Origin of the sequence: Vibrio glycogenivorans (assembly GCF_051660965.1) — a bacterium.
Classification (GTDB): Bacteria; Pseudomonadota; Gammaproteobacteria; order Enterobacterales; family Vibrionaceae; genus Vibrio.
The window spans coordinates 287,045-341,568 of sequence record NZ_JBPVIS010000004.1 but is presented as its reverse complement, the minus strand read 5'-3'; the positions used below and the strand labels follow the sequence as shown (position 1 = coordinate 341,568).

The window sequence follows — 54,524 nt, the reverse complement described above, 5'->3', positions numbered from 1 at the left end:
TGCACCTAGGAGGTTAATCATGAAGCAAGGTACTGTGACCTCATTAACTGCATTGGTAGCGGGCTTATTGTTCGGTTTTGGCATGTCGTTCTCGGGCATGGTCGACCCGCAAAAAGTGATAGGCTTTTTGGACCTCGCCGGTGAGTGGGACCCGAGCCTCGCGTTTGTGATGGGAGGAGCGCTTGCGGTGTTTATCCCAGGCTATCAGTGGTTGGTGAAACCACGCTCGAAACCGCTGGCAGGCGAGTCGTTCAGTGTGAGTTTAAAGACTGCAGTGGATAAGCCGCTTGTTGGTGGCGCGGTGCTGTTTGGTATTGGTTGGGGGATCACCGGAATTTGCCCTGGCCCTGCGATCACCAGTCTTTCATTCGGCAACCCACTGATTTGGCTGTTTGTCTTGGCAATGTTGGCCGGCTCGATGATTGTGACAAAAGTGCGAAATTAAATCAGTTATATTGCAAAAATCATACAAAAAGGGTAGCGCTTGCTACCCTTTTTTTGTTCTCTAATTATAACTCGACAAATATTAATTCAATTAATGTGGATTTTAATGCATTCTGAGGCTGCTTTATTGGTTGTTGTTTGCAATAAGCATCCACTTCTATACTGAAAGTTAGCGATCAAAACTCGCCTATTTGTATTATTAAAGGATAAAAAAGAGTCACTTTTTACCCAATCTACCCCTTTAGGGTAGTATTTATCGGTAATTGATTTACATCATAGGTAAATCCAGTTTCACAAATAACAATGTGCTCAGTTATGCAGTCCACCCTGCAATTTGAATATTTTCAGGAATCCGTATGAGCAAGATGAAGCTGGTTGTCATTGGTAATGGCATGGTCGGTCACCGATATCTCGAAGATTTGGTTGAAAAGACTGATGTATCCAACCTCGACATTACTGTTTTTTGTGAAGAGCCTCGCGTCGCTTATGACCGTGTCCACCTCTCTTCTTACTTTTCTCACCACACCGCACAAGAGCTCTCTTTAGTTAAAGAAGGTTTTTACGAGAAGCATGGCATCAATGTCCTGCTTGGCGAGCGTGCGATCAATGTTAACCGCGATAAGCGCACGGTTTACTCAAGTTCAGGTCGTGAAATCCAATACGACAAGCTGATCATGGCAACCGGCTCGTACCCATTTGTCCCGCCTATTCAGGGCCGCGAGAGCAAAGACTGTTTTGTTTATCGCACCATCGAAGATCTCAAAGCCATCGAGGCGAGCGCTAAGAAAAGCAAAGTCGGCGTGGTGATCGGTGGTGGCCTGCTAGGCCTTGAAGCAGCAGGTGCGCTGAAAGCCCTTGGGGTTGAGACGCACGTGGTTGAGTTTGCACCTAAGCTAATGGCTGAGCAGCTTGACCAAGCGGGTGGCGATCAACTTCGTCAAAAAATCGAAAGCATGGGCGTGAAGGTTCACACCAGCAAAAACACCCTAGAGATTGCGCCGGAAGGCAAGAACGCGCGTAACGTGATGCGTTTTGCTGATGGCACTGAGCTTGAGACTGACTTTATTGTTTTCTCTGCCGGTATTCGCCCGCAAGACAAGCTGGCGCGTCAGATGGATCTCGAGATTGGTGCGCGCGGCGGTATCGCGATCAACGATTTCGCCCAAACCTCGGATGAGAACATCTACGCCATCGGTGAGTGTGCCGCGTGGAATGACATGTTCTATGGCCTAGTCGCACCGGGTTACAAAATGGCAACTGTCGCCGTTGACCATCTACTGGGTAACGATAGCCAGTTTGAAGGTGCCGATATGTCGGCCAAGCTTAAGCTACTAGGTGTTAAAGTTGGCTCGATTGGTGATGCCAACGGCCGCACGCCAGGTTGCAAGAGCTATGTCTACCAAAACCAAGAGCAAGAGGTGTACAAGCGCCTGATTGTCTCTGAGGACAACAAGAAACTGCTTGGCGCAGTGATGGTCGGAGACACCTCTGACTATGGCGATCTTCTGCAATTGATGCTCAACGAAATCGACCTGCCAGAGCACCCAGACACCCTGATCTTGCCGGCACACGCGGGCGCTGAGAAGCCAACTCTAGGCGCGGATGCGCTGCCAGAGAGTGCAGTGATCTGTTCGTGTTTTGATGTCACTAAGGGCAAAGTCGCGCAAGCGGTCGCCGATGGGCACCATACAATTGCCGATATTAAAGCGGCCACGGGCGCAGGTACTGGCTGTGGCGGCTGTATCCCACTTGTGACATCAGTGCTCAATGCCGAACTCGCCAAATCGGGTATTGAAGTGAAAAACGATATCTGTGCCCACTTTGCCTACTCGCGCCAAGAGCTGTTCCACCTGATCCGCATTGAAGAGATCAAGACGTTCGAAGAGCTACTGGAAAAATACGGTCAGGGCTACGGCTGTGAGGTGTGTAAACCAACCGTGGGTTCAATTCTGGCTTCATGCTGGGGTGAGCATATCCTTAAGCCACAACTGGTTAAGCTGCACGACACCAACGATAACTTCCTTGGCAACATGCAAAAAGACGGCACCTACTCGGTGATCCCGCGCATGGCTGGTGGTGAAGTGACGCCACAGGCGCTCAAAGTGCTGGCTGACGTGGCGGCAGAATACAACCTCTACACCAAGGTAACGGGCGCGCAGCGTATTGGTTTGTTTGGCGCACAAAAAGATGACCTGCCAGCGATCTGGAAGAAATTGATCGCAGGTGGCTATGAGACCGGTCAAGCGTACGCCAAAGCGCTGCGCATGGCCAAGACCTGTGTTGGCTCGACTTGGTGTCGCTTTGGCGTTCAAGACTCGGTTGGCCTTGGTGTGACGATTGAGAATCGCTACAAAGGCATTCGTACGCCGCACAAGATGAAGTTTGGTGTCTCTGGTTGTACCCGTGAGTGTGCAGAAGCACAAGGTAAAGACCTAGGTATCATTGCCACCGACGCAGGCTGGAATATGTACGTGTGTGGTAACGGTGGTATGAAGCCACGCCACGCGGATCTGCTGGCAAGCGACCTAGATGAAGCCACTCTGATCAAGTACATCGACCGCTTTATGATGTTCTACATTCGCACCGCCGCGCCACTGCAGCGCACCTCGGTATGGCTTGAGAACATGGAAGGCGGTGTCGATTACCTGCGTGAAGTGATTGTGGAAGACAAGCTTGGAATCAACGCGCAACTAGAAGCCGATGTGGCGAAGTTGGTTGAAGCATTCCGCTGTGAGTGGGCTGAGACGGTCAATGACCCATCGCAGCACGCACGTTTCTCTCACTTCATCAACTCAGATAAACGTGATGACAACGTGGTGTTTGTCGATGAGCGTGCTCAGCACCGCCCAGCCACGTTCACTGAAAAACACCCACAAGCGAAGGGCGATATCCTTCACGTTGAAGTCACTGAGTAACCGCGGAGAAGTCATTATGGCATTTGAAAAAGTATGTGAAATCAAAGACATCGTCCCTGGTACGGGTGTGTGTGCCTTGATTAACGATCAGCAAGTGGCGGTGTTCCGTCCATCTGACGCCGAAGAGGTGTTTGCGATTAGTAATATGGACCCTTTCGCGCGCTCAAACGTGCTATCGCGTGGCCTGATCGGTGAGCATAACGGCGAGCTTTGGGTTGCTAGCCCACTGAAAAAGCAGCACTTCAACCTGGCAACAGGGGAGTGCATGGAAGATGCGCGCTTTAACGTTAAGGCGTTTGAGGCTCGCGTTGTGAATGGCGCGGTAGAGGTGGCAGGCTAAGCCCGCATTACCTCTTAAGAGTCAATAGATTAAAGGCTCCTGCTTTGCCTTGCAGGGTAGCGACAGTGGGAGCCTTTCCCTATTCACTTTTAAATTTTCAACTTTTACACTTTATGGAGAGACAATGATGTCTGATTTTAAACCCGCAGAATTCGTGCAAACGATGATAAACGTCGGTGAAGCAAAAACCAAAACTCACACGCGTGATCTGCTAATTCGTGGCTTTATGGCCGGACTTATCCTATCACTTGCAGTAGTCTTGGCTCTAACAACCATCACCCAAACAGGTCTTGGTGTAGTTGGCGCAATGGTGTTCCCAGTCGGCTTTGTGATCTTAAGTATCATGGGTTACGACCTGGTTACTGGTGTGTTTGGTCTTGCGCCACTGGCAAAATTTGAAAATCGCCCTGGCATTACTTGGGGGCGTGTCCTGCGCTGTTGGGGCCTGGTTGGTTTGGGTAACCTTGTAGGCTCAATCTTTATCGCCTACATCATTGCACTCTCGATGACCAACAACTTCACAACTGATGGCGGCGCAGTGGCGAAAACCATCATCAACGCATCAACAGCGCGCTCTGCTGGCTTCGAGGAGCTTGGCGTGAACGGCTGGATCACCTGTTTTGTGCGCGGCATTCTGTGTAACCTTATGGTTTGTTTGGGTGTGATTGGTAACATGACTGCGCGCCGCCTAAGTGGCCGTATCGCCGCGATGTGGTTCCCAATCTTTATCTTCTTCGCGCTTGTATTTGAGCACGCGGTGGTCAACATGTTCCTATTCCCACTGGGCATGATGCTTGGCGCTGACTTTGGCATTGCGACTTGGTTGAATTTCAACCTGATCCCAACGATTCTAGGTAACATCGTCGGTGGTCTGGTCTTTACTTGTATCCCACTTTACCTAACTCACGCAAAAACGGCTCCATCGCTTGATGAGCAAGAGCAAAACGTTGCTGCAACCCCAGCGTTTGACGCTAAATAAATCGATTCAGCCTCGCCTTAGGCGGGGCTGATTAACGATAACAAGTGGCAATTATCTGCCAAGAGTGAACGCAGAGATTGTCACTTCTTATCGTTAATTTTCTTAGAGTTGTTTCTATGTCTACAATCCCAGTTAACGCAAATCACGGTGGATTTGTTTCTTTGGTCGGAGCCGGCCCTGGCGACCCTGATTTGCTCACTGTAAAAGGGTTGAAGGTGATACAAGCCGCGCAGGTTGTGGTGTATGACCGCCTTGTTTCACAAGATATCCTCGATCTAGCCAATGCGGATGCCGAGATGATCTACGTCGGTAAACAGCTCGATTTTCACTGTGTTCCTCAAGAATTAATCAACCAAATCTTGGTTGAAAAAGCCCAGCAAGGTAAGCGTGTGGTACGCCTGAAAGGCGGTGACTCGTTTATCTTCGGCCGTGGCGGTGAAGAGCTAGAAGAGCTTGCCGAACACAACATCCCCTTTGAGGTTGTACCGGGCATTACTGCCGCAGCAGGCGCCACTTCCTACGCGGGCATTCCACTCACTCACCGCGATCACGCCCAAAGCGTGCAATTTATCACTGGCCATATTCAAAAAGATGGCAAACAGATCCACTGGCCATCGCTAGCGCAAGACAACAACACTTTAGTGTTCTACATGGGCCTCAAGCAGTGTCGTAATATTCAAACCAATTTGCTTGAGCATGGGTTAGATGCCTCGACGTCGTGCGCGATTATTGAAAACGGGACGCGTAAAGAGCAGCGAGTGTTTACGGGCGAGCTATCACAATTGGCAGACTTGGCGGAGCAGGCGCAAAGTCCGGCGTTGATTGTGGTGGGGAGTGTGACTTCTTTGCATGATAAGTTGCGTTGGTTTAACCGCTAGTTAGAGAGAAGATAAAAATCTGAGCAGTCCTGATATCGATGTGGCCCCGTTGTTCTTGCGCGGTGCTATGGCAAAGGTATCATTCGCTTCACAATATACTCTGAGATGAGTATAGTTCAGACCGTGGAAAGGGATAGCTACGGTGGAAATCGTGGGTACTAGCTAGGCAGGCGTGGACAGAATAGTCAAATAGTTAGTAAGCAGAAAAGGTAAATACTATTGAGATAATTAACTCAGTCTAACAGTTATTTACCACGTGTACTGCGATAATGGATAAATACTCAATCTTTAAAGCTTATGATAAATATGTGGAACAATTTTAAATCAATGCCCTTTCTCATGAAATTAATGGTGCTTCATGGACTTCTGTTTTTTATTGGCATAATTGGGGTTTTATATCCTTATAGCAACTTTACCATCAATGGTGTAAGTGTCTCATATGAAGAATGGTGGTCATCTGGCTCAGCAATTGAGTATATTATATTTTCCTTCAGTATTGGCATGGGAGCATTAAGTCTTCTAAGAAAAATAAAATATGCGCGAGCAATTTACTTTGGGGTACTTGCTGCCAGTTTTGCACCAAGCATATTAGTTAAGTTAGAATCACTGAAAATAATCGATTTAATATTGGGCGAGGTAATGACATTAGGTTTGCTTTATTGGTATCTCTTCCATAAAAAAACAGTTCAAAGATACTTTTAAGTTAGTAGTCTTTAGTAAAGTGATAAAAACTCTCTGGTATAAAAGCAATTATAAGTAAGCTGAATTATGGCTGTATAGATAGTCTTGTATTTATGCTCGTTAACTAATGAGAGACATCTTTGTAGTAGTACTTGCGTGCAAGCGCGTAATGCCATTGTGTTTTTTTATCGAGCTGTACTTTAGAGAGAGTTCGAGGAGCGACTTGTCCCTCTAATTAAGTGGGATTGTAAGATACCAGAACTTCTAAATCGTGAGGAAGTGAAGGCCATCACCTTAAAGGTCAACTAGGAGCGTTGATGGTTCGACATACATGGGGCAGAAACCTAAGCCAACACACTTATGTACAATGCTTAATCCCAAGCGGTGTATTGACCGAAGATAAAGCATGGCTGCCTACGAGAAGAGAGGGTTATCTATTCCCTGTAAAGTCTCTCTCAGTTCGCTTTAAAAGAGAAATGAAGCAGCATGTTCAACAGGTGATAGATGCTCACGAAAACATACTCTTAGAAGGGAACAGCAAAGCATCAGAGAGAGCCCTCACGAAGTCCAAGAAGTAATGAAGGAAAAACCGAGCTGTCCCAACTGCAAAAGCCGATTTGTGGTTTTGATAAGAATAGCGGTGCGGCCGCGAGTCGTTGCTGAAAAAGAACCACTGAGCTAGTTGGCTGTTAACAATACGAAAAATCGCAGTTCAAGTGTGAGGGTAGAGGTATCGTTCGCTTCAAAAATGGCTATGCAACAAGTATAGTGAGGATTATGGAAACGGGTGGCTATGGTTGAAATGGTGGATGCTAGTGAAGCTTGCTTGGATAGAATCGCCATAAAAGGATAATGAGCGATAAAAAGCGAAATCCATAGAAAGAAGCGGCTCAGTCCAACAGGCATTTATCGAGTGTGCTGCGACAATGGATAAATGCTTAAGCGTTATTTGAAAAATGAAGGATAAAAGAATGGAATCTGAAATTAAGCACCCATCAGTGATTTTTGTAACTTTACTGTTGTGTTTCGCATCAATTTGCTGGGCTACCTTGCTATTTGCAATCGAGTATATTTTAGGAACTGAATTACAAAGTACAGGTTTTCTTAGTACTCTAATCCCTGCATTAAGTGTGGGATATTATGTTGGTTACAAGTCAGGTGATATGATGCCTTCGAAAACTAGATGGTATGCAGTTACTCTTTGGTTTATAGCAAGCTTGATAGTTTTTAGTCTTATTTTGATAGCTATGGATATCTCACCGATAGAGCTAGTTACAGAGTTTGGTTGGATAACTCTTGTAATGGCAATAGTCCTTTTGGTCACGATTTGTATAGCCTATCTTGTATTGAAAAGTGGCGAAAAAATGGCAATTAAAATGTTGCTTAAGGCCAAGCAAGGTTAACAGCCTAAACATAACAAGCGCTTCAACCTGACTGCCAACCTATGGCAATTCTGGTTCGGTTGGGCTTTTGTGATAACGGTGGCCAACGTGAGTTCGGCACAGTTGGCAGCAAGTTAAGCGGGCGTTATAAGCCACTATAAATTTGAGGTTTAATGCTATGAAAGACAATGTGAGCAAAGGTGCCGTGATTACAGCTCAAACTGGCTGGGATGAAGCTTTTCTGATTGGTACTGAAGAAGACCTTCTATCTTTCGCACAAGCTATCATAAGTTCTGTTGAGTCCGCACAAAAAGATGATTTTTTCGGTGAGCCAGTTAAAACAAGTAATCTTGTTTATAGTAAGTTAGCATCTTATAGCGAGGTCCAATTTGATTGGTTAGTAGTAACTGATTCAAATGAACAAACGCTGGAAATCGCCCATAAAGTGGAAGGCTTATAACAAGTTGTTCAAATGGACGCGTAGAGTTCGGCAAATTTTGCTAGAAGTTCGGGTTGTTGTGGCAAGCTACAGTAAACGCCATTTAACAAAGCGTTAGGCTTCTCAAGCTATCTACATTACGAATACTCATTATCTCACGGTTTATTACTTTTTCAATAAATTACAGATATTTAGCTTGTTTGCTTTGGTTACTCTGCATCTTGTGGCATTATTGATTGTTTGATGCTTTTAAGGAAAGTAGTAATGAAATCAATATTTAATTTTGAATCGATGTTAACCCCTAAACTAGTAACTGCGCTGTACTGGCTACTACTATTCATAGCCGTTGTATCTGGCATCGGAACTATGTTTAGTGGCTATGGTGGCGTTACATTTGAAACATTTGTTCTTGGTTTATTGACCATTTTGGGCGGTTCAATTGGTGCAAGAATCTGGTGTGAGCTAATGATAGTTATTTTTAAGATTAATGAAAATCTGCAAGTGCTGAAAGACTCCAAAATAACCCCAGATGCCTAACAAGGCGCTTAACAGTGACCCCAAACGATAGGCACTTTCACTGTGTGAAATTTTATGCCATGGTTTGGGGCACGTTAGCCACCAAGAGGGAAATATGGATTTTGAATTAGATTTAGCTCCTTCAGATGAGAGCATCAATGAAATTAGAAATGGATTGGTTGAGCACAACACTCCTTATCTGGGTGAAGTAAATCATCATAGTGTGGCATTCTTTGTCAAACAGGATGGAAAGAAAGTCGGTGGTATTACAGCAGAAATTCTTGGTGATTGGCTTCTCATTAAATTTTTATGGGTAGATAAATCGATTCGAGGTGTTGGTGCTGGTAGCAAGTTATTAAGCAAACTGGAAGTGCACGCCAAAGAGCAAGGTTGCCATTCATCGATGGTTGATACATTTAGTTTTCAAGCTAGACCGTTTTATGAAAAGCGGGGCTATGTATGTCACATGACACTAGAAAACTACCCTGTTGAGCATGCACGGCACTTTTTTACAAAGAAGTTGAGTTGAGCGGCTAACAAACTGTTCAAGCAAACCAAAAACGCTCGGCTTTTTCGCTGTGGCGAAGTGTATGCCAAGGTTTTTGGCTACTTAACAGGGCGTTAGGACTACTTGTGAAGATATGCGCTTTGTATAAGTTATTGAGATAGGTAGGGTATGAAAATATTGAAGGGTGTTGTTTCTAAGTTAAGAAATACCGTGGAAATCAGTGGCGGAGGTCGCGATAGTAGTGTATCAACTACTCATGTAATGATATTTCAGTTGGATGGGCAGCCAGTAAAGATTAAATCGAGTGAAGTTGTATTAATTGACGAAAGTGATAATGTAGCTGTTGCTGGCAAGGTAAACGATGGAGTCTTTCATGCCTATGCATATATAAATAATACGACAGGTGTATCAGGCAATATAGGTATGGGGATTCACTACATATTTGGATTGATTTTTCCTATTGTAGGGGCATTTGTAATCAGTGAGTTTTCAGACCCATTTTTTGGTGCTCTGCCCAAACTTATAGGGGCTGTTTTTATTGGGGGCGGGCTGTATATGTTTTATAAAGGGACTCAAATATCAAATGCATCCAAATTATTGTTTTCAAGACGATCGTCCTAACACATATGTGCCTAACTCCCGTCAATAGGCAATAGCTCTCTTTTAGCTGCTTCAACAGCCAAATTAGTCGAACAGCAAAGTAATCTACTTCGCTCTGTCATTTCGGCCGTTAATCGTTGCTTACGGCAAACACATATAGAGGGTCTCTTACTGCGGTCTAACCACCGCCTACCAACTAGGTAGGGCCAGACTAGGCGTCCCCCACGACATTCATCGGTTAACCCAGGAAGGCGCTATTCAAAGAAAATGGCTAGCTAATGCTTCCAGTTATTGTTAGGCTCAGCCCTGGTGTAAACAACTTTGCTGTTCGTTGTGGTGCGCAATAATGGGGAGGCTAATCAAAGCAATTGGGCTTGGACAACGCTTGGCACAGCAAGCCGCTTTTAGAGTTGCAACTCATGGCATCAGGCGTGCAGCGTGCTCTTACTCAGCACCAGTTAGACGTTCAGCTCACCCCATCGTGCGACTTACTCGGGTAAAAAACGCTGTTCATCGAATACGGTTTTGTTCCTCAACATAAAATAGACGCAGCGTCCTAATTTGTGAGCCAGTGCCGATAGAGCTTTAGCTTTGCTCATGCGCTTTTGCAGTCGGTTGATGTAACGCCGAGCTTTGTTATTACCGCGTAGGTATAGAACGGCCGCTCCCGAGAACGCCCACTTCAGGTGCGCGTTGCCTATCTTGTTGCCGCTGGTGCTGTAGACTTTGCCCGCCGATTCTGCCTTGCATTTTACCAGACGTGAATAGGAGGCGAACTGCTGTACGGTTGGGAAGCGTCGGATGGTTCCGATTTCATACAAAATAGTCAGCGCAAGGATCCGGCCAATACCTGGGATGGTTTGCAGCAGCTGATAGTCTTGAGGGTTGTGCTGTTTGGCGTTTTGCTCGATGAAGTGCTCAACACTGGCGAGCTCCTTGGTATAGAAGGCGACGATATTGAGGTCGATATCGAGGTTGCGGTTAATCGCTGGCTCAGGAAATTCCCGATATCGGTCGCGAACTTCTTCTCTCGCATGGGGGTAGCGTAACTGCAGTCGATGAGAGGGCAGGTTGTACTGGCTGAAGGTATTGGATACATGCGCTTTGAGATCAGCACCGTGGCGTATTATCTTGTTTCTTCGTCGCAGTAAGTCTCGAGAGGCACGCATGGTCTTGGGGTAGACATAGGCGATGGGAAAATTGCCGCCCCTGAGCAAAGCGGCAATTTCAAACGCATCAATCTTGTCGCTTTTGGCTTTCCCGCCGCGGATGGCTTTCATATATAGGGCATGGCCGAGGACAAAATCAAACGCGTAATCGAAACACATATCGCTCACCCAATACCAGCAGTGCATGCATTCGACCCCGACGACAATTTTATCCTGATAGGGCACGAGGAGGTCGAGGAGTTCATCCCGGTTAGCATTGATCTTTTGGTGAACGACTTTATTGCCGTGAGAGTCAAGAATACAGACATAAAGAATCCGCGCATGGAGATCGATGCCACAGTAATAGTCATGCTGTTGGTTATAAAATCTCATAGAGTCTTCTTCGGTATTGCGTTGCCCACACCTTAATAGGGCGTAAAGGAACAAACTGGTATTAAAGTGTTAATATTCAACTGTTTGAATTGTGCCACGTTGCATTTATTGGCTTTGGTTTAGAATTACCTTTCCGAAAATAATGTACAAGAGGATAAAATGTCCATTCCATCAATGACCTGTAACCATGTTCAAGTTTTGAAAGCGTATTTAGCAACTACACCGCATACGCTTGAAGCAAAGCCAAATGGTCAAAACAAGTATACTTTTCCAGATGGCTTAGTTGTAAATTTATATGATACGACTGGTAAAGTGGTTTTTCAGGGAAGTGTCGCAACTAGCCAGTTTGGACAGCAGATTGTTCAAATGGTCAACCAAATTAACGTTCCTACGTTTGAGAGTTAACCCGATCTGTTAGACAGTTACTTAACAATCTGTTTAAGAGTGATTCGCAACGCTTGGCATTTTTGCTATGCGTTGCGTTTTGTGTTCAAGGTGGAATGCGGGAGCCTCGGTATTGCGTTGCTCACACTTTAACAGGGCGTTATACATCCGAGTACCCATGCCTAATGCGCCCTCAATGTGTTTTATCCGCCAAACTTAGTTTGTAAATATCGGCCCAATGTACTTAGAGTTACTGAAATCGCAGCTCGAATACCATCGTTTTTCCATGTGTCGATAGGGTTTTTAGCCCTATTTATACCTTTTGCTGTCAATTTCAAGCCATGTATTGGAAGGTTTTCGATTGAAGAATCAGCTGTAACTAAGCCATCTTCATACAAGGAATTTAACGCGTCAAAGAAAATTTCGCGTTTTGCTCGACCTTCGGTTGAATAATAGTCGCTAATATCAAAACTTGTCTCAGAGCCAGTAAATTTACGTTCATATGAAGGAATGAACGCTACCTCTTCTAAGTGTTTAAGGATGGCTTCTCTAGCTTGATGATGTGTTTTCTTGAGGTTGTTAGGCATAAAGTTCTCATATGTTTCTATAGTCTACTCTATGGGGTATAAAACTATGAGTTTCAAGTCATTGTCTAGAATATTTTGATGTATAACACATATGAGCCCCAAGCCTGTCAATAGACAATAGCTATCCTTGGCTGCGTTAGCAGCCAACATAATCGAACAACAAAGCTGACTATTTCGCTCTGTCGATGGGGTCGTTAATCGTTACTTACGACAAACACATATTGAGAGTCTCTTATTGCGGTCTCTACCACTGCCAATACAAAGTATTGGGGCAGACTAGGCGTCCCCAAGACATTCTTCGGTTAACCCAAGCTGGCACTATTCAAAGAAAATGGCTGCTCTAGCGCCAGTTAGTATCAGGCTCAGTTTGGGTGTAAGAGGTATAACAAGACACCTATATTATTGGCGTAGTTTGTCAGTAATAGATGAGTAAGAAGGACCTCCGTATGAGGCGAACTTAACTGCTTGTTGATTATCGTAGACTTAAGTGTCTAGATTAATTTGCTAACCCTGACAAATGCTGCGGGTCATCACTAGCCACCAATGTGCGCTGAACGAAGAAGTCAAGGAAACAGTTATGCATTTACACAAGATCAAAGAGCCAAGAGTCGCTCTGTGGATTACGGAACTAACTTGTCAAGCCAAAACAGTAGGCTTCGATTTTGAATTAGTTTTGTGGGATGCGCAGGCGCCACCTAAAGGCTTCTCTTCAGAACCCGATCAGCAAATGCTCTTTGAGCACATGAGTTTGCAAGAGAGCCTGCCTTTAGAACAGCACATGGTCTTTTCTGTGCTAGTGGTGAGTAGTGGCTGGGGGCCAGCTGAGCTACTTGATCTTGCAAAGCTCAGAGAGGGCCAGATGGTTTCCTGCCATCAGTTTTTTGGGGCTGAAGCTCATGCCGTCTACCACACCGCCATTGCCGAGGCGAAGGATGAGCTGGTGACGCTTACGCTCGGTTTACTCAAAACAGAACCTCATCCTTCTTGTCTGCCAGAAACACCTGCACAACTGTCCAGTGAGCAGAAAAGAGACTCTTACCAAGTTTCCCTACCTTTGACCGCTTTTGAGCAGCTGTATCTATCAGGTTTGTGGCAGTTAGGTCAATGTGGTGGTGAGCTAGAAGGGGGCGGTGCATGGGGGCTTCTCCCTGCTGAACTTGTGCCTTTGTTGCCACGGTCAGCACCATTGAGCTTTAATCAGCTATGTCAGTGGCTTACCGATAATACCGAACCAGCGAAAAGTTCTCGCTGAGAGCAATGCTACGCAGTTACACATAAACTTTGTTATTAAGACACCCAAAAGTGTCTTGGTGAAATGAATTCTAGGCCATAGTGTGATTTGTAAGTGGCAATGTGCATCAAATAGCGATGAATGTTTGATTTAGTTGCCAGATAATCTTAAGAAATGTAGGGGTTATGTTGGTCTAGGACTGTTTTTGGTAATGATGATTAAAGGTGAGCGGTATTTAGCCGCATAATAAGCGTTAGCAACTCTCGGAGAATAAATGGAAATATCAGCAGCAAAAGTGAGTGATTTAGAAGAGTTGGCTCAGCTCTATCAGCAACTTATTCCAAATGATTTTTCGATTTCCAAAATGGAAGAGGTTCTCATGCGGCAACAGAGCAACCCAAATCATTTTGTCTCGGTTGCAAGAGTTGATGGTAAGGTGGTTGGATCCTTACTGTCAGTCACTTGTGAGATGCTGTTTGGTCAGTGCAAATCCTTCATGGTGATAGAGGACGTGGTAGTGGATGAGTTGATGAAGCGTAAAGGAGTTGGTTCTGCATTGATGATTGATGCTGAAAAACGAGCGAGGGCAAGTGATTGCTCGTACATGATGCTCATCACTGATGTTGAACGCTTAGGCTCGCAGAGTTTCTACAAATCATTGGGTTATCACACAGACGAGTACTGTGCGTTTAAGAAATCCTTAAGCCCGAGCGGCTAACAAAGCGTTTGCGAGTGACTCTATGACGTGTGCTGGTCTCGCTTCGTTCAAGTGTAATGCACATTGCTCCATGCCTTAATGGTTTAAAGCTAAACGATACTACTGTCTATTGGTTAGTCCATGATATCTTAGCGTAAATCGACAGGATCAAGTAAGGACCTAATTATGATAAACCGCGGTGCATTAATGCTTAGATATTCTCAGGTGGCAGTAGATTGGCTTAATAAAGTTGATCCAACGGATACTTGTGACTTGACGGTAGAGTCTGTGAACGAAGAACGTACGGTTTATCTAGTCAGTAACGAGGTTACTGACTCATCAGATAGTATTAAAGAGTGGGTAAGGCTCAATCACGAGGTGTTGTTTGAGGGCGAGCTATTTAACTGGTATGTCGATGAATCACTCTGGCCAAAGAAACGAACTTGGGCACTTTTTCAAAAGTGGTTTACAGTTGAGTGTCATTCGGTTGTTGAGGATACATTGTTGGGGCACCCAATTGTGGACGAAGACGCATAGTAATCGTTTAAACGCGACTGTTAACCTTTGGTATTTCGGGTTCGTTTTGGTTTTTGAGATTATAGCGGTCCATTTGAGAGCGGTGCAGCAGGTAACAAGTTAAATTAACGTTACGTGTCAGATTACCCAGTCATCGGTAGCAATGGAGAGAGTATGCGATTTATATACGTGATGGACCCAATGTGTGCTTGGTGTTATGGGTTTCAGCCAGAGTTAGAGCGTTTTTTAGAGCAATACCCTTCGATGGAAGTTGATTGGATTATGGGAGGGCTAGCGCCTGATACGCAAGAACCAATGAGCGAAGATCTAAAACAAGCGATCTCATCCTATTGGTACAACATTGAAAAAGTGTCTGCAGTCACCTTCAATCACAGCTATTGGGAGCAAAATACACCCTACCGTTCGACATATCAAGCTTGTAGGGCTGTGATTTCAGCTGAAAAATTATCCGCAATGAGCTCTTTAAAGATGGTTCGAGCCATTCAATCCGCTTATTACCGTGAAGCTAGGAACCCGTCTTTAGATAAAACGTTGGTGGATTGTGCTAGGACACTTGGTTTAACTGAAAAGCAGTTTTTAACGGTCCTTCATTCAAAGGATACGGAATCACGACTTCAGGAACATTTAGCTATTACATATAGTTTTCAGATTCGTGGTTTTCCTGCTTTGTTTTACATCGATAAAGAAAAACGGGCCTATCCTCTAACTCTTGGTTTCTGCAAAGCTGAAGAACTTTTTGAGCGTTTCAATCTAATTCGAGAAAATAAGTAATTGGAAATTATCTAGGCGCCTATGAGCCTGATGATTTTGACTAGTGGAAACATGCGAAATGAAAACATGGCTTTCTACGTGAAATACTATGAGAGATTATGTGACAGGTGAACAAGGAAGTATGATGATTACATTTGAAAAGTTGACTAAATCCCATGAGGCGTCAGTTCTTTCGATTCAATTATCTGATGCACATGTAAAATTTGCCTCAACACCTAGTGATTTTTTATCTGATTCAACTCCGTCGATAGACAAGATTGTTGTTAAGTACAAAAATGAAATTATCGGTTTTTTTAAGCTTGATCTAAATTATTCACAACAAGTTGATTTTTGTTCAGATAAGGATTTGGGGTTTAGAACTCTAGCGCTAGATTCCCGCACGCATGGCAAAGGGTTGGGTACAGAGTGCATGAAGCTGCTACCAAAATACGCAGCAAGCAATTATAGGGCGCGAGACTATATTTATCTAACCGTCAACTGTCAGAATTTAGCTGCGAAAGCATGTTATGAAAAGGCGGGTTTTGAAGACAGCGGAGAACTCTATCTAGGTGGCCCAGCAGGTCCACAGCACATAATGCGAATAAAAATCGCATAACCAACACCTTAAGGTAAGGCCAGAAGCGTTGATCTACTGGCCACAGCGTGAGTGCTAGCTTTGAGCGACTTTTACTCTAATCGTGTTTTTAGCCACTTTGGACAGGTTTAGGCTTTGGAGAGCTTCATTTGCCTCATCTTGATCTGGCATCTCAACAAACGCAAAGCCTTTCGATAGCCCAGTCTCTTGGTCTAAAACGAGATTACACTCAGTCACTGAGCCGTGAGCTGAGAATAGAACACGGATTTCATGTTCAGTGGTAGTGCGTGCTAAGTTGCGAACTAAAAGTTTCATAATATTTACCTAGTGTAAGTTGCAGTCGAAGTTTGGCAGGTATTGGCTGGTAAACCAAGGTAAATTTGGACAATAGTGGAAAGGCACATGACAAATCGCTCAACAGAGGTTCTGCTGCGACTTAGCGATCCCCCTTTGCTGGTAGACTGCAGTGGTCGTGCTCTACACAATGATAAAGTGATAAGTGTTGATCTATCTGTTCGTGGGGATAAAGTGCATTTGAAGTACCGTCAAGCGTTCGATATTTTGTGTTTGAATCAGCTTTAGTATTTAAGGCACTATGTTCCATAGGAGTATTAGCTTTACCTCCTACCCAACACAGCGTTCTAAATACAACCTGAATCATCATGAGAGAGCAGTAATGGACATCAGTAACCGTTTGCAGCCAGGGGATATCGGCGAGATCATAAAGCAGCATGGCACCGTGTATGCGAAAGAGTACGGGTATGATTGTACCTTTGAGGCTTATGTGGCCGAGCCATTAGCGCAGTTTGCTAAGCGCAACAATGACAGAGAAAGAATTTGGTTGGCTAAGCTTTCCGGTGAAATAGTTGGCACTATTTGCATTTGTGAAGTGTCGGCAACTGAGGCTCAGCTCCGCTGGTTTATGGTCAACCCGAAAGCGAGAGGCAAAGGTTTAGGAAAAGCACTGATCGATAATGCCATCAACTTTTGCCTCGCAAAGCACTACTCTAAAATCATCTTGTGGACTGTTGCAGGCCTAGCTGCCTCAAAGTCAATCTATCTCAATAATGGCTTTGAACTGGTCCACGAAGAAGCTTGTGAGCTTTGGGGACAGCCGCAGGTTGAACAATGCTACGAAAAGCATTTATAAGCCTAACTATCTGAAATAGATAATCATTCACTCTTGGTTACTGTTTGCAGCCAAAAAATCGATCAGCAAAGTAATCTATTTCACGTTACCGCGCTTGCTGAAAACTTGTAGTGTTGCGTAAAAATATATTGATAATGTCACGCGGTGGCCTGCATAATTATCAGTACTCCATAATATGAGTTTTAGCTCCATTGTGCATATTTAATGCTCGTATGGGAACTAATTTAGCATTTTACCCAAAGTGTTAAATCTCCTTTAATCATGCATTATATAAAATAAGCGTAAAATATACTCGTTTACTTGCACTTATGAAAGGTTGACTATAATTACAGTCTTGATTAATTATCGAGATGGGTAATAACGCTATACGCGCCCGGGGTTTAGGGATAACCCATGATTCAACGCAGTAAAACACTGGCTAGATTATAAGGGACTTAAAATGCAGTATATCAATCATTACCAAATAAAATACCGAACGTTGTTTGCTATAATATGTTCTCTCATATTTGTGACAGCATGTGATAGCGATGATAACAGTGCTAGTAATATTCAGATCCAAACAAATATTTTAACCGAAAGCGACTTTGCGAATAATAGCCGTCTACGCGCCAACCCGGAGCGAGGGACATTGGTTGTATTTCTTGAACCAGGCTCATCCACTGTCACTGCTGACTCGAATCGTGAATCAGGCAGTGACTCGATACCTTATCAGTATTCACGCGCCCTCAATCACACCTTTTGCTACGAGGACGATAATAGTGATTCTGACCACTCCATGGTGCTCAACGATAGCGATGGCGTACAAGTGGTTAGCGTTGCGGCCAATGAAGAGTGCGTAACGGCAACCGTTACAGAGGGGGAGTATCATTTAGTGCTCAGCCACGGCCAGCATGTAGATAGCACAGACGTGACTTTCTTGGTGACCACGCCTGATGGTGGCCCTCATTCGAAAATGATTAGTGAGAACTATCCGCTAGTTGCTAGAGTATTGAGGGCAGTAGGTAATGTCTTTATCAGGTCCGCTTATGCAGATGACACGGTGGATAACAATGTCACAACGCTCATCTCCACCAACTCATGTAAGGAGTGTGATCTTTCCGGTGCAGACTTGAGTGGTGCAACTCTGACCTTTGCCGATCTTTCTGGTGCCGATTTGAGTGATGCCACATTGACTAATGTTGACCTTTTCGAGTCAACACTGACTGGTACCAACTTTAGTGGTGCCGATATGAGCAATGGCGACTTTCGCGGCTCGGAGATGACCAATGCTGATCTCAGTAATGCTAACCTGAGTGGCGCTTATTTTGAAAGTGCCCAATTGTCCCCTTCAAACCTTGATAATGCGACCGTGACGGATACCGATTTTGATAACGCTAATCTTGTTGGCGCAACTTGGACGGATGGCGGTATTTGTGACATTACCTCGGTGGGTTTTTGTAGTTCTGTCGGTGGGGGCGACACCAACCCCTGCGATACTATAAAGCAAGGTGTAACCGATGATGGCAATATCGTTTACCAGTGCTTGCTGCCGGCCGTTGATAAAGAGGTTTGCAGCACAGAAATAGGAGGGCTTGATGGGGGCACACCAATCACTACTTGCGAAGCGAAAGATGCCTCTGAGCTCATCACCTCGATTGAGCTGGTTGATGTATTCAATCAAGCCAGTTCATCTTTTAATGTCACCCTAGATAACGACACACCGATGGCCATTTTGGCTTGGGGTGGCGAGGGGGGTATAGGCTCTAATGGCGGGCTCTGGACCTCGGGTGGGGATGGTGGCGAAGGCGGTTTTGCCTCAACCGTCACCACTCTGTCTGACTTTCTCGATAAGTATGGGAAAACCTCTTTTTATTACTACATCGGTGAAAATGGCACACTGAGCAATATCGCAGGTGATGGCGGCTCGTCAACACTGGTTTTGGTGGTGGAAAATAGCCCGACGGAACTAGAGGATGACGTCATACTGATTGCCGGAGGTGGCGGTGGCGGAGAGGATTCAGGTTTCTTCGTCGATGGCACAGATGGCGCGAGAGGTGGGATAGCTGCCTCATCGATTATGGGGCAAGGCACGGTGGGTATTGGACAAAGTTTTACCGATGGTGCCAGTGGCGGCAGCTCAGATGAATGGGGTGATGGAGGAAGTGGCGCGAACGATGGCAAAGACGGCATAGGTGGACAGGGTGGCCAAGGCTATTTGGGGCGCAACAGTGAATGGGTTAATGGTGATCCCTCAGTAGGTTCTGACGGCAGAGGGGGGAACTCCGATGATAGCTTTACCTCCAGCGGTGGTGCAGGCGGCGGTGGCGGCTATGGTGGTGGCGGTGCGGGCGATGGCGGTGCCGGTGCGGGGGGCGGAAGTTGGTCGATTATCCCAACTACCACCTGTAATAGCGCTCCCACACAAGAGACGGCGCCATCAAGCCCAGGCTCATCAGGTGATGACTTTGGCAGTAAGAATGGTGCGGTTGAAATTTGGATATTCCCTAAAGGCTGTTAAGGCTTGAGAGGGATTGTTATAAAGCAAAAGCGTGTCGTTCACTGGAAAGTGAACGACACGCTTTGTGTTTGGATACCGATATCGTTCGACTAGTTAATGCTGATTGTAGAGCCAACCATATCTTCGTTGAGTACCGTTAGGTTGCTTGCGCCAACTGTGCCAACGGCTTTCACTAGCCCCTGCTCATCTCTTACTTTTGCTGGAGCCTCAGTTGAGATCCCTTCTGGCAGAGCATCGCCCAAACCTTCAATTTGACCATAGAAGATGTTATTGACGAATTTAGACCCAACCATTTGGAATTTTTCACCCTCAAACTGTCGGAACGCGTTTGTGCCCTCAGTGGTTGCAATCGATAAGTTGTTTTCAAACAAGGTGTCAACCGCAGGGAAAATGGTCTCGACGCGAGAGTCGTCGGTCAAGCTAACGCGGTGAATCGCATTACTGCCAAAAATGCCCTGGGTATTGTTGACCAGTGTATTGTTCTTCACCACGACATCTTTTGGCGTCCACTGCTTCTGCAAGGTTTTTCCATCGGTCGAGTCTTTACTCAGAACTTCACCATTCGCCACATCGATAATACCAGTGTTGAGTACCAGTGCGCCGCGATAGGTGCCTTGCCCTAGCGTGCCTTCGATGTAGTTATTCTCAATGATATGATTCTCATCATAGATTCTGATACCACCCGAGTTCGCCGTGTTGCCTGGCAAAATCACATTGTTGGTGACGACGTTGTTGTGACCGTGTCGAAGCGAGATCATCGAGGTACTGTTTTTGATCGTGTTGCCATCAAAGGTGATACCGCTCGCTTTAACCGAAATGAGTTCAATCTCTCCCGAGCCATTTTTACCCACATAGCCACTGATGTTATCGAAGTAGTTGTTTCTTACAATACTCTGGGAGTCAAATAGCGAGTTGTGGCTATCACCGATTCTGATCGCTTGTCTGTCGTTACGGTTGGTTCTGGCCATTTTAGGATTAGAGTTTTCGATAAGCTCAATATCAAGAGCAGTCAAATCTTTGAAAATATTACCTTCGATAAGGGTTTTTTCTAACTTATCAGAGGTGGCAACAACCAGCATCGCACCACGCTTGTACTTACCTTCGAAGGTGTTGTTGGTGATTTTGTTGTTTTCTCCACCAACAGTGACCCATCGGATGTTAGGGTATTTACCTTTCTCATCCGGGATGTACTCATAATCATTGAACTTGTAGATCACAGAGTTGTTTAGCGTGTTGTTTTTACCAAAGATACCGAACACACCCATGATGTTAGCGTCGTGACTCTCTGTGCTGAGCATCGCACCACCATCGGTAAAGACTAAACTCTCAATCAAGTTATCATTACCGTGGATCAAAAACTGGACTGAGCCATTTAGTATCACAGTGCCAGGTTGGTCCGCTTTAATCGTGACATTATTAGCGTTGAGAGTCACACGGCCCAAGTCAGCATAACGACCAGGCTTAATGTTGATCACATCGCCATCTTGAGCGTTGATAATGCTTTCTCTTAGCTCTTGAACTTCTTGCATAGAAGCGATGGCCACCCCTTGGTCGACCATGACCATGGTTGGCTGAGTGACTTGCTCGGTATTTCCGGCATAAGCAAAACTGCTTGCGAATAGTAATGAACTGACAGCGAGTAAAACGGGTGACTTTTTCATAAGTATCTCTTTGTAGGGGGATTCACGTTGAAATCCACCCTATCAACAGGTCAGATGCCTCGGAAGTCTGTTTTCGCCAGCATTGTTCACGGATCACACCCTTTTTAACCAGTTTGTGGCTCTGGTCATATAATTTAATAATACAAATGTAATGAGGTATTCGTATACTTGTAAAGTTCTACATCTCGAGTTATTGGACTGAGCTTACTTTGAGTATATGTCAAGGTTTCCCACTTAAATTGTTGATATTTATTGCATTATGCATCTTAGTGGAGCGGGTGAGTCATCTTTGTCTATGAGGTAAAAGATGCTGTCACTGCATAAAAGGAAGCATCAGATGCCGCTCGTCTTCTGCACTAGAGAAAGTGGATTGTATTATTATATCTTTGAGGGCAATGGTCGCTTTCAGATATGGCTCGGAATACCTTGAGCGATTTTCATACAGTTAGGGGTTATAACCATGAGTAATTCCACCTAAGCAAATTAGTCATTTGCTGTACAATTGTGCGGTCGGTAATATCCCGCCCTCTTGCTAGACAGAGAGGGATTTCACTAGCTTTTGTTTTTGTAACTAGTGGAATACCCGATGAAATTTCTAAGCACCCTATTAGTCCCTTTTGCTCTTTTCAGCACCCTAGCCGTCGCCTCAAATGAGCATGACGTTCAGGCTATTGATATGACTGACCCTACTTCTGTATACACGGCCTTTGGTGTTCAGGGTGGTACCAACGGTATGCAAATTAATGGACAATTTGGCTATACACCCGAGGAAGGACGAGGTCACATGGCTATCGTTGAATACCGTAATGACGATGGTTTACATAATTTCCGTACTCGCTACTTTACCCCAGGCGCGACAGGGCTTGGTCTGTTTGTGGATGCTTCTCGCAATGAGTTTGAATTGGGCTCGAAAGATGTCGCGATCAACACGGCAGCCGCGGGTTTGATGCAGGTTCTACCACTGAGTGAGAAAGTGACCTTGTATCCTTCATTGCTTGCTGGTGCTATCTGGAGTGAGGATACTATCGGTGGTGTTGATGTTCATGAAACGACCACCATTGCGACACTGAACGTCTACGCGACATACGCTATCAGTGATGATTTCTGGTTAATGATGAACCCAGCATATACCTATGGATTCGATGGTGAAGAGACTCGTGATTTCTATCTAGAAATGGCACTTGGCTACCGCATTAGCCCAACACAGACCATGCGTATCCATTCTAACAACGACAACGACATCTGGTTCAACGTCACGCAAGCATTTTGATCTTGAATATACTTAAGGGGCATTTGCCCCTTTTGAGCTTATTTTTATGATCCTACACCCGAAATTGATGCAGTTGGATTTTAATCTGCTAAAAGTGCTTTATGTCTTGCTCCAAGAGCCAAGCACAACAAGAGCCGCAGAAATTTTACACCTTTCTCAGCCCGCGATCAGTAAGTCTCTCAATAAATTAAGGGAGTATTTTGGTGATCGGTTGTTTGTCCGCCAAGGGAATCACCTAAGACCTACATTGCTTGCGGTAGAGCTAGGTAAAAGTATGCCGTTGTTACAACAAGCGCTGAATGAGGTGTTGGTTAATCCACTGATGTTTAAACCAGAGGATTGGGAGGGCGACGTGTCGATCAGCGCTCCGATCGAGGTGTTAGAGGTTATTTCCCTGCCACTGAGCCAGGTGATTGCCGATGTTGCGCCTAAAGTTCGACCAATGTTCAGACCCATTACCAGTGATTATCTATCTGACTTAATCAGCGGTAAGGTGAATATGGTGTTCACCTACGATGAGCAGATTAAACCCAACAATGATGTCTATTTTGAACGGATTGCCACGCTCCAACCCATGATCATTTGTCGTCGCGAGCACCCATTGAGCGAGTTACCTTCGATACACTGGCATGATCTAAATCCGTTTCCAGTCGTCGCGGTTAAGTCGTTTGATTACGATAGCCAATATTTACGTCAGTTGTTTCTGAAACATAGTCTAGCAAGCGAGGTGCAAGGGTTATACCATTCGATATCGATCGCGCAGCAAATGGTAGCCAATTCCGACGCGTACACTTTTGTCTTCGGATCATTTACTCACCTTCACCCACAAGTGGTCACATTGCCTGTGATTCCTCCTGAAGGAGTCAGTGTCGATTTATGTATCGTCCTGCCACGTTACGTGCGTGCTAATGTCAATACTGCTCCTATTTTGGAGCGAATAAAAAATAGCCTAGCTCAACACATCAACGGGACAATTGAGCAAAATAAATAGCCCTAATAATAGTATTATTATCATTCAAATTATCGGGCTGATAAGTAATGTATATATGGGTTTAGATTGTTGTCTCAAATCAGAATTGTTATATATTACTAACTTAAGAGCTTTTTAAGACGACAGGATAATTAAATATCAATCCTCACAGGAAGTGAAGCGATGGAACGTTGTGGGCAATGTAGACAATTCACCAGAACTCGAGAGAACCAAAAGGACCTCTGCGGTGCATGGGAGCAGCCCACCGTGGCGAACAGGCCGGCATGCGGCTTCTACCTCCCTAAGAAACGGTCGGTTTTATCTGAAAAAAACAGCAGTGATTGTTGCCAGAGTAGTGCTCAGAAAACCCAAAAGAGTGTCACTTTTTAACATTTTCCACAGTGAGTAGCCAAAGACTTTATGAAAAAGCTAATTTCTGATTGTGTGTACTTCTTTGTCGCTAACTTTTCCGCGATTTTTAAAATATTTGGCCCATTCATTATGGTAACGGCTCTCATCGGGCCATTGGCTGAGCTATCGTTTAACTTGCCAGAATACAGTGCTTGGAATTACGTATTCTATTTAATGATTTTTGGCTCAATAAAGATCTATCTGATGGCTCAGTTAATAAAACTAATGGCGAGTTTAGTTTCAGGTCAATCTATTGAGCCGTCTGTCTCTTTAGGTCTTTGGTTTCGATTATTTGTGACTTATACGATTTTAGGTATCGCGGTCGTGTCGGGGCTGTTTGTTTTTGTCATCCCTGGGATCTACTTGGCTGCTCGCTATGCGTTTGCAGACTTAGAGGTCGTGTTGAACAATCAACGACCGCTTGCTGCATTGGAGGAAAGCTGGGCCGACAGCAAGGAGAATACCGCGATACTGATGTTACTTACGGGACTGATTTGGGGATCTCAGTTGGTGATTAGCTATGTGTGCCAGCTTTTGGGCGCATTGTCACCGATCCTGTATCTCATGACAGCAAGCCTTACTGAAGTGACCGATTCAATTGCGATTATCCTGACGTGTATCGCTTATTTTAGGGTGTACGTTGCCTGCGCACCATCAAATCACTCCAATCCTGCGAAAACTGCGCCTTGAGATTACTTTTAGCAATGTTATTAACTCGAAATTAAAGTGTGAGCTGGGTCAATTCACAGGGGGGAATATAGTGGTAACGTTTACTCATTAAAACTGGATAGCAGATCTAATACACTAAGATGTGTACGCCAACTCTCTAACCACTCCTTTCGTTTTTAAGCGAAATCAGTTCTTACCGAGCTTGACTAAATCAATATCAAACAGCTGCTTCCATCAAAGTTTAGTAAAACTATAGGAGGTAGAACAATGAGTGATATTGCACTCTCTATCAGCTTATTATCGCTGGTTGCAGTGCTAGGGTTATGGATAGGTAATTGTAAGATAAGGGGCGTCGGTCTTGGAATTGGAGGGGTTTTATTTGGTGGGTTAATTGTTGGTCATTTTGCCCAAGGTCTTAATATCGAACTTGATCTGCATACCCTACATTTTATTCAAGAGTTCGGTTTAATATTATTTGTATACACTATTGGTATCCAGGTAGGTCCTGGCTTCTTTGCATCATTGAGATGCTCAGGGATGAAGCTTAACGGGTTTGCTGTATTAATCGTCGCTTTGGGCGGCTTAGTTTCTGTTGTTATTTATTCTATTTTTGAAGTCCCACTTGCCGTTATTCTAGGGGTTTTTTCTGGTGCAGTCACCAATACTCCCTCTCTTGGCGCTGGTCAACAGATTCTTAGTGAGTTAGGCATGAATAGTGAGGCCATAGGTCTTACTGGTATGGGGTATGCGGTCGCTTATCCATTTGGTATTTGTGGCATATTACTCACGATGTGGCTGTTAAGGTTAGTATTTAAAATTGACGTGGCTGAAGAGGCAGACAAATTTGAAGTAGATAGTGGTAAGAGTAAGGAAGGACTATTATCTGCAAATGTTGAGTTACAAAATACTAACTTGGAGGGGCTTCAGTTATCAGAGGTAATTGGTTTGATTAAAGGGGAGGTCATTTGCTCACGATTGAAGCGTGGTGAAGAGCTAATTATCCCCAAGCCAATAACCCATTTAAAAGTGAGCGACTGCTTGCATTTGGTTGGCGACGAAAACACGCTGAATCAGGCGACTATGGTTATTGGCAAAGAGGTCAAAGCGAATTTATCTACCAAAGGAACAGAAATGAGATCACAAAAAATAGTGGTCACCAATGAAAATGTCCTTGGGAAGAAAATTAGTGAGTTAGGCCTGAAGGACCAATATGATGTCGTTGTTTCACGTATCAACCGAGCTGGAGTCGAGCTCGTCCCCAATGCAGATACTCAATTGCAGTTCGGTGATATTTTGAACCTACTTGGGCACAAGGAGGCGATAGACTCATCGGCCAAGCTCCTGGGTAACGCAAAGCAAAAGTTAAAGCAGGTTCAGATGCTGCCGATTTTCTTAGGGGTTGGTCTTGGAATCTTGCTCGGGTCGTTACCCATTTACCTACCGGGACTCCCTGCAGCGATTAAGTTAGGCTTGGCAGGCGGGCCTTTGCTTGTCGCATTGGTTCTGTCAAGAATCGGAAGTATAGGTCGACTCTATTGGTTTATGCCACCCAGTGCGAGTTTAGCGTTAAGAGAGATGGGGATCGTCCTTTTTCTTGCGGTCGTAGGGTTGAAATCGGGAGGAGGCTTTATTGAGACTTTGGTTAAGGGTGATGGCCTATCTTGGATGGGCTATGGCGTACTGATCACATTCACTCCTCTGGTTACGATAGGCGTTCTCGCGAGGATATTTGGTGGTTTAAATTATCTGACTATTTGTGGAATGTTAGCGGGCGCGATGACTGATCCTCCTGCATTGGCTTTTGCTAACGGTATACATCCAAGTAGTGGTGCTCCCGCCCTCTCATACGCAACAGTCTACCCGTTAGTTATGTGTTTAAGAATACTGTTACCCCAGCTATTGGCAATCGCGCTTTGGGCGGGATAACGACTAGCTGGAAGGAGTAAATATGCAGATTTATCTTTTGGTAAATAAGTTATAAGTTGGTAACTGTTTTACAGCTTTTCTATAAGTCTGCTTTTGGTCCTTGATACTTGATGTTTAATGCCAAATGTTTGTTATTTTAATCTAGCGTCATGGAGTAAATTTGCATACTAAGTTTGCAAGTGCTTATTTCAATTATGGAATTTTATTTTATAAATGGCATAAGGTCACAGGATAAGTAGTATTGTTATATTATTTTGTTTAGTATGAATTTAAGGTGGGGAGAAATGACTTGGAGTGTTGAAGATGCAAAGCGGTATCTATCGGAGTTTGGCTTAAAACCGGAATTGAGTAGGATTGGCACCGACTCTGGGGAAATATACTTAAGCAATATTCGTCGCGTAGCGCCAAGTAACATGAATGACTCTAATAAATATGCTTATTATATTTATAGTCAAGGTGGTGATGCAAAAGCTCTACTTGTTACAACATCGACAGGTGATAGTAAGTATATTAGAGAGGCTGAATTTATGTTTCGGCGTTTGTTAGGTGGGTTGGTTAAACAAACGACTAGCAGTACGATGTCAAAGAACTTTTCTTTAGAGGATGGGAGTGCTGAGTTGGTTGAAAATACGTTTGTTCAAATAGAAAGAAATAGAGAGAAATATCAAGGATCGTTAAGAGGGATTATTAGTTTAGAAAATGATGCGGACAAGGCTAAAGAGTGGGTCAGTGTCATAAATGATGCTCGATTAGAAAACAATTGATAGTGTGGTTTTTAAGTGAAAACTATAGTGATGTGAGAAGTTTGAAGAATAATATACCCGAGCACACTCTTCCGAAGGGAGCCAATATAATGGCGATGAGGTATACGAACTGAGTTTACTTGGGTATATCATTGACGTTTCAATGGGTCATCAACTCATGCTTTTTGTATCGCTTAACACCCACTCATCTAGGAGTGACTTGAAGGACGACTTGAGCTCATCATTTTGTCTAACAACTGTTGCGCTTTCTTAGGGTTCTCAAGGTCAACGACCTCTATCATCTCACATTCATCACGTACCATCTCGTTGATAAGGCTTGGGTAGTGACGGCAGTCCTCTGGTCGGTCGAGGTAGATGCTACAGGTGTATTTGTCTTTATCTTGAGGCGTTTTCTTAGGTGAGAGCTCGAGGAAGGGGCAGCGTTCAAGCGGCTGCTTTGTTTGTGGGTCAAACCAGATTTTCCCTTGATGCACGTACTCAAAGATATCAGGGTTAAAAAGCTCCCACAGATCGATCTCTTCCTGCGTCGCAGCAAGGTCACCATTGCCGTATTTGATACAGCACTTACCACACTGATTACATTCTTTCATGATGCGCTCTGCAGTTGAGGGTTGTCGAGTGAGTGTATCATCAATAGCCCATCAAACATGATTTATTATGACTGTCCTGATAAATCGCTGATCATTCTGTTATGGGTGCCTTGATAAATCCGCCACCAGCTGGCAATCACCAGCCCGCGTTATACTGATCACAGAGCGGTTATCTAGGTTCGAGCGTATTCTGTTAAACATGTTATAAGGTATGAATGAGCTATGCTGGGTTCTATTGGTAGAATCAGCCTTGAACAACAACTAGTTAGGAGCCGAAAATGGAATACGTTCTTGTCCTTGCCGTAATAGTTATCGCTGTTCTGGTGTTTAAAGATCGACCGGTTATGACACTGACTTTCGATGATGGAAAACTCACCAGCCACAAAGGTCGGATCCCAGCTGGTTTTTTATCGGATTGCAAAGAGATTGCCCACAAACAACCATTTTCGGGTAAGGTCAAGGTGTACAAAAATCGCTTTACGACCAAGCTGGTGTTTTCTAAATCTGTGCCATCTAAGGTAAAGCAGCGTATCCACAACGTGTTTCCGTTCAGTGGTGGTAGTAAAAAACATGGTAGACGTGCCTGAACACTACCAAAGTCATGCATATGCTATCCGCACTAATAAGGCATCGCCTTCTCCTCAGCTAAGCAACCCCTTGCGATAGCGGCGTCCTGCACGCCGCTAAAACAGACTGTGAGTCTAATCTGGGCAAGTTGACACCAAATTATTTTTATTTGTCAATCATGGGTGTCCTGCTAACTTTCGCTGCTAACTTTCGATGGGTGCTAACTTTCGATGGGTGTCCTGATAACTTTTGCCTGAACACCACCAAACCTAAACACACGCTACTCGCACTAGCATCGCCTTTTCCTCAGCTAATCAACCGCTTGAGATAGTATCGTTCTGCACGCCGCCACAACAGATTGGTAGCCGAATCTGGAGGACTTGGCGGCAAATCAATTTTCCATGTTAGTTTTGGGGTGCCTTGTTCACTCTCTTTATTATGGGTGTCCTGTTAATTACTGATGTTAGTTTTGGGGTGCCTCGTTCACTCTTTTTATTATGGGTGTCTTGTTAATTAAGTCACTGATAACTAGTTTATGGGTGTCTTGATAGTCTGCGATAGTCTCGTGTTGATAAACAGCTTACTTGGCGGAAGTGTTTGAGGTCACGTCTTGTGACATTGGCTGCTTAGCAAGCCTAGTGAAATCGGTTTGGTCGCGCTGCTTCAAAGTTTGCTCAGTTTGCATATGTAACAATCACTTACATAAGGACTAAGTCAAAGAGGCAGGGACGTATGTATGACACTGTGATATTTGAGTATGAGGGTACCCTTTGTCAAAGAGGGTGTTTGGCGAGTGCTTTAGCCAATATCTCTGAAAGTCGCCAGGCTTATCAAATTGGCCAACTTATCGAGCGATATCTGGCCGACTTCTCTCGAGTTGGCAGCACTTCTCAACCGGATTGGCAATCAATTTGGCAAGTGGCCTTCGCCACCTATGGCCAAACGTTTGATGAGCAGCTTGGTATAGAGCATCTCCAACGCTTTGTTGCTGATAGTCAGCTGTATGATTATACCTTGCCACTACTTGAAGCATTGCAGAACCAAGGGCTAAAAACGGTGCTGCTGGCCAACGTGGTTGGGTGTAGCGAGGTTTATCAGCAAGACTTGGATAATAGGGGGCTTACAGCTCACTTTGACCGAGTTATCTGGTCTTCGGATATCGGTTATCGCAAACCTAACAAACAAGCTTTTCAAATAGCGCTAAACAGTACTGGGAGCCACCCTTCTAGTACGCTTTTTGTGAGTGATAAAGAGCTGACGGATATTTGGGGCGCGAGGTCACTCGGTATGTCGACCATGCTGGTGACAGATCAGTACCAAGTAAGCCGATTTGCTGATTATGTGGCGCTAAAAGCCAACGTGATGGATGAAATCAAGCAAGTCACGCGATTTACTAAGATGACAAACGATTAGTGATTTAGTTTGGTTTAGCTCTACAGGCAAGCTTAAGTCATCAATGAGCCAAGAACGCTACATAGCCATGGTATGTAGCGCTTCGGTTCATTGATGGTGAGGATTAGCTCAGCGCCGCCAAGATAGTTTCCGCCTTACTGGCTTCAAACTCTTGGCCCTGCTCAACGTTCAGTTGGGTCACTATGCCATTGTCGATGATCATGGCGTATCTTTGTGAGCGAGTGCCACCAAAGCCCGCGGTATCCATCTCCAGCCCAAGTGCTTTGGCGAAACTGGCATCCCCGTCGCCCAGCATCATTATCTCGCTGGCATTTTGAGCTTCGCCCCAGGCTTGCATCACGAAGGCATCATTGACGGCGACACAGGCTATCAGGTCGACGCCTGCCGTTTTTATTTGATCGGCTAGAACAACATAGCCAGGTAGGTGCGCCTCAGAGCAGGTCGGTGTAAACGCACCCGGCACGGCGAAAAGTACGACTTTCTTATTGGCAAATAATTCATCGGTGTTGTGGCTGATCATGCCATCTTGGGTGAGTTCACTGAGTGTCGCGGTTGGTATGGGTTGGCCTTGTTGAATCATCATCACGTCCCTTGTCGCGTTGGATGTGATCAGTGTAGCGGCTAAAGCGCGATCAGACCAAGTTGGATGTTTTTGACAAACCCGCATCGAGCTTGGGTGAAATCCATGTTCATCTTCTGCTAAACTCGCGGTTTAGATTGCCATCCAGCAGGAACCAATATGAGTCAAGAACAACCCAACAACCCATTACATGGGGTAACCCTAGAGATGATGCTCGTGCGCTTGCACGAACACTACGGGTGGGAAGGACTGGATGCACAGATCCAAATTAACTGCTTTTACAACAACCCTTCCATCAAGTCGTCTTTGAAGTTTTTACGCAGAACCCAGTGGGCACGCGACAAGGTAGAAGCGCTCTACATCGAGACTTTCTGTCAGTAAGAGAAGGGGCTCACAATTCTACTGCGTAGATGTGGGCTTGAATCCTCCCCCAAGTGTTTTTCAAGGAGCGCAGTTTGGCTAAAAAATATTACGTTGTTTGGCAAGGGCGCGAGACCGGCATCTTTACCACTTGGGCTCAATGCAAAGCCCAAGTAGACAATTTTTCTGGGGCTCGCTTTAAGTCTTTTCCAAGCCTAGAAGAGGCGCAGGCTGCGTTTGGCCGCCCGTCAAAGCTCAAGGCGTCAACGACCAAAGCAAAGACTAGCAAGCCAAAATCCACACCACTGACCCAAAGTCAGATAGACGCCATGCCCTACACGGTTAAGATTTTTACCGATGGTGCTTGTGAGCCTAACCCTGGCGAAGCCGGCACTGGCTTGGCCGTATACCAAGATCAAACGCTTAGTGAGCTTTGGTATGGCCTGTATCAAGCGCACGGCACCAACAACACCGCTGAGTTGCATGGACTTAATCAGGCATTGCGGCTTGCTAAGGAGAAGCTGTCACAAGGGCATAGCGTTGGTATCTACAGTGACTCAAGATATTCCATTGATTGCCTGACTAAGTGGGCTGTTGGCTGGGAGAAAAAAGGCTGGACCAAGTCCGATGGTGAGATAAAAAACCTCGATATCATTAAACCTATGTATGCCCTGTATCAGCAGATTGCTTCTCAAATCTCGATTCATCACGTCAATGGGCATGTAGGCATTGAAGGCAATGAGTTGGCTGACAGAATGTCCATCGTAGCAATACAATCGCGTGAGCCCAACCTCGCCCGATACACAGAAACAGACGACATAAGCCAAATTATGGCATTACGAGCCGGATAGCCCCAGATCTGATTCTTAGAGTGTCTTGTTAATATTAAGCCAAGTGCTATCGGCGATGGCGATAATATAAACTGGACACTACCCTATCGATATTGACCAGAGGTAATAAATTGACCAAAGCTCTCGCACCAGATTATTACAGTGTTGTACTGGTTAATGTCGATATCCTCGTTTATTGACAACATAAACTGATTAAAGGTTTTGACATCACCCACTTGGACCATTAAAGGTTTGAGGCGCTGAAATTCTGCCTCAGTCTCAATAAACTCTGGTGAGAGATAAGCTTTATAGTCAGGTCCTGGCGCTAACTCCCCCACAAAGCTAATGCTGTCGTTGGCAACGGCGACTACACCCTCTCCCCAATGAAGAAAATCACTGTCTTGGCGATCTTTATCAAACTTTGCGGTGTATTGGGCCTTAGCTTGTACTGCACTGATGGCAGATTCTGGCGGGGATTCTGGCGCGATGAGGATGGGCAGAGCATAAACACCCAGTCCAAAGCCTATAGCCAGCGCTATCAAATGAGAAAGAGTAAAACCAAGTAGTCGTATCATCAAAGCCTCCTGCACTATACCAACGTCATTTAGATTAACTATAGCTAAAACAACAGTTAGCCGTTGGGTTAAGGGCATTTTTTTCCGGTAAAGAAGCGCGATGATTGCAAAGTGATCTATGGGTGATATCCAGCATGATTCACACTTGCCAGATCAGTATCTACTTAGTGGGAACTATCAATCTTCTTCAGGCGCGGCTCATTTTGTTTAGTTGATACCTCGAGAGTTTTTGTTTTTTGAACTTGGCTCTCTCAAAACCTTACTACCAATGCGACGTGCTACATATACATGGTGTTACATATATTTTTTGATGAGTAATATTTGTTGTTTTATTGCATGGTATTCTATATCCGTTGGCGGTAAATAATCATTGATAGACCAATTTCAGACTATTCAATACTCATTGCTTTTACAGCATGGGTGCTCGAGGTTATTTATTTTCAATAATTAATTATAAAAAATTTGAAGGATATTTAAGTATGCAACATTGTAATGTTCCCACCTACAAAGGGGATGTTTTTTGCGGTCAATGTGGCGATATGGTGGCTGATAAAGAGCGCTTGACGATAACCAACGTCTTACCGGAGAGTGTAGAGAAAATCAAAAAGCATTACCTACAGGCTACAATTATCACTGGTGAGGTGATCTCAGCCTATTATTATAAGCGCCTTAATAAGTCATCAAGCTCTTCAATTCAGAGTGCTTATTGGTGGCTAACAGTATTAGATGAGCAGAAACAGACTCATCAGTTCTCAATTTCTGCAGAGGGTGACTACTGCGCTGATGTGAAAAAGGGCGATATCCTGACTTTAGTCGAGCCAAAGGGTGTGACTTTATTACACAAGGTTCAAGAGCGCGAAGCGCGCGAGAAAGTAACCAACAACGACCTTATGTCCTGCATAGTGGTGCATCGTGAGAGCGAGCAACGCAGCAGTATTGAGGCCAGATATAGTGAGCAGCCGAGCAAGCCAGGAACCTTATGGTGGAAGCTGTTTTTAGGTGCCATGGTTGTACTGGCATTTTGGCAGAACATGCCAATAGATACTACGGCGGTTGTTGCGGTAGTTGGTGCGCTAGCGATTGCTATCTGGGAGTTTGTCAATAACGGCAAAAAACACACTAAGGCGCTAGAGCGGCATGCAGATCTTAATGAGGCGTTAGGTGAAATCCTTAATGTTACCAGAGAAGATTTAGGCTACGGAGAGGTTGCGCGGCCACAGCATGAAAGTGATGTTATCTGTATCCACTGTTCTCAGCGAATTTCAACCGAGAATCAATACTGTGTGCACTGTGGAAATCAGCAGGCGCAAGTATCCCAAGCACTCATCGAAAGCGAAGATGTGAAGCTTATCGACCACTCTGATACTGGGCTAGCACCGGTAGCAGAGGAGGGTGACCATCAAGTCGTTGAGGCGCTTGAGAGTGAGCTGCCAAGCAACAATGTCACGCCATTATCAGTCAAAGATATTCAGATGGCAGTGCTTGAGGAAAACTCAGTAAAGCTCAGCGCGGATTATTTACATAAGCGCAGCTTAGCACGTAACTCGAGTGCAAAAGTGACATCAGAGTTTCTCTTGGTTAAAATTATCGACACTGAAATTTCAAGCGATGTTTCTGATGTCACGACGACGACGACCTATGAGACCAAACACTACAATCGCTATGGCCACAGTCACTCGACATACAGCACCAAGACAAGCCGACATCGTAGCGCAACGATATCTAGTGAGGTTATTGGTCGCCTGGCTGATGGCAGCACTTACACCTTTACGTTCGCCGAGCATATTACCCGCGGTGTAGATCCTGGTGATTGGCTAGCTTTGGCTGACACCAGTGCGGAGTTTGATGACGAAACCAACCTATACAACATTGAGTACGCATACAATGTAAGCCAAGAGAAAGAAATTCATCTTCCGGTGAAACAGTCGTTCATGGCTTACGATGATGGGCGCAGCATCAGTAATCTAAAAGGAATTGGCTTTTTGGCAGCATTGGGTGTCGTTGGTTCGTTGATGACGAACTCCTCTGCGATGGCAGGTTTGAGTATTGGATTACTTGTTCTGGCTACAGCATGGGGCATTGTTATGGGCAGCATTAACATCTTTCAAAACAACAAGCGTCGCCAAGCAGTCTTCGCTCCGATGTTGGACAAGATTAAATTGTTCCAAACTCGCCTTCCTGAGCTGAAAAAGCGCTTGGCAATGATAGATTAACCTCACTTTTTAGTCGGAAACAGTAAAGGGAGCACCATTTGTGCTCCTTTTTTATTTACAACTTTGTTTAGCCTTCACGAATTGAAATAAAATCTATTCGAGGACCGATTGAGAATCTGCATGTTTAATTGCTGAGTGGTGTGATGCGTACATACCCCAGGGGTTATCTATCCTAACTATAGTCAAAACAACACTTGGTAAGCTGTTAAGCACTAAATTCAAGATGTTTTTTCTAATTTTGCTCATTCTTCAATTGAGGGGGGGCTTTTTCTGCTGCACACTCAGCGGGGTAAAAGTGTTCACCATTAGATTTGATAGAGGGAAAAATGAAATACATCGGAAGTTGTCACTGCGGTCAGGTGCAGTTTAGTGTTGAAGCGCCGGAGGTGATTGAGGCGGATCTGTGTAACTGTTCAGTGTGTAAAAAATCGGGCTATTTGCACTTTATAGTGCCCAGTTCCAAGTTTACCCTTATCGCAGGGAGAGAGAGTTTGAGTGTTTATACCTTCAACTCTAACGTGGCGCAGCACTACTTCTGCCGAGAGTGTGGTATTAAACCCTTCTATATCCCACGCTCGAATCCAGATGGTATCGATGTGAACGTGAACTGCATTGATACGCCAATTAAGAAAATCAATATTACCGATTTTGATGGACAGAACTGGGAGCAACACGCACATACGCTTGCGCACAAGAGTAAAGAGGTTGAGCGTAGCCAGTGAGGTTTTAGTTGTAAACTGTGGTCAAAACTTCACACGATATTGCAAGTAGGCTAGAGGCAACTCGCATTTTGGTCTGGAACTGATAGGGCAGTTTGGAAGCGCGGATAGCTCAGTACTAGGTTGATAGAAACATGGGCTTAATATAGCCGTCAACCAAGTCGAGAGTCGCCATGAATTGTCGAATTAAAAAGCGGGCTTTTATCGCCTATATCGTCTGCTGGATAGCCTTGTCACTCTATGGTCTGTCTGCTCAAGTTGAGCAAGGCTACCCCACTGTCTTAGGCATCATGAGTGCGGTGCTGGTGTTAATCAGTGCCTCGGGTCTAATTGGCTATGCGCTACAGTTTCGCCTGTTTTCACCCAATGCATGGCGTAATCTATTTTATTTCCATACCGGCACCTTACTTCTTCTCTCTGTGATGTTTATTGATGGGGTGCGACTCTTAGAGGTAATCGTTTATCTCGTTACTTGGTTGTTGAACGCGCCGTTATTGTTCGGGCTGTATCGCTACTCTGAGCCTAATAACGAAATCTGGAGGATGAGAGAAGAGCAAGCCTTACTTGAGCAGTTGATGGGCGCACTCAGCATCCATGGCCATCTGATTGCAAACCACACGACTGGCAATAAAAACATCAAAGTTGATCTGATCATGGAGCAGGAAAGTTATGTGGTAAGGATGAAATACTTCGCAGACACAAACCAATCCTTTAAAAATGAGTTCGCCAGCCTTGAGAGTGCCATCAAGTTTATCGAAAAGTATGCGTCGATTGGCCCTAAGCAGTTACTGAGCGCCAACGGGTAAGTCGCTTATCAACATTTCAGAGCCATGATCGGATAAAGTTTGCAGCAACTCACTCAGTGACGGTTGAGGCTTGGCCCGGCTTTGACTAGAATGACGTTTTTATTATCAATCTCAGGTTCAAACTATGAGTGACAACAACGCAAAACCAACTTTACCCGATCGCCTAGCGGGCAACCCGCGTAGCCCATTCCACGTGGCTGAATGTTTCGAGCACCACATTGGTATTCGTCTAAACGGTAAAGAGCGTAACGACGTTGAAGAGTACTGCATCAGCGAAGGTTGGGTGAAAATCCCTTCACCAAAGGCAAAAGACCGTTGGGGTCAGCCGATGCTGATCAAACTGAAAGGTGAAGTAGAGGCATTCTACAAGTAACCCTTTCACAGCCCTCAAAAGTTTCAGAGTTTTGGGGGCTGATAGCTCACCCTCTCCTTGTTATTCTTGCCCTATCAGTGCCCTTTGCTGTCAAGCTGCTCACTCGCACCCAGAATTTGTGTAACTTAATATTTGCGCCACTCAAAGCCCCAATTTTACTGATACTATCTCTGCTATCAGCGATTGAAATTGGGAGACCATGATGAAGAAATTAACCGGCTCTTGTCTATGTGGTGCGGTGGCGTTTAGCGTCGATGACGACTTTGATTATGTGGGTAATTGTTTGTGCTCTGAGTGCCGTAAATTTACCGGTTCAGATTACTCATCGGCAGGTGGGATTAGCGCCGAGAAGTTTGCGCTCTTGCGCGGTGAAGCGTCCATTACTTATTATCAGAAAACTCCGGCCACGACCTTAGCTTTCTGTAAGACCTGTGGCTCTAGTCTGTTTTCTATCAAGTCCGATACGCAGCGTTACAACATCCGCCTTGGTGTGCTGGATGATGCGCCAAGTCAGGCACCAAGCTTTCATATTTATGCGGCAGATAAGGCGCCTTGGCTGCAATTGAACGATGATTTGGTGCAGTTTCTCGGCCATCCTGACAAGCTTTAGAACATGCTTTGATGAGTGTAGGCGGGGGTAACACGCAACTGGAATCATACTCAGAGAGTCAGTAGTATATCCCTTTTGAATGTTAACTAGTGTGTTGTTATGTCACTGCCTCCATGCCCAAACTGTCAATCTGAATACGTTTATCAAGATCAAAGCCAACTCGTGTGTCCTGAGTGTGCCCACGAGTGGAACCCTGATGAGGATGTGAGCCCGAAAGTCAAAGATTCTAATGGCACCCTGCTATCAGAAGGCGACAAGGTCACGCTAGCCAAAGATCTTAAGGTCAAGGGTAGTTCAATGATCCTAAAGATCGGCACCAAAGCAATTGTACGTCGCATCCAAGACGGCAAAGATCATCAGTTGGATTGCAAAGTCGATGGCGCGGGGGAGATGATGGTGACGGCGCAATTCGTTAAAAAGGCCTAATGCCAGTGAGCCGCGATCTTAGCCTCTAAGATCGCGACAGTTTGTTTAGTTCCCGACGGGCAGTTCCGGACGGATTAGTCCCAGACAGGTGCAAGCCCTTTAGGATCTACCTCGCGACCATTGCGCTCTAGAGCGTCGATCTGCGCGATTTCTTGCTCAGTAAGTTCAAGCTTGGTGGCGGCCAAGTTACTTTCAAGGTTCTCACGCTTGGTTGATGACGGGATCACCGCGATATCTTTGTGCATTGCCCAAGCCAGTGCAACCTGCGCTGGTGTTGCGCCGCGCGCTGTGGCAATCTCTTGAATGGTTTCATCTTGCAGTACCTTACCGTAGGCCAGTGTCATGTATGACGTGACCTTGATGTTATTTTTCTGCATGAAATCGACCAGCTTACGGTTTTGCAGATACGGACTGAGTTCCACTTGATTGGTTGCGATGTGCTCCATACCAACCACCTCTGCCGCTTGCTCAATCAGGTCGATATTAAAGTTTGATACGCCAATCTCTTTAGTCAAACCAAGCTCTTTCGCCTTTAGAAGCTCAGGCATATATTCGCTGATTTGCGTGCCTTCTCCTGGCCAGTGAACTAACGTCAGGTCGACGTAGTCGGTTTTCAGTTTGGCTAAGCTTTCTTTTAAACTCGGGATAAGGTCATCCTTGTTGAGCTTGTCGACCCAGACTTTTGTCGTGATGTAGAGTTCTTCACGCGCAATGCCACTGTCAGCAATCGCTTGCCCGACCTCGGCCTCATTATCGTAAATCTGCGCCGTATCAATCGCGCGGTAGCCAAGTTCAAGGGCGTTGGTGACTGAGTCTATCACGACTTGCTCTTTTAGGCGGAAGGTGCCGACGCCAAATGCTGGGACAGTCATAGGGTTCTCCTAATGTTGTTATTGTTTATTCGATTAGCAGTTTGCATCGTCTAAGACCAGAGGTAAAGTCACAGCGATCAATTGTATGCGGCGATACAACCCATTAACCGTTCAAAATTGCCTTGGCTATACTCAAAAGGTTCTCATCTGATTAATCCTTAACACAATCTCAAATCGCCTATGGATCATCTTTTTGTCTATGGCACCTTAGCGCTAGGTTGCCCAAACGAGCAAGTACTAAACAACATTGGGGGTACTTGGAAAAAAGCATTTGTTACTGGTCGACTGCACGACAGCGGGTGGGGTGCAGCCATGGGATATCCGGGCTTGGAGCTTATTGACCGTGGTGAGCGCATCCAGGGGTATCTATTTTCTTCGCCGAATTGGACGCCTTTGAGGGAGACGGGTACCAAAGAATGCTGACCACTGTTGAACTGCTGACGGGTGAACAGCGCCAAGCCTATGTTTATGTTTTGAAATCCGTTTGAGCATCCATGCCAAGTAAGAGGTGGCGCCGCTCTGTTAACACCCACACAGGTCGAAAGACCTTAGTTTCTGTCATTTCACAGCAGTTCGGCGGTACATCGGGGCGGTCACACCGGTCCAGCCTTTAAACGCTCGATTAAAGTTACTCAAATCGTTATACCCCACTAACCAGCAGATCTCCTGAACCGGCAGTTGAGTCTGGGTGAGTAAGCGCTTAGCGTGATCGGCGCGCGCCTCATCTCTGAGGGTTTTGAATGTCATGCCTTCGCGTTTTAAGTTACGCTGCAAGGTTCGGGTGGTCATGCCAATCATATCGGCAAACCATTCGACACTGAACCACGGGAGGATGGCATAGGCTGTAACCAGCCGCTTGATGGCGTTGTGCCAACCAAGCTCGGATTGATGAAAGGCAATCGGCTGGTAATCATCGGCAAGTGGGACAGTAAAGGCCCCAACCTCGCACTCATACTCAATCGCTGTGCACTTAAAGGATTTAGGTAATACCTCAGGGTTACGCCAGCCCGAGACCAACTCAGCCTTGTCTGGCAGCCAATCCTTGCCAAGGTAGCGGCGGCAAAAACCAATCATCGCCAGCATGCGAAACCACTCGCCTTGGGTAAAGCCCTTGATATGTGACCTTGAGGCATTATCTCGATGGCAGAGCCACCACTTCCCGTCACGATATTCCGTCCAGATGCACACATGGCTGGTCAAATTGGACAGGGTCACGCTCAGGCGCAAAAGCGCATTTTCTAAGCTATTACAATCGTTGAGCTCACTGGCCAGTTGCGGCAGCAGCTGTTCGACGGTCGCCGATAGACCGATCTCAAAGCCGATTTGAGGCCCAAAGCGTACATCAAGCTGGTGGATAAAACGCATCAAATCCCGGGTGGGTAGCCATTGGTTATTCACCATCAGTTCGATGGGCAGCTCACACTCTTTGGCCACACTTCGCCAGTCGAGTCCTTTTTTCTCACAATACTCAATATGCGGTGCGATATTGATACTCGATGTAACCAGCAGCGTTGCAGTTTCTGATGAGGCTCTCACGATGACTCTTGGTTTCTAGTTTGGTGTGCTTGGCTAAATATTAGCATGTGCAGACTGATTACAGACGAGTTGGTGGTTTCAAGATGATAATTTGTCATCAGGTGACCTAACGACGCCAGTGGATTGATCCTATTATTCTGGCCATCCGACAGCGCTGTAACTGATAAACCCGTGTCAATACGGCGTTGTCGGTCTCAATTTCTCGCTAACGACGAGTCATGCTAGGTAACAGGGACGAATATCCCTCATGGAAGAGGCCTCATGCGAAAAGTGACCTACCACTAATTATTGAGCAATAGGTGGCTCTAACGATCTTTGTCTTACACTCTAACGAGAGGCCAAGAAGAGGAGCGCACATGTACCAAGAGATTATTCAGTTCTGGTTTTCAGACATTGAACCACGCCAGTGGTGGCAAAAAGACTCTCAGTTTGATCGCTTGGTAGAAAAGCGGTTTGGGCATTTACACCAACAAGCGATGGCTGGCGAGCTCTATACTTGGCGTCCTATCGCGCAAGGCAGTCTGGCTGAAATTATCATACTCGATCAGTTCTCGCGGAATATTTTCCGTGATACGCCACAGGCTTTTGCCAGCGACTCGCTCGCGCTGGCTCTTGCCCAGAGAATGGTGGAAAAAGGACAAGATCTTGAATTAGACCCAGTGCAGCGCCGCTTCGTCTACCTGCCTTATATGCATAGTGAATCGATGTTGATCCATACTCAAGCTGTGGCGCTGTATGAGCGACTAGATAACCCCGAGAGCCTGAGCTTTGAGTTCGAGCACAAGGCCATCATCGACAGGTTCGGTCGTTATCCGCACCGAAATTCCATTCTAGGTCGTGAATCCACCCCACAAGAGCTTGAATTTCTCAAGCAGCCTAAGTCTGGCTTCTAACTTTTGTCTCGTCGTTGTAGAGAAGGGTTTGGTGATGGTGTAGCGTTAACTTATTGAATATATTGAACTGTCACCTTGGTGTCAGGGTGATGACGTTCCGTGGTGGGAGATTTCTGCAGTACGTTGGACGGGAAAACAGCTAAAGGATGGCAAGATGATTATCAGAAAGTTAAGGCTACAACGAGGTTGGTCTCAAGATCAGTTGTCTCAACTCAGTGGGTTGAGTATTCGCACGATACAACGGATTGAGCGAGGTCAAAAGCCCAGTCTAGAGTCACTGAAGTCCTTGGCTGCTGTATTTGAAACCACAGTCGCTGAACTTCAGCAGGAGCCAACAATGAGCAACAAAGACGCCAATCCCACCGAGCAAGAGCAGACCATCATTGATCAAGTCAGAGCAATAAAAGGTTTTTACTCTCACCTGTTCACTTACCTATTGGTGATCACAACACTATTCATCATCAATTACGTTACCTATGCCGGCTACATTTGGGCATGGTGGCCAGCATTGGGTTGGGGGGTAGGTATCATCAATCATGGCATCAATGCCTATGAGCTGTTTGACCCGCTCGGCGCTAAATGGGAGAAAAAACAGATTGAACGCCGCCTAGGCCGAAAACTATAGCACTTCGATTATGTGAGCAATTAGCGTTGACGCACAGAACGCAATTACAAACGATGGCAGGTGATCCAACTTGGGTTTAGCATGTTATAAATGAAAGGAAAATAAAAGTTAGAGGTACGGCGACAGGTTGAGGGCTTTGGTGTGTGAGAGATTAGAACCTCGTGATCAATTACTCGCTCCCCGGAACGAAGTGAAACCCGAACCTCGCAACGCAGTGTACCTTCTATTAATAAACGGAGAATGCTAATGCTTACAAAATTAACCACCGGGGGCTTGTTGGCTCTTGGTATGAGTTTTTCAGTCCATGCTGCGGAGTGTGAGGTCACCATCGACTCTAACGATATGATGCAGTTCTCAACCGACACGATTACTGTGCCTGCAAGCTGTGAAGAGGTGACCTTGACCCTTAACCACACGGGTAAGCTGCCAGCGCAGACGATGGGACACAATGTGGTGATCACGGACACCGCCAATCTGCAAGCGGTTGGCACCGCGGGTATGCAGGCAGGGCTCGACAATCAATATGTGCCGCCAGGGGATGCTCGGGTGTATGCGCATACTAAGGTGATCGGTGGTGGCGAGAGTACCACGATCACATTCAGTACCGCTGAAATGGAAGCAGGGGGTGACTACAGCTTCTTCTGTTCCTTCCCTGGCCACTGGGCGATCATGAAGGGTGCGTTTGTTTTCCAATAACCCTTTCTGCGAAAACGTAATCGTGCCAATACATGACAGAGCCGAGAGCAATCTCGGCTCGTTTGATCTTACCCGTCTATATTGGCAATAACGGGGCAGTGGTCACTGAGATGATAGTCGAGCACATCGCGTGACGAGTAGATATTTTGTCTGACCTTGCTGGCGCTCAACGGTTCGCTGACAATAATGTGATCAATCAGTGAACGAAACTGGTGGAGGCGGTTGGGATCGCGATTTGAGCGAACCTTACATTTAGCACTCGTCTTGGCTGTGGCAAGCTCAAGTTGACCGCTTTGGGTCAAGGTTTGCCACAGCCAATCATTAGGGTAGGCAAGGTTATGGTTAAAGTCTCCTGCAATAACGTAATGCTGGCCAGCTTTCTCACGCTCAGCTATCCAGTCCGCTAGCACTTGCCCCTGTTGCTTAAGCTGCTGACAGTTGCTGTTGTCACGAAAAGCCCCGCTACACCCAGCCTTGAGGTGCACTGACAGTAGGTGGAGTGGCTGCTCACTATCAGGAGCAAGCACGATATAAGCGCCAAAGCGCAGTTTGCTGTTACGTCTATTGCTCAGACGAACATCCGTAACATTCTCGAAGGCAAGGCGCTTTTTGATAGCAAAGCCTGTGTATTGATTGAGGTCTTTGAACTGATGATTGCGATTGCCCGCATTCGCTCGGTCTGAGAGAACGATCGCATAGTTGCTCCCGACGATTTTTTGGATCGCCTTAAGATCATTGATCTCTTGGAAGGCGAGGACATCGGGTGACATGATCTCAAAATAGCGGCGAAGGGCTGCAAAATCGTCACTGTTGCGCCGCGCTTGTGGCACAGAATGATCCTGTTCACTACTCAGCCACTCAATGTTCCACGACACGATTTTGAGTGGAAAATAGCCATCAGTTGCATAAGTTTGTACACTGGTAAGCAGGCTAATGAGCAAAGTGAGACCTGTAAGGAGCCATTTCTTCATAAACATTACAGCCGTAATAAAAACGTAAGCCCTTATCCTAGCAGGACTCTGAAAAGATCAACGACTATTTGATGGTTTTTTTTAAATTTCATTGTTTCTACACATAACGAGAGTGGGTTAAAATTATCGCCACAAAACTGAACAGCAGTCGGTTTTTATTGATCTAGGTCAATACTTTTGGGTAGTGCATTTCGTTAAATACGCCCACAATATGTAGTGTCAGTCGAATAATAAAGCACCCTATATAGTGTATTTGTGGATAACTCTGTGAGTATGCTGGGGTAAGGAGAGAAGGTGAATCCTATCGTAATCAAGCGTGATGGCTCACGTGCACCATTTTGCCGTGATCGCATCCAAGCAGCAGTAGAGAGCGCGGCAGAACACAGCAACAAAGAGCTTGCTATCTATGCACTCAATGTCGCATTAGCGGTTGAATTGAAGCTGGAGGATTGCGAAGAAGTAAACATTCACGATATCCAAACCCTAGTTGAAAATGAGTTGATGCAGGGCCCTTACAAGGAACTTGCGCGCTCATACATCGAGTACCGTCACGATCGTGATATCGCGCGCGAAAAGCAGAGTGTGCTTACGCGTGAGATCGAGGGTTTGATCGAGGAGAGCAATCTGGATCTTATCAACGAAAACGCCAACAAAGACGGTAAGGTTATCCCAACGCAGCGTGATCTTTTAGCGGGCATCGTGGCTAAGCACTATGCCAAGACTCACATTTTGCCACGCGACGTTGTGAACGCTCACGAAGTGGGTGATATCCACTACCACGATCTTGATTACGCACCCTTCTTCCCAATGTTCAACTGTATGTTGATCGACCTAAAAGGCATGCTAACGCGTGGCTTTAAGATGGGTAATGCAGAAATTGATACGCCGAAGTCGATCTCAACCGCCACGGCTGTCACTGCGCAGATCATCGCTCAGGTAGCGAGCCATATCTATGGCGGCACGACGATTAACCGCATCGATGAAGTGCTGGCTCCGTATGTAAAAACCAGCTACGACAAGCACCTAAAGGTGGCTCAAGAGTGGGAAATCCCTGATCCACAAGCGTTTGCCAGCGCACGTACCGAGAAAGAGTGTTACGACGCCTTCCAATCTCTGGAATACGAAGTAAACACTCTGCACACGGCAAACGGTCAGACACCATTTGTGACCTTTGGTTTTGGCCTAGGGACCACTTGGGAGTCACGCCTGATCCAGCAATCGATCTTGAAAAACCGTATTGCCGGTCTGGGCAAAAACAAGAAAACCGCGGTTTTCCCTAAGCTTGTGTTTGCAATCAAAGACGGTCTTAACCACAAGCCAGCAGATGCTAACTACGATATCAAGCAACTGGCGCTCGAGTGTGCTTCTAAGCGCATGTACCCAGATATCCTAAACTACGACAAAGTGGTTGAGGTAACGGGCTCGTTCAAGACGCCAATGGGTTGTCGTAGCTTCTTAAACACCTTCGAAGAGAATGGTGAACTGGTTCATGAAGGTCGTAACAACCTTGGTGTTGTGAGTCTGAACTTGCCACGTATTGCTCTGCAAGCACAAGGTAGTGTTGAGAAGTTCTACCAACTACTGGATGAGAAGTTGGTGGTGGCTCGTCGTGCTCTTGAGACTCGTATCACGCGCCTTGAGAATGTTAAGGCTCGTGTTGCACCGATCCTTTACATGGAAGGGGCTTGTGGTGTGCGTCTAAACGCCAACGACTCGATCGCTGAAATCTTCAAAAACGGTCGTGCATCGATTTCTCTAGGTTACATCGGTATCCATGAGACGATTACCGCGCTGATGGGCACAGAAGTACACATGTACGATGACCAAGCCATGCGTGAAGAAGGCCTGAAGATCATCAAGCACCTGAAAGCCGCAGTGAGCACGTGGGCAGAAGAGACTGGCTATGCATTTAGCCTGTACGGCACGCCAAGTGAGAACCTATGTAGCCGTTTCTGCCGCATCGACACCAAAGAGTTTGGTGTGATTGACGGCGTAACAGACAAGGGTTACTACACTAACAGCTTCCACCTTGATGTGCAGAAGAAGGTGAACCCGTACGACAAGATCGACTTCGAGATGCCGTACCCAGAGATCTCAAGCGGTGGCTTTATCTGCTACGGTGAGTTCCCGAACATGCAGAAGAACATCGAAGCGCTAGAGAATGTGTGGGATTACAGCTATTCACGCGTTCCTTACTACGGCACCAACACGCCAATCGATGAGTGCTACGAGTGTGGCTTTAACGGTGAGTTTGATACCACCAGTAAGGGCTTCACTTGTCCAAAATGTGGCAACCACGACTCGACCAAGGTGTCGGTTACGCGCCGCGTATGTGGCTACCTAGGTAGCCCAGATGCTCGCCCGTTTAACTTCGGTAAGCAAGAAGAAGTGAAGCGTCGCGTTAAGCACCTGTAAGCGAAATTAGTCTAGCGATTATTTAGACAAAAACGGTTGCCTTGTGGCTAAGAAATAAGCAAAATACCGGCCTCGCGTGAGGTCGGTGTTGTTTCTGCTACCGCCTCATAGCTCTGTCTTATCGAGCTAACCTTATCCCCAACCGATGCAGTAAATGGTAACGAAATGAATTATCACCAATATTATCCAATTGATGTGGTCAATGGACCGGGTACGCGTTGCACCTTGTTTGTTTCGGGCTGTGTTCATCAGTGTCGTGGGTGTTACAACCAGTCGACGCAAAGCCTCAATTCTGGCGTGCCATTTACCCAGCAGGCTGAAGACCAGATTATTGCTGATCTCAAAGACGAGCGTATCAAGCGCCGCGGTTTGTCACTCTCTGGTGGCGATCCACTTCATCCGGCCAATATCAACGATATCTTGCGCATCGTTAAACGTGTGAAGAGCGAATGTCCAGACAAAGATATCTGGGTTTGGACAGGCTACGAACTTGATGAGCTGGATGAGCACCAACAGCAGGTGCTGCCGTTTATCGATACCCTGATTGACGGAAAATTTGAGCAAGAAAAAGCCGATCCAAGCCTAGATTGGCGAGGCTCAAGTAACCAAATTATCCACACATTTACATTGTAAAATACAGGATCGAGGAGCGAGGACGCTTCGCTTCGAGTGGCGAGTGGTTGGTTGGAAAGTTAATAGTTATGTCGCTCCATTCAACCAGATGAACCCCTCGCACCTGTAGGGCGAAGCCCGTCCCCGAACCTCGCCCACCTTTTTTCGGTGTTTAGAACTGTGGTTCGACTATCACAAATTGATTGGTGCCGGCGATAGGCGCGTACCAGTCGCTGCCTAGTACGTAGAAGGTAGCTCCCTCAACCGTTACTGTGGTCACATTCGCAGGCAGTACATCAACGATTTTTCCGTGATTAGAAGTATTTACCGACATTGAGCTTGTTGTTGCTTGGGCTGGCGCTGAAACTGGTGGTTGTTCGACGTAGACATAGGTGTCGTTACTGCGCTTGTAATACGCATTGTTGATCACCGCGTAGGAAATCCCCGCAATCACTACAAAGGTGGCAGTTTTAGGTAAGCTCTTACGGTGGTAGGAGCGGTGCACCGGCACTTTCTTCACGGGTTTGTGTGATGGCTTGATCACAATCACGCTCTTCGCTTTGGGCTTTTGTTTCACCACCGGTGGCTGTTTGGCCAAGATAGGGGTAGAAACGGTCATCAGTAGCACGCCCGCCACAATAAATCGCTTAGTGATGGAATGTGTCATTAGGAGTAACTCCGGTTATGTTTCGTAGTCGGTAATCTAACACTTACAGTGTCAAGTGGTGCAAGGTTAGGTAAAGTTGAGTAAATTATCATCAGTGCAGTTGCAGCGAATGAGCAATCCTCTAACCAATTTTGGTTAATACACCACCGGCATAGAACGCTTTTCACGTAAATCTAGCTCGGTGGCCGCTTTCAAAGCAAACGCATTAAACAAAATGATAAAAAGGAACTTTCAATGAGTGGAGAAATCGATCTCAAGCAACTATTGTCCAGTTTACAGCCTGAACTCGGGGGTGAGGACTATGTTTTCTGTGTGTTAGAGAGTCAAACTGAAGTCGAGGCTGATATCCAGCCGCTAGCGACTTTTAGGGAAACAGAGGGTATCACTTGGGTGTTGAGCCAGTCTGAAGCCGATAGCGCCCAGCTCGCTTATCAGGGTGTATTTAAGCGCATTACCTTAACCGTTCACTCGAGCCTTGCGGCAGTTGGATTGACAGCGGCCGTAGCATCGGTGCTTGCCGAGCATGGCATCAGTGCTAACGTGATTGCCGCGTATTACCACGACCATGTGTTTGTGCCCAAAGCCAAGGCGCACAAGGCTTTGGCCTTGCTCAGCGCCTTGTCCAAAGATGCGGTTAGTTAAGGGTAACCTCAGCAAGTTTGGTGTTGGTTTTGAGTTTGAACTTGCTCAGTTGCACCATAAACAGCTCAGCACAAGCCAAGGCATCACTGGCAGCGGAGTGGGCGTTGTAGTCCGGCAGATGGTAGTGCTGGCGCAGATCATTAAGCTGATAGCTGGCATGCGAGCGAGTACGACCCGCATAGCTGTGGCGCTTTTCGAGCTCGATAGTATCGATAAAGTGGCAGGGTAGGGCATCTAGCCCGAAAGCATGATCAAGGAGTGCGTGAAGGAAATCGCGCTCGATGGTGGCGCAGTGAGCGATCACCACCTTGCCTCTAATCTGCTCTAGCAACCAATCAAGCGCCTCAACGGCAGGCAGGCCGTCTTTGAGTTGGTTTGCCGTGATCTCATTAACTTGCGCGCTCTCATGCTTTACAAATTGACCATGGCTTAGGTAGCACTCTGCGCTACTGGCGAGATCGATCTCGCTGGTGGTGAGATGCACAAGACCAATCGATAAAATCTGATCGCGGCTTGGATCTAACCCAGTCGTCTCAAAATCTAACGCAACGAACTGTTGCTGATTGAGTTCTTCACCCAACAATGGCTGCGAGGTTTGCAGGTAATCGGTGAGCGCGTGACTCCATTTTGGCTGAATCGTCGTCGCGAGACGGCGCTTTTCCTGACAAGGTGGCTTGAGCTTGGTGAACCAACGTTTAAACATCGCTTAGCTCCCCTTTACAAACTTGAGTTTTGCTGCATCTTGCAGCTCGCTGATGATCTTAAACGCTTCTTTTAAGTGCTTACGCTCAAAGCTACTGAACTGGTCTGGGCTGATATGGTTATTGGGCTCGTTGCCTGCCAAGATTGCGCTGAGCTGATGGCGAAACCGGACATGGGTAATAAAACGAAACGCACCGATAATGTTTTCACAGCCCTCATGAGAAAGCGTACCTTGCTCAGCGGCGTAGCGAAAGCGTTCTTCAGTCCCGGTGATGGAGCCACCGGCTGAGAGACTAAAGATACGTGCTAGGTCGATGATTAAGTTAAGCGCAAACTTTTTGATGTTGAGGGTATTACTGTTCTTGCCTTCTTTTTCCAGTACCAGGCTATTAAAGATCCCGAGTGGTGGCTGAGTCTCAATCGCATCGCGGGTTAACGCCGCAATAAAACGTGGGTTTTTATGAATACACTCATGCATATAGCTTTGAATGTGCTCAACCAGCTCACTATTACCATGGATGGCTCGAACCTCCAAAAACACACTGATGCTCAGTAGGCGGTTGTATTCTGGACTCAAGACCCATTTCTGGTAGTACTCTTTCCAACGCGAGATGGGCTGGCACCACTTGGCAGAGGCAGCCATATATTTACCATCACACAATGGGTAGCCACAGGCGGCAAGCCCATTGCAAACACGCATCGCAAGGTGGGTAAAGTACATCTGCTCATCAGAGCTGACCTCTCTGGCCAGCACGATAGCGCTATCTTGGTCCGATAGCATGTGGACTTCGTTGCGCGCGTGAGAGCCGGCGACCATCCATGCATAGTCACACGGGGGAGGGCCAAGTAACTCTTCAGTAAGGTGAATCAAGCGGCGGGTAAAGGCGTCCATGATCATCGACATTACCTGCCCTTGGATTTCGGCACTAATGCCACTCTCTACCAGGGCCTGGAAGATGGTTTGTTTCTCTTCTTTTAGCGCGACTAAGGCATCGAGGGAGTCGGCATACTTGATTTTTTCAATCAAGAACAGCGATTGAGTCTTATGGTTGTGCACCAGGTGAGTGGTGGTTAATAGCCCTGACACTTTGCCGTTTTTTAGCACCGGAAGGCAGCGAACGTTGTATTGCAGCATCAAAGAGATCGCCTGAATGACCTTATCCTCGGCATTGACCAGGATTGGTGAGGCATTCATTACCTCGGCAATTGGTGCCGTGGTCGGGATCTCGGCGGCAATCACATTGCGGGTCATATCACGGTCGGTGACCATACCGACAATCTCGTTATCGTGCATCACCACTGCGCACGAACTACGCTGCTTACCACACATGATTTTAGCCACTGATTTGATCGACTCTTGACTGTCTACAATGGCTATATTGTGGCTTGCCACTTCTCCAATTTGACGAAAAAATAGGCTCTTGTCTTCTTTGCGCACAGCGCTGTTTACCGCAGAGCTTAAGCGGACGTTGGCTGCTGCGGCGAAGAAGTCGGCAAACTCAGGATGTTGCTCGCAGACACGCACCAATACTTGGTGCGGGATCAGATACAGTAGTGAGTCCTCGATTGCTTGGGCTTGGTAGCCATCTTCGGTTTTCTTTAGAGGCTCAAGAAAGGTAAAGCCAAATTGATCATCGGCGCCCAAGCGAGCACGTAGCTGACCACTCTGGGTTCGCTGCTCAATAGCGCCAGTACGGATGATATACAGATAACGCTTGGTGCACAGGGAGCTAAAGGTGATGGTTTCCCCTTCTGCTAGGTACTTTACCACTACAGCGTTGGAGAGCGATTCCACGATATCACTTGGCAGTTTATCGAAGGGGTCGAGGCGGTTGAGAAAGTCGCGAATGTTTGGTGTGACAGATGAACCCATTAGAACTCCAAATTAAAACACTGTTTCATATAGAAAAATAGTGGTAAAAAAAGCAGCACCGAATGCTGCTTGTACACTTGGTATCAGTCTCTACTGTACTGGGTAGTTTTTGTAACCCAGTTTCTCAGAGATATTGCGACCCGCTTTGTGCAGCAAGCCGATGTAGTAAGACATGCGTTTCTCATCAAAACGAATGGTCGGGAATGAGATAGATACACCGGCAATTACGCTACCAAAGCGATCATAGATAGGGGCGGCGAGACAGCGAAGGCCTGGCTCTTGCTCCTCATTGTCCTCTCCGTAATGCTGTTCGCGAACGATTTCAAGCTCGGCCAGTAGTTGATCAGCATTCTCATGAGTACGGTCGGTACTTTTGACAAAATCGATACGAGAAAGGGTGTCGCGTACAAAGTCTTCTTCACGCTCGGCCAGCAGCACTTTACCAATCGCCGTAGTGTAAAGTGGGTTGCGGCGACCAACGCGTGACTGCATGCGCAGGTTATAGTTGGAATCGATTTTGTGGATATAGATGATCGCATCATCATCCAAAGCGCCCAAGTGCAAAGCTTCATTGGTTTGCTCTGCAATCACTTTCATCTCTTTGTCTGCCAACTCAATAAGGTCAACATACTCTAGCGATTTCGCGCCAAGCTCGAACAAGCGTAGCGTCAGAGAGTACTTATCCGCCTCACCATCTTGAGAGACATAGCCTAATGTTTTCATCGTTTGTAGAAAGCGATAGGTGGTCGCTTTCGACATCATTAGACGCTGTGATAGTTCAGAAACCCCAATTTCCTTTTGCTCACTTAACGCTTGCAAGATGTTAAAGACCTTGAGCACCGAAGAAACGGCTTCCGGCTGCGTTGATTTTTCCATGTTTAAACCTTTGTTAGCTCTGCTTGGCCCGCATTATATCAAGGGGCGGTGTTGATTCCACTAATTTTAAAAAAGCTTTTTAAAAATTTGAAACCCTAAAATGCACTTGTCATACAAAAAGACGATCTACGTCAACTTTTTTGAAAGAGTGTTTTAAAATAAATTGAAATGACGTTTTAAAAATTGGTACATTCGGTTTCACAGGATGGATGACCATCAAACATAAACATCAAATAACGGCTTTCTGAGGAACGAACATGATTCTTGATTCATTTAACCTAGCAGGTAAAGTAGCAATCGTAACTGGTTGTGATACAGGTCTTGGTCAAGGTATGGCACTGGGTCTGGCAAACGCTGGTTGTGACATCGTTGGCGTGAACATTACTGAGCCAACAGAAACAAAAGAAAAAATCGAAGCAACGGGTCGTAAGTTTGTCGATATCCGTGCCAACCTAATGAAGCTTGACGATATTCCTTCAATTGTTGACCGTGCGGTGACTGAGCTTGGTCGCATCGATATCCTAGTTAACAATGCAGGTATCATTCGTCGTAACGACGCGATCGATTTCTCAGAGCAAGACTGGGACGATGTAATGAACATCAACGTGAAATCACTGTTCTTCATGTCTCAAGCAGTGGCTAAGCAGATGATTGCGCAAGGCGAAGGCGGCAAGATCATCAACATCGCGTCAATGCTATCTTTCCAAGGCGGTATCCGCGTTCCTTCTTACACGGCCTCAAAGAGTGGTGTAATGGGTGTGACTCGTCTAATGGCGAACGAGTGGGCAAGCCACGGCATCAACGTAAACGCGATTGCACCAGGCTACATGGCGACCAACAACACGGCCGCACTACGCGCAGACGAGCAGCGTAACAAAGAGATCCTAGACCGTATTCCAGCAGCGCGTTGGGGTAAGCCAGAAGACCTAGCAGGTCCATGTGTTTTCCTAGCATCTGCAGCTTCTGACTACATCAATGGCTACACAGTAGCGGTTGATGGCGGCTGGCTATCACGCTAATTGAACATTTGTGAGAGATGATTATGGATCGTGAGTATTTGGCACAAATCCTAGGGTTTATCAGTCTGTTTATGGGCATTTACACCTTCTATCAGAAAGATGATAAGAAGCTTAAAGTCCTGATGATGGTATTCCACATTAATCATCTCGTTCACTACTTTTTGCTCGGCTCACTGGTCTCAGTGGCAAGCTCTGCGCTGTCAGCGCTGCGCACCGCCACGTCGATCTATGTATCGTCCCTATTTGCCGCAGCAGGCTTCATTGCCATCAGTGTCGTGAGTGGGATCTACTTAATGGACTCTATTCACGACATCTGGCCAATCCTTGGGGCAGCGATCGGAACCTATACTGTGTTCTGCCTCAAAGGAATCGCAATGAGAATAGGCTTTTTGATTGGCGCAGGTTGCTGGCTGATCAATAATATTATTGTAGGATCTATTGGTGGCACCTTGCTTGAGTTGTCCTTGATTAGCGTGAACTTGATGACCATGTTCAGACTGCTACAAGACCAGCGTAAAGCGCAGATGCTGACCAATATTCAAGAGATTTCTCAACCATGTTTGTACACAGCAAAGACATCGCACTAGAAGACTTAGGCGAAGGTATTTCACGCAAAGTTTTGGCCCACAACGACAACATGATGGCCGTTGAGGTGCACTTTGAAACTGGCGCGGTTGGCGCAATGCATACTCATCCACATGAGCAATTGACTTACGTGCTTTCAGGTAAGTTTGAGTTCACTATCGGCGACCAAACCAAGGTTGTTGAAGCGGGTGACACTATGTACAAAGAGCCAAACATCGAACATGGCTGCGTATGCCTAGAAGCTGGCGTACTTATCGATAACTTTACGCCAATGCGTAAAGACTTTATCTAACCAAATTTAAACAAATTTGCGGGAATCCGCGGGAGTATAGAATGAAAATCGCACTAACTATGGAAAACAGCCAAGCACCAAAAAACGCAATGGTAGCGGCTGAGCTTAACAATGTTGCAGGTGGTCTAGGTCACGAAGTATTTAACGTAGGTATGACTGATGAGAACGATCATCACCTAACTTACATCCACCTAGGTATCCAAGCGAGCATTCTACTGAACTCTAAAGCAGTAGACTTCATCGTGACAGGTTGTGGTACTGGTCAAGGCGCAATGATGGCAAGCAACCTACACCCAGGTGTGGTATGTGGTTACTGTCTTGAGCCTTCAGATGCGTTCCTATTCAACCAAATCAACAACGGCAACGCTATCTCTCTAGCATTCGCTAAAGGCTTTGGTTGGGCAGGTGAGCTGAACGTTCGTTACATCTTTGAAAAAGCGTTCACTGGCAACCGCGGCGAAGGTTACCCAATCGAGCGTGCAGCTCCACAGCAAGCAAACGCAGCAATCCTAAACGACGTGAAAGCAGCAGTTTGTAAAGATGTGGTTGCTTCTCTACAAGCTATCGATCAAGAGCTAGTTAAGCAAGCAGTAGGCAGCGCACAATTCCAAGAGTGCTTCTTCTCTAACTGCCAAGTGCCAGAGATTGCTGAGTACGTTAAGTCACTAATCGACTAATTTTTCAGCCAATTTGGCAACCCTCATTGAGCGCTCGTAATGGCTTGAGTGCTCAATGAAACCTATAGAGTATTGAGTGATTGCGATAGATTCTATCGATTTGCACCTGCCTTAGCGCAGGTGCTTTTTTTTAGGGGCGGGGAGCGGGTTACACTTCGTTCCGAGGAGCGAGTGGTTCAACTTAGCTGTTAAGCTACATGCCATCCCCCAAATTTTTCATTAAACAACGTTACGATTACTCCGAATTAGTCATTAGAATTGAGAGCTTATAACGAGGTAAAACCCCCTCGCTCCCCGAAGGGCGTAGCCCGCCCCCGCACCTCGAACCTGTCTTTTTGTGGCGCATCACCAACGTTATAGAGCGCGGTTCTAAAATCCGCATAAAAAATATCTAAAACACCGTTTCACTGATCACACTTTGGCGTGCTAGTGGTGGATCTCTTGTATTATTAAATTAATAATGAACTTGTGTTTTAAAAAATAGAAATTTAAATTTCATAATTACCAGGGGTAACAATATGAACATAGATATACTCGTTGTTGGAGTCTACTTTGTTTTCATGATTGCGGTGGGTTTGATCTTCAAACGCTTCGCAGGCAACTCTACCAGTGACTACTTCCGTGGGGGCGGTAAGATGCTTTGGTGGATGGTGGGTGCAACCGCCTTCATGACGCAGTTCAGTGCATGGACGTTTACTGGCGCGGCCGGTAAGGCATTTACCGATGGATTCCCTATTATGGTTATCTTCATCGCTAACGCGTTCGGCTTCCTGCTGTCTTGGATGTTCTTCTCGTACCGCTTCCGTCAGATGCGTGTCGTTACTCCTGTTGAAGGTGTGCGCCGTCGTTTTGGTGCGACCAACGAGCAAGTATTCACTTGGGCAACCATGCCAACCAGCATCGTATACACAGGTATCTGGCTCAACGGTCTAGCACTGTTTGTCAGTGCGGTATTCAAGATTGATATCGAGACCACCATCGTGGTGACCGGTCTTATCGTACTATTTATCTCGGTGATCGGCGGCTCTTGGGGCGTTGTGGCGTCTGACTTCGTACAGATGGTCGTGATCATGGCGGTAACCGTTGTGTGTGCGGTGGCAGCAATGGTTAAGATTGGCGGTCCAAGCAACCTTATTTCGCAGTTCCCAACCGACTCTATCATGGGTCCAGACATGAACTACCCACTG

64 protein-coding genes and 2 pseudogenes (2 of these 66 running past the window's edge) are annotated in these 54,524 nt (G+C 46.0%); 52 read left to right on the top strand and 14 right to left on the bottom strand.

What is annotated here, in order from left to right; all coding sequences use genetic code 11:
• The 13 genes and pseudogenes from ACSTTG_RS12360 to ACSTTG_RS12300 all read left to right on the top strand — a co-directional run.
• Positions 1-17 carry the 3' portion of a YeeE/YedE family protein gene (locus ACSTTG_RS12360; RefSeq protein ID WP_438475015.1) on the top strand. 406 nt of this gene lie to the left of the window's left edge, so 17 of the gene's 423 nt are visible here — the last part of the coding sequence; the start codon falls outside the window, past its left edge; it ends in the stop codon at positions 15-17.
• A gap of 2 nt (positions 18-19) precedes the next feature.
• The gene (locus ACSTTG_RS12355; RefSeq protein WP_438475014.1) at positions 20-445 is read left to right on the top strand and encodes a DUF6691 family protein; all 426 of its coding nucleotides are present in this window, start codon (positions 20-22) and stop codon (positions 443-445) included.
• Between the two features lie 355 nt (positions 446-800).
• Positions 801-3,359: a nitrite reductase large subunit NirB gene (gene nirB, locus ACSTTG_RS12350; protein ID WP_438475013.1), complete on the top strand. Its 2,559-nt coding sequence runs from the start codon at positions 801-803 to the stop codon at positions 3,357-3,359.
• Between the two features lie 16 nt (positions 3,360-3,375).
• Positions 3,376-3,699 carry a nitrite reductase small subunit NirD gene (nirD, locus tag ACSTTG_RS12345; RefSeq protein ID WP_438475012.1) on the top strand — a complete coding sequence of 108 codons (324 nt, stop codon included), beginning with the start codon at positions 3,376-3,378 and terminating at the stop codon, positions 3,697-3,699.
• A gap of 124 nt (positions 3,700-3,823) precedes the next feature.
• Positions 3,824-4,678 (top strand): formate/nitrite transporter family protein, encoded by an 855-nt coding sequence (locus ACSTTG_RS12340; protein WP_438475011.1) that lies wholly within the window; start codon positions 3,824-3,826, stop codon positions 4,676-4,678.
• A 116-nt stretch (positions 4,679-4,794) separates the two neighbouring features.
• On the top strand, positions 4,795-5,556 hold the full coding sequence (gene cobA, locus ACSTTG_RS12335) for a uroporphyrinogen-III C-methyltransferase (protein WP_438475010.1): 762 nt from the start codon (positions 4,795-4,797) through the stop codon (positions 5,554-5,556).
• A 339-nt stretch (positions 5,557-5,895) separates the two neighbouring features.
• Positions 5,896-6,258 carry a hypothetical protein gene (locus ACSTTG_RS12330; RefSeq protein WP_438456837.1) on the top strand — a complete coding sequence of 121 codons (363 nt, stop codon included), beginning with the start codon at positions 5,896-5,898 and terminating at the stop codon, positions 6,256-6,258.
• 266 nt (positions 6,259-6,524) lie between these two features.
• Positions 6,525-6,919: pseudogene (locus ACSTTG_RS12325) on the top strand (transposase); the annotation flags it as partial.
• A gap of 289 nt (positions 6,920-7,208) precedes the next feature.
• Positions 7,209-7,640, top strand: a complete 432-nt coding sequence (locus ACSTTG_RS12320; RefSeq protein WP_438475009.1) for an ABZJ_00895 family protein — start codon at positions 7,209-7,211, stop codon at positions 7,638-7,640.
• 157 nt (positions 7,641-7,797) lie between these two features.
• Positions 7,798-8,079: a hypothetical protein gene (locus ACSTTG_RS12315; protein WP_438475008.1), complete on the top strand. Its 282-nt coding sequence runs from the start codon at positions 7,798-7,800 to the stop codon at positions 8,077-8,079.
• Positions 8,080-8,322: 243 nt separating this feature from the next.
• Positions 8,323-8,595 carry a DUF4282 domain-containing protein gene (locus ACSTTG_RS12310; protein ID WP_438475007.1) on the top strand — a complete coding sequence of 91 codons (273 nt, stop codon included), beginning with the start codon at positions 8,323-8,325 and terminating at the stop codon, positions 8,593-8,595.
• 94 nt (positions 8,596-8,689) lie between these two features.
• The gene (locus tag ACSTTG_RS12305) at positions 8,690-9,103 is read left to right on the top strand and encodes a GNAT family N-acetyltransferase (protein ID WP_438475006.1); all 414 of its coding nucleotides are present in this window, start codon (positions 8,690-8,692) and stop codon (positions 9,101-9,103) included.
• A gap of 147 nt (positions 9,104-9,250) precedes the next feature.
• A complete protein-coding gene (locus ACSTTG_RS12300) occupies positions 9,251-9,703 on the top strand; it encodes a hypothetical protein (RefSeq protein WP_438475005.1) in 453 nt (150 codons plus the stop codon).
• 467 nt (positions 9,704-10,170) lie between these two features.
• Here the strand turns inward: ACSTTG_RS12300 and ACSTTG_RS12295 are convergent, their stop codons facing one another.
• Positions 10,171-11,223, bottom strand: coding sequence for an IS110 family RNA-guided transposase (locus ACSTTG_RS12295; protein ID WP_438475004.1), 1,053 nt, complete (start codon positions 11,221-11,223; stop codon positions 10,171-10,173).
• Between the two features lie 159 nt (positions 11,224-11,382).
• Here ACSTTG_RS12295 and ACSTTG_RS12290 point away from each other — a divergent pair, with 159 nt between their 5' ends.
• Positions 11,383-11,628 carry a hypothetical protein gene (locus tag ACSTTG_RS12290; protein WP_438475003.1) on the top strand — a complete coding sequence of 82 codons (246 nt, stop codon included), beginning with the start codon at positions 11,383-11,385 and terminating at the stop codon, positions 11,626-11,628.
• A gap of 182 nt (positions 11,629-11,810) precedes the next feature.
• Here the strand turns inward: ACSTTG_RS12290 and ACSTTG_RS12285 are convergent, their stop codons facing one another.
• A complete protein-coding gene (locus ACSTTG_RS12285; protein ID WP_438475002.1) occupies positions 11,811-12,194 on the bottom strand; it encodes a hypothetical protein in 384 nt (127 codons plus the stop codon).
• Positions 12,195-12,771: 577 nt separating this feature from the next.
• Here ACSTTG_RS12285 and ACSTTG_RS12280 point away from each other — a divergent pair.
• The 5 genes from ACSTTG_RS12280 to ACSTTG_RS12260 all read left to right on the top strand — a co-directional run bounded on the left by ACSTTG_RS12280 (position 12,772) and on the right by ACSTTG_RS12260 (position 16,025).
• Complete coding sequence (locus ACSTTG_RS12280; RefSeq protein ID WP_438475001.1) at positions 12,772-13,446, top strand: hypothetical protein; 675 nt, start codon at positions 12,772-12,774, stop codon at positions 13,444-13,446.
• Positions 13,447-13,699: 253 nt separating this feature from the next.
• The gene (locus ACSTTG_RS12275; protein WP_438475000.1) at positions 13,700-14,143 is read left to right on the top strand and encodes a GNAT family N-acetyltransferase; all 444 of its coding nucleotides are present in this window, start codon (positions 13,700-13,702) and stop codon (positions 14,141-14,143) included.
• Between the two features lie 186 nt (positions 14,144-14,329).
• Positions 14,330-14,659 carry a hypothetical protein gene (locus tag ACSTTG_RS12270; RefSeq protein ID WP_438474999.1) on the top strand — a complete coding sequence of 110 codons (330 nt, stop codon included), beginning with the start codon at positions 14,330-14,332 and terminating at the stop codon, positions 14,657-14,659.
• Positions 14,660-14,812: 153 nt separating this feature from the next.
• Positions 14,813-15,430 carry a DsbA family protein gene (locus tag ACSTTG_RS12265; RefSeq protein WP_438474998.1) on the top strand — a complete coding sequence of 206 codons (618 nt, stop codon included), beginning with the start codon at positions 14,813-14,815 and terminating at the stop codon, positions 15,428-15,430.
• A 124-nt stretch (positions 15,431-15,554) separates the two neighbouring features.
• Entirely contained in the window at positions 15,555-16,025 is a 471-nt protein-coding gene (locus tag ACSTTG_RS12260) for a GNAT family N-acetyltransferase (protein ID WP_438475032.1), read from the top strand.
• A 54-nt stretch (positions 16,026-16,079) separates the two neighbouring features.
• On the opposite strand, the gene ACSTTG_RS12255 is transcribed toward ACSTTG_RS12260, so the two are convergent.
• A complete protein-coding gene (locus ACSTTG_RS12255) occupies positions 16,080-16,319 on the bottom strand; it encodes an RNA recognition motif domain-containing protein (protein WP_438456850.1) in 240 nt (79 codons plus the stop codon).
• Between the two features lie 87 nt (positions 16,320-16,406).
• On the opposite strand from ACSTTG_RS12255, the gene ACSTTG_RS12250 reads away from it, so the two are divergent.
• The 3 genes from ACSTTG_RS12250 (at position 16,407) to ACSTTG_RS12240 (ending at position 19,651) form a co-directional block, all read left to right on the top strand.
• Positions 16,407-16,586: a hypothetical protein gene (locus ACSTTG_RS12250; RefSeq protein WP_438474997.1), complete on the top strand. Its 180-nt coding sequence runs from the start codon at positions 16,407-16,409 to the stop codon at positions 16,584-16,586.
• Positions 16,587-16,680: 94 nt separating this feature from the next.
• Positions 16,681-17,154, top strand: coding sequence for a GNAT family N-acetyltransferase (locus ACSTTG_RS12245; protein ID WP_438474996.1), 474 nt, complete (start codon positions 16,681-16,683; stop codon positions 17,152-17,154).
• A 508-nt stretch (positions 17,155-17,662) separates the two neighbouring features.
• Positions 17,663-19,651 carry a pentapeptide repeat-containing protein gene (locus ACSTTG_RS12240; protein WP_438474995.1) on the top strand — a complete coding sequence of 663 codons (1,989 nt, stop codon included), beginning with the start codon at positions 17,663-17,665 and terminating at the stop codon, positions 19,649-19,651.
• Positions 19,652-19,740: 89 nt separating this feature from the next.
• Here the strand turns inward: ACSTTG_RS12240 and ACSTTG_RS12235 are convergent, their stop codons facing one another.
• Positions 19,741-21,312, bottom strand: a complete 1,572-nt coding sequence (locus ACSTTG_RS12235; RefSeq protein ID WP_438474994.1) for a polysaccharide lyase 6 family protein — start codon at positions 21,310-21,312, stop codon at positions 19,741-19,743.
• A 586-nt stretch (positions 21,313-21,898) separates the two neighbouring features.
• Between ACSTTG_RS12235 and ACSTTG_RS12230 the strand changes: the two genes are divergently transcribed.
• From ACSTTG_RS12230 to ACSTTG_RS12200, 7 genes and pseudogenes are all read left to right on the top strand, one after another.
• Positions 21,899-22,582: a hypothetical protein gene (locus ACSTTG_RS12230; protein WP_438474993.1), complete on the top strand. Its 684-nt coding sequence runs from the start codon at positions 21,899-21,901 to the stop codon at positions 22,580-22,582.
• A 46-nt stretch (positions 22,583-22,628) separates the two neighbouring features.
• Positions 22,629-22,817 (top strand): annotated as a pseudogene (locus ACSTTG_RS12225) (helix-turn-helix domain-containing protein); the annotation flags it as partial.
• A 39-nt stretch (positions 22,818-22,856) separates the two neighbouring features.
• Positions 22,857-23,573, top strand: coding sequence for a LysR family transcriptional regulator substrate-binding protein (locus ACSTTG_RS12220; RefSeq protein WP_438475031.1), 717 nt, complete (start codon positions 22,857-22,859; stop codon positions 23,571-23,573).
• Between the two features lie 162 nt (positions 23,574-23,735).
• Positions 23,736-23,942, top strand: coding sequence for a hypothetical protein (locus ACSTTG_RS12215; protein ID WP_438474992.1), 207 nt, complete (start codon positions 23,736-23,738; stop codon positions 23,940-23,942).
• 30 nt (positions 23,943-23,972) lie between these two features.
• Entirely contained in the window at positions 23,973-24,653 is a 681-nt protein-coding gene (locus tag ACSTTG_RS12210; RefSeq protein ID WP_438474991.1) for a hypothetical protein, read from the top strand.
• Positions 24,654-24,899: 246 nt separating this feature from the next.
• Positions 24,900-26,558, top strand: a complete 1,659-nt coding sequence (locus ACSTTG_RS12205; RefSeq protein ID WP_438474990.1) for a putative transporter — start codon at positions 24,900-24,902, stop codon at positions 26,556-26,558.
• Between the two features lie 284 nt (positions 26,559-26,842).
• Complete coding sequence (locus ACSTTG_RS12200) at positions 26,843-27,322, top strand: hypothetical protein (protein WP_438474989.1); 480 nt, start codon at positions 26,843-26,845, stop codon at positions 27,320-27,322.
• 188 nt (positions 27,323-27,510) lie between these two features.
• On the opposite strand, the gene ACSTTG_RS12195 is transcribed toward ACSTTG_RS12200, so the two are convergent.
• Complete coding sequence (locus tag ACSTTG_RS12195; RefSeq protein ID WP_438456859.1) at positions 27,511-27,912, bottom strand: YkgJ family cysteine cluster protein; 402 nt, start codon at positions 27,910-27,912, stop codon at positions 27,511-27,513.
• 278 nt (positions 27,913-28,190) lie between these two features.
• On the opposite strand from ACSTTG_RS12195, the gene ACSTTG_RS12190 reads away from it, so the two are divergent.
• Entirely contained in the window at positions 28,191-28,499 is a 309-nt protein-coding gene (locus ACSTTG_RS12190) for a DUF3634 family protein (RefSeq protein WP_438456860.1), read from the top strand.
• Positions 28,500-29,211: 712 nt separating this feature from the next.
• On the top strand, positions 29,212-29,892 hold the full coding sequence (locus tag ACSTTG_RS12185; RefSeq protein ID WP_438456861.1) for an HAD family hydrolase: 681 nt from the start codon (positions 29,212-29,214) through the stop codon (positions 29,890-29,892).
• A 103-nt stretch (positions 29,893-29,995) separates the two neighbouring features.
• On the opposite strand, the gene ACSTTG_RS12180 is transcribed toward ACSTTG_RS12185, so the two are convergent.
• Entirely contained in the window at positions 29,996-30,472 is a 477-nt protein-coding gene (locus ACSTTG_RS12180; RefSeq protein ID WP_438457581.1) for a peroxiredoxin, read from the bottom strand.
• Between the two features lie 159 nt (positions 30,473-30,631).
• Here ACSTTG_RS12180 and ACSTTG_RS12175 point away from each other — a divergent pair, with 159 nt between their 5' ends.
• Both ACSTTG_RS12175 and ACSTTG_RS12170 read left to right on the top strand, forming a co-directional pair.
• The gene (locus ACSTTG_RS12175; RefSeq protein WP_438456862.1) at positions 30,632-30,853 is read left to right on the top strand and encodes a VF530 family protein; all 222 of its coding nucleotides are present in this window, start codon (positions 30,632-30,634) and stop codon (positions 30,851-30,853) included.
• Positions 30,854-30,927: 74 nt separating this feature from the next.
• Complete coding sequence (locus ACSTTG_RS12170) at positions 30,928-31,683, top strand: ribonuclease H1 domain-containing protein (protein WP_438456863.1); 756 nt, start codon at positions 30,928-30,930, stop codon at positions 31,681-31,683.
• An 83-nt stretch (positions 31,684-31,766) separates the two neighbouring features.
• Here ACSTTG_RS12170 and ACSTTG_RS12165 read toward each other — a convergent pair whose 3' ends face one another.
• Positions 31,767-32,234 carry a DM13 domain-containing protein gene (locus ACSTTG_RS12165; protein ID WP_438457582.1) on the bottom strand — a complete coding sequence of 156 codons (468 nt, stop codon included), beginning with the start codon at positions 32,232-32,234 and terminating at the stop codon, positions 31,767-31,769.
• Positions 32,235-32,716: 482 nt separating this feature from the next.
• Here ACSTTG_RS12165 and ACSTTG_RS12160 point away from each other — a divergent pair, with 482 nt between their 5' ends.
• From ACSTTG_RS12160 to ACSTTG_RS12135, 6 genes are all read left to right on the top strand, one after another.
• On the top strand, positions 32,717-34,450 hold the full coding sequence (locus ACSTTG_RS12160) for a hypothetical protein (RefSeq protein ID WP_438474988.1): 1,734 nt from the start codon (positions 32,717-32,719) through the stop codon (positions 34,448-34,450).
• A gap of 326 nt (positions 34,451-34,776) precedes the next feature.
• Complete coding sequence (locus ACSTTG_RS12155) at positions 34,777-35,172, top strand: GFA family protein (RefSeq protein ID WP_438474987.1); 396 nt, start codon at positions 34,777-34,779, stop codon at positions 35,170-35,172.
• A gap of 170 nt (positions 35,173-35,342) precedes the next feature.
• Positions 35,343-35,975, top strand: a complete 633-nt coding sequence (locus ACSTTG_RS12150; RefSeq protein WP_438474986.1) for a hypothetical protein — start codon at positions 35,343-35,345, stop codon at positions 35,973-35,975.
• Between the two features lie 124 nt (positions 35,976-36,099).
• Entirely contained in the window at positions 36,100-36,348 is a 249-nt protein-coding gene (locus ACSTTG_RS12145) for a DUF3297 family protein (RefSeq protein WP_438456867.1), read from the top strand.
• A 202-nt stretch (positions 36,349-36,550) separates the two neighbouring features.
• Positions 36,551-36,958: a GFA family protein gene (locus ACSTTG_RS12140; RefSeq protein ID WP_438474985.1), complete on the top strand. Its 408-nt coding sequence runs from the start codon at positions 36,551-36,553 to the stop codon at positions 36,956-36,958.
• Between the two features lie 99 nt (positions 36,959-37,057).
• A complete protein-coding gene (locus ACSTTG_RS12135) occupies positions 37,058-37,384 on the top strand; it encodes a zinc ribbon domain-containing protein YjdM (protein ID WP_438456869.1) in 327 nt (108 codons plus the stop codon).
• Positions 37,385-37,458: 74 nt separating this feature from the next.
• Here ACSTTG_RS12135 and dkgB read toward each other — a convergent pair whose 3' ends face one another.
• On the bottom strand, positions 37,459-38,256 hold the full coding sequence (dkgB, locus tag ACSTTG_RS12130; protein WP_438474984.1) for a 2,5-didehydrogluconate reductase DkgB: 798 nt from the start codon (positions 38,254-38,256) through the stop codon (positions 37,459-37,461).
• Between the two features lie 180 nt (positions 38,257-38,436).
• On the opposite strand from dkgB, the gene ACSTTG_RS12125 reads away from it, so the two are divergent.
• Together ACSTTG_RS12125 and ACSTTG_RS24240 are read left to right on the top strand one after the other, a co-directional pair.
• Positions 38,437-38,679: a gamma-glutamylcyclotransferase gene (locus ACSTTG_RS12125; RefSeq protein WP_497583915.1), complete on the top strand. Its 243-nt coding sequence runs from the start codon at positions 38,437-38,439 to the stop codon at positions 38,677-38,679.
• Positions 38,673-38,744, top strand: a complete 72-nt coding sequence (locus tag ACSTTG_RS24240) for a hypothetical protein (protein WP_497583938.1) — start codon at positions 38,673-38,675, stop codon at positions 38,742-38,744. Before ACSTTG_RS12125 ends, ACSTTG_RS24240 begins: the two co-directional genes overlap by 7 nt.
• A gap of 70 nt (positions 38,745-38,814) precedes the next feature.
• Here the strand turns inward: ACSTTG_RS24240 and ACSTTG_RS12120 are convergent, their stop codons facing one another.
• Positions 38,815-39,792, bottom strand: a complete 978-nt coding sequence (locus ACSTTG_RS12120) for a helix-turn-helix domain-containing protein (RefSeq protein ID WP_438474983.1) — start codon at positions 39,790-39,792, stop codon at positions 38,815-38,817.
• 356 nt (positions 39,793-40,148) lie between these two features.
• On the opposite strand from ACSTTG_RS12120, the gene ACSTTG_RS12115 reads away from it, so the two are divergent.
• The 3 genes from ACSTTG_RS12115 to azu all read left to right on the top strand — a co-directional run bounded on the left by ACSTTG_RS12115 (position 40,149) and on the right by azu (position 42,006).
• Positions 40,149-40,685, top strand: coding sequence for a DUF924 family protein (locus ACSTTG_RS12115; protein WP_438474982.1), 537 nt, complete (start codon positions 40,149-40,151; stop codon positions 40,683-40,685).
• Positions 40,686-40,839: 154 nt separating this feature from the next.
• Positions 40,840-41,310, top strand: coding sequence for a 2TM domain-containing protein (locus tag ACSTTG_RS12110; protein ID WP_438474981.1), 471 nt, complete (start codon positions 40,840-40,842; stop codon positions 41,308-41,310).
• Positions 41,311-41,556: 246 nt separating this feature from the next.
• A complete protein-coding gene (gene azu / locus ACSTTG_RS12105; protein ID WP_438474980.1) occupies positions 41,557-42,006 on the top strand; it encodes an azurin in 450 nt (149 codons plus the stop codon).
• A 68-nt stretch (positions 42,007-42,074) separates the two neighbouring features.
• On the opposite strand, the gene ACSTTG_RS12100 is transcribed toward azu, so the two are convergent.
• Positions 42,075-42,977, bottom strand: coding sequence for an endonuclease/exonuclease/phosphatase family protein (locus tag ACSTTG_RS12100; RefSeq protein WP_438474979.1), 903 nt, complete (start codon positions 42,975-42,977; stop codon positions 42,075-42,077).
• A 294-nt stretch (positions 42,978-43,271) separates the two neighbouring features.
• Between ACSTTG_RS12100 and nrdD the strand changes: the two genes are divergently transcribed.
• Both nrdD and nrdG read left to right on the top strand, forming a co-directional pair.
• Positions 43,272-45,392 carry an anaerobic ribonucleoside-triphosphate reductase gene (gene nrdD, locus ACSTTG_RS12095; protein ID WP_438456877.1) on the top strand — a complete coding sequence of 707 codons (2,121 nt, stop codon included), beginning with the start codon at positions 43,272-43,274 and terminating at the stop codon, positions 45,390-45,392.
• A 165-nt stretch (positions 45,393-45,557) separates the two neighbouring features.
• Positions 45,558-46,025, top strand: coding sequence for an anaerobic ribonucleoside-triphosphate reductase-activating protein (nrdG, locus tag ACSTTG_RS12090; RefSeq protein WP_438474978.1), 468 nt, complete (start codon positions 45,558-45,560; stop codon positions 46,023-46,025).
• A 151-nt stretch (positions 46,026-46,176) separates the two neighbouring features.
• Here nrdG and ACSTTG_RS12085 read toward each other — a convergent pair whose 3' ends face one another.
• Complete coding sequence (locus ACSTTG_RS12085) at positions 46,177-46,671, bottom strand: DUF6515 family protein (protein WP_438456879.1); 495 nt, start codon at positions 46,669-46,671, stop codon at positions 46,177-46,179.
• Positions 46,672-46,905: 234 nt separating this feature from the next.
• Here ACSTTG_RS12085 and ACSTTG_RS12080 point away from each other — a divergent pair, with 234 nt between their 5' ends.
• The gene (locus ACSTTG_RS12080; protein WP_438474977.1) at positions 46,906-47,313 is read left to right on the top strand and encodes an ACT domain-containing protein; all 408 of its coding nucleotides are present in this window, start codon (positions 46,906-46,908) and stop codon (positions 47,311-47,313) included.
• Here ACSTTG_RS12080 and ACSTTG_RS12075 read toward each other — a convergent pair.
• The 3 genes from ACSTTG_RS12075 to kdgR form a co-directional block, all read right to left on the bottom strand.
• Complete coding sequence (locus ACSTTG_RS12075; RefSeq protein ID WP_438456881.1) at positions 47,306-48,016, bottom strand: 3'-5' exonuclease; 711 nt, start codon at positions 48,014-48,016, stop codon at positions 47,306-47,308. The two genes, ACSTTG_RS12080 and ACSTTG_RS12075, sit on opposite strands and share 8 nt — an antisense overlap.
• A 3-nt stretch (positions 48,017-48,019) precedes the next feature.
• The gene (locus ACSTTG_RS12070; protein ID WP_438474976.1) at positions 48,020-49,888 is read right to left on the bottom strand and encodes a DUF294 nucleotidyltransferase-like domain-containing protein; all 1,869 of its coding nucleotides are present in this window, start codon (positions 49,886-49,888) and stop codon (positions 48,020-48,022) included.
• Between the two features lie 90 nt (positions 49,889-49,978).
• Complete coding sequence (gene kdgR, locus ACSTTG_RS12065) at positions 49,979-50,764, bottom strand: DNA-binding transcriptional regulator KdgR (RefSeq protein WP_438456883.1); 786 nt, start codon at positions 50,762-50,764, stop codon at positions 49,979-49,981.
• A 257-nt stretch (positions 50,765-51,021) separates the two neighbouring features.
• Between kdgR and kduD the strand changes: the two genes are divergently transcribed.
• The 5 genes from kduD to ACSTTG_RS12040 all read left to right on the top strand — a co-directional run.
• Entirely contained in the window at positions 51,022-51,783 is a 762-nt protein-coding gene (gene kduD / locus ACSTTG_RS12060) for a 2-dehydro-3-deoxy-D-gluconate 5-dehydrogenase KduD (protein ID WP_438456884.1), read from the top strand.
• Between the two features lie 23 nt (positions 51,784-51,806).
• Positions 51,807-52,370 (top strand): YgjV family protein, encoded by a 564-nt coding sequence (locus ACSTTG_RS12055; RefSeq protein WP_438474975.1) that lies wholly within the window; start codon positions 51,807-51,809, stop codon positions 52,368-52,370.
• The gene (locus ACSTTG_RS12050) at positions 52,340-52,660 is read left to right on the top strand and encodes a cupin domain-containing protein (RefSeq protein WP_438474974.1); all 321 of its coding nucleotides are present in this window, start codon (positions 52,340-52,342) and stop codon (positions 52,658-52,660) included. Before ACSTTG_RS12055 ends, ACSTTG_RS12050 begins: the two co-directional genes overlap by 31 nt.
• 41 nt (positions 52,661-52,701) lie before the next feature.
• Positions 52,702-53,337 carry an RpiB/LacA/LacB family sugar-phosphate isomerase gene (locus ACSTTG_RS12045; RefSeq protein WP_438456887.1) on the top strand — a complete coding sequence of 212 codons (636 nt, stop codon included), beginning with the start codon at positions 52,702-52,704 and terminating at the stop codon, positions 53,335-53,337.
• Between the two features lie 518 nt (positions 53,338-53,855).
• Positions 53,856-54,524 carry the beginning of a sodium:solute symporter family protein gene (locus tag ACSTTG_RS12040; protein ID WP_438474973.1) on the top strand. Its footprint extends 1,098 nt past the window's final position, so 669 of the gene's 1,767 nt are visible here — the first part of the coding sequence; it begins with the start codon at positions 53,856-53,858; its stop codon lies off the right edge, out of view.

Coding starts and splice junctions, on each gene's coding strand:
- ACSTTG_RS12070 (WP_438474976.1), bottom strand. CDS start 49,888: ATGGGTTCATCTGTCACACCAAACATTCGCGACTTTCTCAACCGCCTC.
- ACSTTG_RS12310 (WP_438475007.1), top strand. CDS start 8,323: ATGAAATCAATATTTAATTTTGAATCGATGTTAACCCCTAAACTAGTA.
- ACSTTG_RS12200 (WP_438474989.1), top strand. CDS start 26,843: ATGACTTGGAGTGTTGAAGATGCAAAGCGGTATCTATCGGAGTTTGGC.
- nrdG (WP_438474978.1), top strand. CDS start 45,558: ATGAATTATCACCAATATTATCCAATTGATGTGGTCAATGGACCGGGT.
- ACSTTG_RS12045 (WP_438456887.1), top strand. CDS start 52,702: ATGAAAATCGCACTAACTATGGAAAACAGCCAAGCACCAAAAAACGCA.
- ACSTTG_RS12190 (WP_438456860.1), top strand. CDS start 28,191: ATGGAATACGTTCTTGTCCTTGCCGTAATAGTTATCGCTGTTCTGGTG.
- ACSTTG_RS12340 (WP_438475011.1), top strand. CDS start 3,824: ATGATGTCTGATTTTAAACCCGCAGAATTCGTGCAAACGATGATAAAC.
- ACSTTG_RS12245 (WP_438474996.1), top strand. CDS start 16,681: ATGGACATCAGTAACCGTTTGCAGCCAGGGGATATCGGCGAGATCATA.
- ACSTTG_RS12270 (WP_438474999.1), top strand. CDS start 14,330: ATGCTTAGATATTCTCAGGTGGCAGTAGATTGGCTTAATAAAGTTGAT.
- ACSTTG_RS12115 (WP_438474982.1), top strand. CDS start 40,149: ATGTACCAAGAGATTATTCAGTTCTGGTTTTCAGACATTGAACCACGC.
- ACSTTG_RS12185 (WP_438456861.1), top strand. CDS start 29,212: ATGTATGACACTGTGATATTTGAGTATGAGGGTACCCTTTGTCAAAGA.
- ACSTTG_RS12250 (WP_438474997.1), top strand. CDS start 16,407: ATGACAAATCGCTCAACAGAGGTTCTGCTGCGACTTAGCGATCCCCCT.
- ACSTTG_RS12230 (WP_438474993.1), top strand. CDS start 21,899: ATGAAATTTCTAAGCACCCTATTAGTCCCTTTTGCTCTTTTCAGCACC.
- ACSTTG_RS12275 (WP_438475000.1), top strand. CDS start 13,700: ATGGAAATATCAGCAGCAAAAGTGAGTGATTTAGAAGAGTTGGCTCAG.
- ACSTTG_RS12235 (WP_438474994.1), bottom strand. CDS start 21,312: ATGAAAAAGTCACCCGTTTTACTCGCTGTCAGTTCATTACTATTCGCA.
- nirB (WP_438475013.1), top strand. CDS start 801: ATGAGCAAGATGAAGCTGGTTGTCATTGGTAATGGCATGGTCGGTCAC.
- ACSTTG_RS12140 (WP_438474985.1), top strand. CDS start 36,551: ATGAAGAAATTAACCGGCTCTTGTCTATGTGGTGCGGTGGCGTTTAGC.
- ACSTTG_RS12355 (WP_438475014.1), top strand. CDS start 20: ATGAAGCAAGGTACTGTGACCTCATTAACTGCATTGGTAGCGGGCTTA.
- ACSTTG_RS12265 (WP_438474998.1), top strand. CDS start 14,813: ATGCGATTTATATACGTGATGGACCCAATGTGTGCTTGGTGTTATGGG.
- ACSTTG_RS12305 (WP_438475006.1), top strand. CDS start 8,690: ATGGATTTTGAATTAGATTTAGCTCCTTCAGATGAGAGCATCAATGAA.
- ACSTTG_RS12255 (WP_438456850.1), bottom strand. CDS start 16,319: ATGAAACTTTTAGTTCGCAACTTAGCACGCACTACCACTGAACATGAA.
- ACSTTG_RS12100 (WP_438474979.1), bottom strand. CDS start 42,977: ATGAAGAAATGGCTCCTTACAGGTCTCACTTTGCTCATTAGCCTGCTT.
- ACSTTG_RS12260 (WP_438475032.1), top strand. CDS start 15,555: ATGATTACATTTGAAAAGTTGACTAAATCCCATGAGGCGTCAGTTCTT.
- azu (WP_438474980.1), top strand. CDS start 41,557: ATGCTTACAAAATTAACCACCGGGGGCTTGTTGGCTCTTGGTATGAGT.
- ACSTTG_RS12315 (WP_438475008.1), top strand. CDS start 7,798: ATGAAAGACAATGTGAGCAAAGGTGCCGTGATTACAGCTCAAACTGGC.
- ACSTTG_RS12210 (WP_438474991.1), top strand. CDS start 23,973: ATGAAAAAGCTAATTTCTGATTGTGTGTACTTCTTTGTCGCTAACTTT.
- ACSTTG_RS12280 (WP_438475001.1), top strand. CDS start 12,772: ATGCATTTACACAAGATCAAAGAGCCAAGAGTCGCTCTGTGGATTACG.
- ACSTTG_RS12125 (WP_497583915.1), top strand. CDS start 38,437: ATGGATCATCTTTTTGTCTATGGCACCTTAGCGCTAGGTTGCCCAAAC.
- ACSTTG_RS12285 (WP_438475002.1), bottom strand. CDS start 12,194: ATGCCTAACAACCTCAAGAAAACACATCATCAAGCTAGAGAAGCCATC.
- dkgB (WP_438474984.1), bottom strand. CDS start 38,256: ATGACTGTCCCAGCATTTGGCGTCGGCACCTTCCGCCTAAAAGAGCAA.
- ACSTTG_RS12055 (WP_438474975.1), top strand. CDS start 51,807: ATGGATCGTGAGTATTTGGCACAAATCCTAGGGTTTATCAGTCTGTTT.
- ACSTTG_RS12330 (WP_438456837.1), top strand. CDS start 5,896: ATGAAATTAATGGTGCTTCATGGACTTCTGTTTTTTATTGGCATAATT.
- ACSTTG_RS12155 (WP_438474987.1), top strand. CDS start 34,777: ATGAAATACATCGGAAGTTGTCACTGCGGTCAGGTGCAGTTTAGTGTT.
- ACSTTG_RS12160 (WP_438474988.1), top strand. CDS start 32,717: ATGCAACATTGTAATGTTCCCACCTACAAAGGGGATGTTTTTTGCGGT.
- ACSTTG_RS12215 (WP_438474992.1), top strand. CDS start 23,736: ATGGAACGTTGTGGGCAATGTAGACAATTCACCAGAACTCGAGAGAAC.
- kdgR (WP_438456883.1), bottom strand. CDS start 50,764: ATGGAAAAATCAACGCAGCCGGAAGCCGTTTCTTCGGTGCTCAAGGTC.
- ACSTTG_RS12205 (WP_438474990.1), top strand. CDS start 24,900: ATGAGTGATATTGCACTCTCTATCAGCTTATTATCGCTGGTTGCAGTG.
- ACSTTG_RS12300 (WP_438475005.1), top strand. CDS start 9,251: ATGAAAATATTGAAGGGTGTTGTTTCTAAGTTAAGAAATACCGTGGAA.
- ACSTTG_RS12110 (WP_438474981.1), top strand. CDS start 40,840: ATGATTATCAGAAAGTTAAGGCTACAACGAGGTTGGTCTCAAGATCAG.
- ACSTTG_RS12135 (WP_438456869.1), top strand. CDS start 37,058: ATGTCACTGCCTCCATGCCCAAACTGTCAATCTGAATACGTTTATCAA.
- ACSTTG_RS12290 (WP_438475003.1), top strand. CDS start 11,383: ATGTCCATTCCATCAATGACCTGTAACCATGTTCAAGTTTTGAAAGCG.
- ACSTTG_RS12150 (WP_438474986.1), top strand. CDS start 35,343: ATGAATTGTCGAATTAAAAAGCGGGCTTTTATCGCCTATATCGTCTGC.
- ACSTTG_RS12075 (WP_438456881.1), bottom strand. CDS start 48,016: ATGTTTAAACGTTGGTTCACCAAGCTCAAGCCACCTTGTCAGGAAAAG.
- nirD (WP_438475012.1), top strand. CDS start 3,376: ATGGCATTTGAAAAAGTATGTGAAATCAAAGACATCGTCCCTGGTACG.
- ACSTTG_RS12180 (WP_438457581.1), bottom strand. CDS start 30,472: ATGATTCAACAAGGCCAACCCATACCAACCGCGACACTCAGTGAACTC.
- ACSTTG_RS12320 (WP_438475009.1), top strand. CDS start 7,209: ATGGAATCTGAAATTAAGCACCCATCAGTGATTTTTGTAACTTTACTG.
- ACSTTG_RS12085 (WP_438456879.1), bottom strand. CDS start 46,671: ATGACACATTCCATCACTAAGCGATTTATTGTGGCGGGCGTGCTACTG.
- cobA (WP_438475010.1), top strand. CDS start 4,795: ATGTCTACAATCCCAGTTAACGCAAATCACGGTGGATTTGTTTCTTTG.
- ACSTTG_RS12080 (WP_438474977.1), top strand. CDS start 46,906: ATGAGTGGAGAAATCGATCTCAAGCAACTATTGTCCAGTTTACAGCCT.
- kduD (WP_438456884.1), top strand. CDS start 51,022: ATGATTCTTGATTCATTTAACCTAGCAGGTAAAGTAGCAATCGTAACT.
- ACSTTG_RS12050 (WP_438474974.1), top strand. CDS start 52,340: ATGTTTGTACACAGCAAAGACATCGCACTAGAAGACTTAGGCGAAGGT.
- ACSTTG_RS12145 (WP_438456867.1), top strand. CDS start 36,100: ATGAGTGACAACAACGCAAAACCAACTTTACCCGATCGCCTAGCGGGC.
- ACSTTG_RS12295 (WP_438475004.1), bottom strand. CDS start 11,223: ATGAGATTTTATAACCAACAGCATGACTATTACTGTGGCATCGATCTC.
- ACSTTG_RS12195 (WP_438456859.1), bottom strand. CDS start 27,912: ATGAAAGAATGTAATCAGTGTGGTAAGTGCTGTATCAAATACGGCAAT.
- ACSTTG_RS12220 (WP_438475031.1), top strand. CDS start 22,857: ATGCCGTTGTTACAACAAGCGCTGAATGAGGTGTTGGTTAATCCACTG.
- ACSTTG_RS12175 (WP_438456862.1), top strand. CDS start 30,632: ATGAGTCAAGAACAACCCAACAACCCATTACATGGGGTAACCCTAGAG.